We start from the raw sequence: 56,529 nt of genomic DNA, 5'->3' as shown, positions 1-56,529 counted from the left end.
ACCATGTGCTTGCCGGCTCCCGGGTGAGGCGACACTATCTGCATCACGATTATGCCGAAGAGAAGAAACGCGCCTGGAATCTGTTGGGTGATCGACTCGGTGCCGTGTTGTCCTCAACCTACGAACACCCACCGACCGAGTCGATGATGTCTTTTCCAGCGTACGCGGCTACAGAGACATGGTCACCTTCATAGGTCTACCGTTAATCAGCGATTCCACTGGTAACCACGGTGAACTTCCGGCTGAACTCGAAGACCTCGCAGACCCCCGTGTGCCCAGCCGGAATCGATACGGCATCCCCCGCAACCATTTCGAACCTCTCACCAGTGTCCATAGTGATTGCGATACGACCTTCGATCAGCACAAAAGCCTCATCGTTTTCGAAGCGCCAATGAAACTTCGCAGGACGAGAGGTGAAGAACGCCACGGACTTGTGCGGGGTTTTCACGCCAACGGTTCGCAAGAGCTTCATCCGAGTGTCCGGATTGCCCTCGATCACATCATTGCCCAGCGGGTACTCAAGCCATCCATCGGGAGTGTCCAACGATGCCAGAACTACAGAATCGATCGGATTGGGGAGCTTAGGACGAGCAGTCATCTTTTCGGTGCCTCGTAGCGGAATAGGTGGATGTACGACTATGACAAGTGGCATAGTCGAGCCTGAGGCTACACCATAATATGACAGATGGCATAATTTATTAAGATGACTACTTCCACTCGTGACCGAATGATCGTCGGCGCTGCGGATCTACTGCGCCGCAAGGGGATGACTGCAACCAGCATGCGCGAGGTCGTGCGCCACTCGAACACGCCACGCGGCTCCATCACCCACCACTTCCCTGGCGGTAAGCGCCAACTGCTCGAAGCAGCCGTGGAGCACGCCGGCCGGGAAGTCAGCGAGCCGCTGGCACAGCTGCTGAGCAAACATGGCCCTGTGAAAGGCATGGAGCTCTTCGTTGCCTTGTGGCGAAAAACGCTTGAAGAGACAGCCTTCCAAGCCGGCTGTGCAGTGCTGGCCGTGGCGGTTGAGCAGTACTCTTCCGACCAGCGCGGCGAGCCTGAACCGGAGCTCGAAGCTCAGATCCAGCTGCAGTTACTGGATCAAGCCAACGCTATCTTTGGTGAGTGGCAGGAGATTGTCGGCCGGTCGCTGCAGGAGGCCGGAGTGACCGACGTTCGCTCACGCAGCCTGGCGCTGCTGGCCATTGCCTCTATCGAGGGCTCTGTTGCCCTGTGCCGAGCCGCGCGCAGCGCGGCACCGCTCGACCTTATCTGGCAGGAAGTGAAACGGAGTTTTGCACGGGAACTGGCCTAGCCACCAGCACCCGCGGGCTCCAGCTGCCGCAGTCCACGCTCAGTGACCGCATCTATGTATCTCGGATCGCCATAGATACGAGCCAGCAGAATAGCCCCTTCGAAATCAGCCACCAGCTGTCGCGCCAGATTCTGCGCGTCCTCCTGGCTGTGCCCGACGCTGTAGAGCTTGAAGAATGCGGCGGCCCAGTCATCCATGAAGTGCCGAATCGGCTTCATGAGATCGACCTTCCCATAAGCGGCATCGACTGCCACAACACCCATCAAGCATCCAATCGAGTCGTCCTGGAAGAGTTTCTTTGCCTTGCGCCCCATGCTTGTGAGTCGCTCCTGAGGAGTCAGGCTTTCATCGAAAGCGATGGAGAACAGCGATTGCTTCAAGCGCCCATGGGTCCACTCCAGCACATCCCTCAGAAGCGACTCCTTGTTGGGATAGTGATGGTAGAAGGACGCCTTGGTCAGCCCGCAAGCAACCGACAAGGCATCCATGGTGGTGCCGTGGTAGCCGAGACGCTTAAAAGTGTTGGCGCAGCGCTGCAGCAGTTCATCGCGGGATACTTTCAATGGGCGCACGGGGTAAACCTGCTCTCGATAATCCTCGCTGATTCTACGTCATAAGCCTTGCTGCAACAATTTGACGGTTACCGAATGTTTGTTTAGTTTCAGATAACCGAACATTCGGTAAGTATCTTCAGCTTGGAAAAAACCAGGCAGCCCCTCATAAAGTCAGGAGAAGCTCTCATGAGCGAAGCAAACAGCGGTCCGGGTCGCGTCACTCGAGAGCAGCGTGGTCATCTGTTCCTTATCGGCCTCGACCGGGCCGGCAAACGCAATGCTTTCGACAGCGCCATGCTCAATGACTTGGCCCTGGCCATGGGTGAATTCGAGCGCAACGATGAAATGCGCTGCGCCGTCGTGTTCGCCCACGGCGACCATTTCACGGCAGGCCTTGATCTAATGGAGCTGACGCCGAAGCTGGCTTCGGGCGGCTTCAAGTACCCGGACGAGGGTATCGACCCGTGGGGTGTCTCGAAGCCGCGCCGCACCAAACCAGTGGTCCTCGCCGTGCAAGGCACCTGCTGGACCGCGGGCATCGAGCTGGTGCTCAACGCCGACATCGCAATCGCCGCCGGCAACACCCGCTTCGCTCACCTGGAAGTACTGCGCGGCATTCCGCCATCTGGCGGTTCCACCGTGCGCTTTACCCAAGCTGCCGGCTGGACCGATGCCATGCGCTACATGCTGACCGGTGAAGAGTTCGGTGCTGACGATGCTCTGCGTATGCGTCTGCTGACAGAGGTCGTTGAGTCCGGCCAAGAGCTGGTGCGCGCCATCGAGTACGCCGAGCGCATCGCCAAAGCCGCACCGCTGGCCATCAAGGCCACCCTGCAGTCTGCCTTCCAGGCGCGCGACGAGGGTGACGATGCTGCGCTCTCCAAGCTCAACGAACTGCTGTTCACGCTGATCAAGAGCGAAGACGTGCGTGAAGGCGTCATGGCGATGATGCAGAAGCGCGAACCGGTGTTCAAAGGTCGTTAACCAATAAGGCAGGGGCAAGAGATGCTGCAGTACCAAGCACCACTGGAGGAGTTCAACTTCCTCGCTCACAAGGTTCTTCGACTTTCAGAGCTGTTGCCTCTGCTGCCAGAGCACCACCATATCGACGCCGACCTGTTCAGGGCCACTCTGGAGGTCGGTGCCGAGCTCACCCAAGAGCAACTGCTGCCCTTGAACGGCAGCGGCGATGCCGAGGGTTGCAGGCTTGAACAGGGTGGGGTCAAAACCCCACAGGGCTTCAAGTCAGCTTACCGCCTGTTTCAGGAGAACGGCTGGCCTGCTCTGACGGTCCCACTGTCCATTGGGGGGCAAGGTTTCCCAGGAACGGCAGGTGTCTTTTTTGACGAGATGCTCGCCTCCACCAACCTGTCTTTCAGCATTTTCGCCAACGTGCGCGAAGGTGTTCTCCGTTGTGTCGACCGATTCGGCGATGAGCGGGTTCGATCCCTGTTTTCCGACAAGCTAGCCAGTGGCGAATGGCTTGGCACCATGTGCCTTACCGAGCCTCAGGCTGGCAGCGATCTTGGTTTGATTCGCACGACTGCAGTCACACAGTCGGACGGCTCCTACCTCCTGAGTGGAACCAAGATATTCATCTCGAACGGCGATCACGACCTGACCGAGAACATCGTTCACCTGGTGCTCGCCAGAACGGAAGGGGCCCCGGCAGGTACTGGCGGCCTCAGCCTATTCGTCGTGCCGAAATACCAATTGGAGGTTCCTGCCTCAGCCAACGGGGTGTCGGTCATCGCGCTTGAGCACAAGCATGGCATTCGTGCCAACGCCACATGCGCCCTGGCATTCGAGAATGCCAGGGGCTACCGCGTCGGCGAATTGAACCGTGGCCTTGCCTGCATGTTCCTGCTGATGAACAGCGCACGGCTCGCCGTCGGTGTCCAAACCGTAGGTTTGACCGAGGTCGCTTACCAGAACGCGCTGCGCTACACCCAGGAGCGCTTGCAAGGCCGCGCGCTGAATGGTGCCACGCACCCCGATCAACCCGCTGACCCTCTGTTAAGTCATATTGGCGTCAAGTCGAGCCTTGTTCAGCAGCGGCTGTTTATTGAGCCAGCACGCTTGCTCTGCGCCTGGGTCGGCACCCTGCTTGATGAAGCGCGTTGCCACCCGGATGACGCGCGACGTAAGCAGGCCTCACAGCTGGCAGAGTTGTTGACCCCCATCGTCAAGGGCTACCTGTCTCAGCACGCGGGTACACATATCTCGTCCGCTCTCCAGCTGTTCGGTGGGCACGGTTACATCGTCGAAACCGGCATGGAGCAGCTGCTGCGCGATGCGGCCATCTGTCCGATCTATGAAGGCACAAACTACATCCAGTCTCTGGACTTGCTGGGGCGCAAGACCCTGAGCGATCAGGGACAGCGCTTGGGGATCTTCCTCAGCCACATCCCCGCGCTAGCCGAGCGTCTGCGCCAGCGTCCAGGACTGGAAGGGGTCGTCACGACCTTGGCGTCATGGGGGGCCGAGTTCGAACCATTGGTTCAGCAACTATCGGTCGATACGGTTTTCAACCGGGACGTTGTGGGTTTGGTTGCGCCGGACTTCCTTGAACTGCTGGGTACCGTTGTTTTTGGCTATTTGTGGGCATGGATCGCGGATGCCGCCGCGCCGTCAACTTCTGATGAAAAATTCCTCAGAAGCAAACCTGCCCTGGCCCGTCTGTATTTTTCCGAAGCCGAAGTACGTGTTCCTTCACTTATCGAAAAGCTGAAGCGCAATGCATCGCGTCTTGGGCTGCTCGAACAGATCCAACTCTGCTAGGGCGGACCACAGATGAATCGTTCAAATAAAAAAGATAATGAGAAACTGAAGTTAGTCAGTACCCGGCAGAGTGGCAGCGAGCTTGCTGACCTTGGGGTTTGCACCATAGAAGAGCTGCTGCAGCGTAGCGCTATGAAAACGCCTAAAGCCCCGGCCGTGTCGGCAATGGGTGCCAACATAAGCTACGAGCGATTACAGAATCTGAGTGCTGCGGTAGCGACCTGGTTGATCAACCAGGGGCTGCAACCGGGAGCTCGGGTTGCAGTCGCTTTGCCGAACATGCTCGCCCATCCGGTGGCGTGCCTGGGAATAATCCGGGCGGGTTTGATCGCCGTCTGTGTGAACCCTTTGTATACGCCGCAGGAGCTGGCGCAGGTTTTCAAGGACAGTGAAGTCAAAGCTGTATTTCTCTTCGAACCCATGGGCCAGGGTGTCCAGCAGGCCATGCTCAAGGCCGGTGTAAGTATTGCTGTGCAAGTCGCCCCAGGTGATCAACTAGGCTGGCGACGGACATTGGTTAATTGGGTAGCTCATCGACGCTTGGGTAGTAAGTTCACCCGCATAGAAGGAGCCGTCGACTGGCGCAAGGTCGTAGCGACTCGTGCGACCAAACTAAGTCAACGCGCGCCCATTACAGCCGAGCAGACGGCCTTCATAATCTATAGCGGTGGCACTACAGGGCAGCCCAAAGGAGTGCCCATCAGTCATCGGGCTTTGCTGTTCAACGTTGGCCAACAGCATTCGGCTCTGCGTCCGCATCTTTTAGGCAGGGCCGAGCCGGATTACGTGTTGCTGCTCGCGGTGCCGCTCTACCACATTCTCGGCCTGGGCAATCTGCTCTTCACCCTGACCAAAGGCGGTAAAGCGGTATTGGTGATGAATCCACGCGATACCACGGCGTTTGTCAAAGAGTGGTCCCGGCACCGCATAAGCAGTTTCCCCGGCGTCAACACCCTCTACAACTCGCTCCTGGAGAACGAAGAATTTCACTCGCAGGACTTCACGGACCTCGCTCTCTGCCTCGGTGCGGGCATGCCGGTCAGCGAGTCCACGGCCAAGTTCTGGCACCGGATCACTGGCTGCCATATCACCGAAGCCTACGGTATGACTGAAACCGGACTGATTTCCTGCAACCCGGCCGGACGCTCCCGCCCCGGCTCGGTAGGTTTGCCAGTAGCGGGAATTGAAATTTCCCTACGAAGCGAGAATGACGACGAGGTCACCGTCGGTGCCGGCGAGATATGTGTGCGCAGCCCCGCCATCATGGCCGGTTACTGGCGACGGCCCGAAGAAAACGCGTCTGCATTCACCAGCGATGGCTTCTTCCGCACGGGGGACATCGGTCTCTTCGACCCGGACGGCTATCTGCGCCTGGTCGACCGCAAAAAGGAAATGATCATTTCCTCGGGATTCAAAGTCTTCCCTTCGGAGATCGAGCGAGTTCTGAATGCTCACCCCGGGGTGATGGAGTCGGCGGTCGTGCCGGCTCCTGACGAGAAGGCCGGAGAAATACCCATCGCCTACGTCGTTCGTCGCCAACCCTATCTGGATGAGGCCCACGTGATCGCACACTGCGAAAAGTATCTAGTCAGCTACAAGCGTCCCCGCCGCATCATCTTCCGAGACGACTTGCCCAAGAGCAATGTGGGCAAGATTCTCCGAAAAGAACTGGTTGGCGCAGAACAGCAGGAGTGCTCTGAATGACTCTGCCTAATTCAGCCGCCACCTTCTCGGTGATTGATCAACTGACGCTAGTGGCCGACGACGGCTACCGCCTCGCCGCCACCCGCTATTCAGCACAGGGCAATCTGAAGGGCAACCTGATCATGGCCGGTGCGACCGGTGTGCAACAGCGTTTCTACCGCCGCTTCGCCGAGCATGCCAGTAAACAAGGCTTCAACGTCCTGACTGTCGATTACCGAGGTATCGGAGAGTCCAGGCCCACATCCCTGAAAGGTTTCGAGATGTCCTACCTGGACTGGGGCTTTCGCGATCTGGCAGCAGCCGTTGAGCACATGGACGATGGCAGGACTCCGCTGTTCTGGGTCGGCCACTCCTTTGGTGGGCATGCTCTGGGCTTGCTGCCCAATCATCACAAGATCACTTCTGCCTATTGCTTCGGTACTGGCGCCGGATGGGCCGGGTGGATGCCCAGGCTTGAAGCCTTCAAGGTTCGCCTGCTGTGGTCTTGTGTTCTGCCGCTGATCGTCGCGTACAAGGGCTACATGGCCTGGAGCATGCTGGGGATGGGCGATGACCTGCCGCTGGGTGTCTACAAAGACTGGCGGCGCTGGTGTGCCCACCCCCATTACTTCTTCGACGATCCCTCAATGGCTCCGGTCGCCAGCCTTTATGCAGAAGTCCGCATGCCCTGCGTCTTCGCCAATGCGGTGGATGACCCATGGGCGCCTCCTGCCTCGCGAGACGCCTTCCTCAAGGGTTATCGCAATGCTCCGTTGCTGACGCGTGATCTCCATCCCGAGACGAAAAAGCACCCCATCGGTCACATGGGGTATTTCCGGGCTTCAGCTACGGATGCCTGGGACGAGGTGCTCAACTGGTTTGCGGCGCAGAGCAACAGTACAACGACGCAAAGTCGCGCTGGCACGGGATGCCGCTGATGAGCACCACCGCGCCACGCACAGAGTTTTCTGCATCCGCCAAGGTATTCCGCTCACTGGTCGAAAGTCGGCGCGCAGTGCGACGTTTCACGGCCGAAGCGGTGCCCAAGGCGGTTATCCAGGAGTGCCTGGAGCTGGCAATGCTGGCACCTAGCTCATGCAATCTGCAGCCTTGGTCTTTTCATGTCGTACGCAATCCCGATCTCCTGCAACAACTGCAGCCTGTGTGTTTGGGCCAGAGCGCTGCGAAAGCACCGCTGATCATTGCCGTGTTCGCACATTCGAACACCTGGGAACAGGCATGTGCCGATGTACTCAGGCTTTGGCCAGAACCCGCTGTGCCCAAGGCGATTGAGCATTTCTACAAGAACAGCGCCCCATTCCAGTACAACCAGGGCTGGTTGGGTTGGCGCGGTTTGCTCAAACGACAGATGGTCAGGCTGATGGGCTTCAGGCGCCCCGTCATGCGCACGCCCAATAGCCTGGAACAGATGCGACTCTGGGCCGTGAAGTCGACAGCGCTGGCGGCGCAGAACCTGATGCTGGCGTTCCAGAGCCACGGCTACAGCACCTGCCCCATGGAGGGCTTCGATGAGAAGCGTCTGAAGCAGGTGCTGCCCGTTCCGAAAGGCGCAATCCCAGTCATGCTGCTGGCGGTCGGGATGCCGGGAGAACGCGCGGTCTACAACCCACGGTTGCGCTTCCCGCTCAATCAGCGCGTGGCGTGGCATTGATCATCCGCACAGAACAATAACAAGAGGGCTAGCTGCTATGGCTTTTACCCAAATCGACTACGAGACACACGGCCCTATCAGGGTCATCCGTTTCAATCGCCCAGACAAGCGCAACTGCATTGGGCCAACCACCCACTTGGAGCTGGTGGAGGCCTGGACACGTTTCCGGGATGACCAGAGTGCTCTGGTTGCGATCATCACTGGTGCCGGCGACAAAGCTTTCTGTACCGGTGGAGACCTTGAGGCAGGATTTGACCTGGTGCCTTCCACCGCGGACGAGATTGCTGCGCACGACCGCGGCGAGCGCCCGGGTATTCTCGGACCCAGCCGTTGGACGGACATCTACAAGCCCGTGATCGCTGCTGTGAATGGCGCTGCCTACGCCGGCGGCCTGGAATGGGCCTGCTTCGCAGACATGCGCATCGCCGAGGAGCACGCCTCCTTCGGTGTGACCTGTCGCCGCTGGAACATTGGCCTGGCCGATGGCGGCAGCCAACGCCTGCCGCGCATCGTGGGGTTGGGCAGGGCAATGGAGCTGATCCTGACAGGCAAGGTCATCTCGGCCTCTGAAGCCCTCTCCATTGGCTTGGCCAATGAAGTGGTCCCCAAAGGGCGCTCACTGGAGCGTGCGATGGAGCTGGCCAAATTCCTCTGTGCCCTCCCTCAACCCGCCATGTGCGCGGACAAGGAGGCCGCGATCCGCGGCTATGGTCAACCCCTGGCTGAGGGCTTGCGCATCGAGGCGGAGTGCTTCAACCGTTCCATCCATCAACCCGAGACCCGCGAGGGGCTGCGTCGCTTTCTTGAGCGCGATCATCCCGACAGACGCTCCGATGCACCAACTAAGACGCCAGGTTTGATCAGGGACTGAGGAGAACACCATGCGATTTAACCTTTTGCTTCAACTACATCTTTTCGCCGTGGCCTTCTGGCTGGGCGTCGTAGCGGTCGAGTACCTGCTTGAACGCACCCGAGCACAGAGTCGGAGTCAGGGCTTCACAGTCGCCAGGCTGCACAGCCAGATCGATCTGTTCTTCGAGATGCCCGCCTTCAGCGTGGTGCTGGTGACCGGATTGCTGCTCATCGAGCCTGCGCGCTTCGACGGCATTTATGCCCTAAAAGTTGTGGCAGGAGGCATCGCTGTTCTCGGCAATGCACTGTGCCTTGTGCCCGTACTGAAGCGACGTGCATCCGCAGAGACAGACGACCTCGCCGATGTCATTTATCAGTCCAAGCTGATCGACCGGATCTCCTTGCTGGCCATCCCGGCTGGGCTAATGGCACTCGCCTGCGGTGTCTATTTGATGGTACTTCGCTGACCCTTTGATAGGTCACGTGGGCTGCGGAGGGTTGGTCACCGACCTCTGATAGACGAGTGACATCTGCACCAGCAGAGCCATGATGGGCTATTCGCGCGTCGGTTCCCAATTGCTATTACGTACTTTACGCACCTGGTCATTCGAGGGTTTTGCCGACGCCGGTTCGACCGGTTTACTATTGTTCGGGTTGCTTCGCAATCGCGGTATGAGGGTGCTTCTTTCGGGATGAATGGGTCAGGCAGTTGCCCGATCCGGTTGATTATCAGTGCCGTTGCGTAGCATCGCCTACCAGCTTCACCGCGACGTTACCTGAGCCATTCCGGCCGGAGTCAAACGGCTACATGTTGTCAATCCGGCATCACCTCCCTTGCAATCAATGCCCCCGGATACTGAATCACCCGCCCGGCCAGCCTATGGCCTTCGGCAGCTGCATGTTGTGGAGTGCCGCCGTCCAGCCTGCTGGCGAGATAACCCGCGTTGAACGAATCGCCAGCGGCCGTGGTATCAACCAAGCTCAGTCAAACGAGCAGAGAACCCCTGCTGGTCCTTGTTAAGCAATACTGCCTTGAAACTCATGAGCAATCCCCACGGATAATGATTTGATGCCTCACCACGCCGGCTTATGCTGACATGACGAAGTCAGGTAGAACGAACTGACCGAGTTCCTCAATGACCTCACCTGCGGGGCGTTGGCCGTATTTCAAATTGATGATCACATGGTTAACGCCGATCTCCTGCAAGCTGTGCAGCAGCGGGATCAGGTGATGTCGCCCCAGTTGATAGCCCAGGTGGATCGGCCGAGGTGGTGTCTGCGGGTTATCTGTCAGGTCGATGTATAGCGACTGGGTGAAGGGTTTGAACAGTTCACCACATTCGGCACGAACCGCCTTGCGCCAGTCCTCGACAATCAGCTGCTGAGTCTTCGGTGCACGCGGATAGCTGATCCAGCCATGACTGCAGCGGGCGATCCACTCCAGCGTCTGGCGGCTATGGCCGGTGACGAAGAAAGGAATTTCCGCCGTCGTCGGCTTGGGAATCAGATCGGCCCCCTCAAGCGTGCCGCCGGACCAGGTCAAAGGCACGAAACTGCTGCGCTGAACCTCGCGAAATACCTTGAGGTATTCGCGGAACAGGCTGTCGCGTTGCTCCGGGTCGACACCGAATGCCGGAAACTCTACTGGACGGTCACCGGAAGCCACGCCGAGTAACAGGCGGCCACCGCTGAGCTGATCGACACTAGTTGCGGCCTTGGCGGTGTGTAGGGGATTGCGGATTGGCAGGATGACCGACGCGGTGCCCAGCGCAATCGAGCGAGTGTGTGCCGCCATAAAACCCAGGTAGACCCAGGGATCGAAGACCTGGCCCGAATCACCGAAGCTGGGGTCGCGTAACGGCACGTCGCGAAACCAGAGGGCAGAGAAACCCAGCTTCTCGGCGCGTTGGGCCAGGTTCACTTGGTCGAGCATACTCGGCGTATCGCCGGTAAAGGCTTCGAGGGGGAAGAAAAGACCTAGGCTCAGGCGGCCTTGGCGGTAGGTGTGCTGAAAGCCAGGTTGTTGCTGATAGGGAATGGAATTCGGAGTTAACATCTTCTCTCCTACATATTTCAAAATATAGATTTTGAAGGGCTGAAAAAACGCCTGCGAGCAGGCATCAAATCAGCGCTTTCAAGGCCACCTGGAACGCCGCGATGTTCTGCTCATGGCGTTTGTAATAAGTCCAGGGACCGATGCGTTGTGAGGTCACCAGTTGCGCCCGCTGCAAGGCAGCGAGATACAGCGAGACGGTCGACTGCGACAGGCCTACCCGATCCTGGATGATGCTCACGCAGACACCGACCTGCTCAGGATCCACCTCCTGCTCGGGGAAATGATGACGCGGATCCTTCAGCCAACTGAGGATGTTCAGGCGTGTTGGGTTGTCTAGCGCCTTCAGCGCTTCGCTTACGTCGATACTCATAGGTCACGCACGATAACTATTTTTTGCTATATTACGATATGCCCGCTCAACCGACAATGCGCCGGCCCCCGAACCGTATCGCTCGGGGGCCGGCACCTCGAGCGGACTATCCGCCATAGGTCGGATAGTCGGTGTAGCCGACAGCGGTTCCGCCGTACATGCTGGCCGGATCGACCGGGTTCAGCGGCCAGCCATTGGCAATCCGCTTGGGCAGGTCCGGGTTGGCGATGAACGGACGGCCGAAGGCGACCAGATCGCCCCAGCCCGCCTCGAGCACACGCTTGCCTCGCTCGGCGGTGTATTTGCCGGCATAGAGGATGCGCCCGCTGAAGACCTCGCGCACCGCGCTGCGGAAGCTTTCCGGCAGCTCCGGTGCGTTTTCCCAATCCGCCTCGGCCAGCGACAGGTAAGCGATGCCGACTTCTTCCAGCACCTTGACCGCTTCGACATAGGTCTCGTGTGGGTTTTCTTCGACCAGGCCGAGATATACGCGGGCCTCGTCGGTGCTGGCGAACAACGGGGCGAAACGCACGCCGAGCCGGTCTTTACCGACCACCGCGGCCACCGCCTGGGTCACCTCACGGAGGAAGCGCAGGCGATTTTGCAACGAGCTGCCGTACTCGTCGTCGCGCTGATTGCTGTGCGCGGAAATGAACTGGTTGATCAGATAACCGTTGGCGGAGTGGATTTCCACGCCGTCGAAACCGGCGTCGAGGGCGTTGCGAGCGGCCTGTGCATAGAGCTGTACCAGCTCCTTGACCTCGGCGGTGGTCAGTGCACGTGGCATCGAAGGCGGCGCCAGGGCGCCGGTGCCGGGACCTGTCTCGATGAATACGCTGACGCCCTCGGCCGGGATCGCCGATGGCGCCACCGGGGCTTCGCCATTGGGTTGCAACGAGGTGTGCGAGACCCGGCCGACATGCCAGAGCTGAGCGAAGATGGTGCCGCCCTCGGCGTGTACCGCATCGGTCACTTTGCGCCAGCCGAGGATCTGTTCGGCACTGTGGATGCCCGGGGTCCAGGCGTAGCCCTGGCCGCGCGGCTCGATCTGGGTGCCCTCGGTGACCATGAAGCCGGCACCGGTACGCTGGCGGTAGTAGGTCGCCATCAGGTCATTGGGAATGTTGCCTGGCTGCGAGCTACGCGAACGGGTCAGCGGCGGCAGGACGATGCGGTTTTTCAGGCTGTAGGGGCCCAGCGTGGTGCTTTCGAAAAGAATGGAATCTTTCATGTGTAACTACCTATATATTTGCGTTTGTAGATAAATAGATGCTAGTGCCTGGACAGGCACCTCTCGAGCGCTCCGTTTAGAACAGGCCGGTGGACGTCCAAGCCCAGTCGCGTCCCTGCCGCCGCAAAGCGGCAGGGACGCGACTGGAGCGCCTTGTTGGGTTTGCTTAGCCGGGTAGCTTGGCCGCCAGGACGTCAACCTTCTCGATTGACGGCGGTTTGGCAAACAGCTCGGCAGCCTTTGCCATAAGCGCCGCTGCGACCTTGCCCGAAAGATGAGCCTGCCGACCTGCTTCATCCGGGAAGGCGTCAAAGATGCCAAAGGTGGACGGCCCCAAGCGGATTCCGAACCACGCCGTAGTGGCTGGCTCTTCCTCCACTATTGGAAGGCCATCCAAGAGAAAGTTCTCTACCTCTTTCTCTTTCCCAGGCTTTGCTTCCAGACGAACGAACAACGCTACTTTGACCATGACGTACCTCCTGTTGTTACGACGACATCACCATGCGTGACGTATTCCAGTAAGCCCAACGCGATATTCGCCGATTTGCCGCCCAGCTCCAGCGTGGCGGGGATGAAGGGGCAGCGTCGAGTCATTTCCGCAGTCGCGGGAAAGGCGACTCTGCCCTCTCCTGGTCTTTCACGAACTGCCTCTACCGAGATACCGTGACGACGATCTTGCCGAACTGCTGGTTCGATTCCATGTAACGGTGCGCTTCGACGATCTGCTCGAAGGGGAAGGTCTTGGCAATGATCGGCTTCAGCTGTCCGGCCTCGAGGCCGCGCGTGATAAAGGCTTGCGCAGGCGCCAAGCGTTGCGGATCACCGGTCAGTTCGAACAGCGTGTAGCCGCGCACGCTCAGGGCCTTGTTCATCGCTACCAAGGCCGGGAACGGCGTCTCCTGACCGCTGAGATTGCCATAGATGAAAAGCAGGCCCTGCTGACTCATCGCTTGCGCCAGTGTTTCGACTTGCGGCCCCGCGACCGGGTCGAAGGCGATGCGCGCGCCGCGGCCGTCGGTGATCCGCATTACCTCCGCGACCAGGTCCTGCTCCTCGGTGGCGATCACATGCGCCGCCCCCGCCTCGCGTAGCGCCGCCTCCTTCGCGCGCGTCCGGGTCGTCGCGATCGGAATGGCGCCGACGCTGTTGGCGATCTGGATCGCGGCCAAGCCGACGCTGCTCGAAGCCGCCGTGATGATCACCGCATCACCGCGCTTGAGTTGGGCAATCTCGATCAGTGCGCCATAGGCGGTCAGATACTGCATCCAGATCGCCGCCCCCTTCACCGCGCCGACGCCCGCCGGCCGCTTCAGAACCCCCGTGGCCGGCACGATCGCCTGCTCGGCATAGACGCCAAACTTGTTCATGGAAAAAGCCGGAATCACGCTGACCGCTTCGCCAACCTCGAAGCCGTGAACGCCGCTGCCCAGCGCCTCGACGATGCCGGAAGCTTCGTAGCCGAGCCGGGCCGGCAGATGCGTCGGCTCCAGGTACACACCCGAGCGGAACATGGCTTCCGCGCGATTCAGGCCGATCGCCTCGACGCGGATGCGCAGCTCGCCGGAGCCCGGAGCGCCAACTTCGAGCTCTTCGATCTGCAAGACTTCGGGGCCGCCGATCTGATGAAAACGGACAACACGGGTCATTTTGGGTCTCCTTCTATTGAGGGATGGGAGCAGCGAGCCAGCCCTTGGCTGGCGCAGGTTAGCCGCCCCGCGCGTTACAACGTCGCTTCGGTCTGTGTGTCCGGTGCGTGGCTACTTCACGGACATGCAAATGCTATTCGCCATATATAGATTTGTAAATATGTAATTTTAATAATTTTATGCCCGTCCCTGCTCCCCCTATCTACGCTGCCTATGAACTCTCCCTGTCGAAAAAAATGCTGCCATCCGCTAAGTGCGCCACGGCGTGGTTCGCTCTTCGCCGGTCATCTGGGTCGCCTATGTAATCATGCCGTTATTTGCGCTCGCCAATGCCGGCGTAAGCCTTGATGGCGTCAATCTGGCCAATGAAGGCTCTTTGACGGTCATGCTCGGTGTGTCGTTGGCACTACTCCTGGGCGCAAGAGCGCCAGCTATTCAGCCCAGCAGGTTTGCCTCACTCGGACGGCCGGGTACCTGGCAAACCTTCGGCTACTTTCATGCACGAAGGCAAACGCATGACAAACACCCACACTGACCACCACAGCCCGTGGTCTGTCTTTCTCATCTTTCTGCGCCTTGGACTGAGCTCCTTCGGCGGCCCCATCGTGCACTTAGGCTATTTCCGTGACGAGTTCGTCACACGACGGCGCTGGTTGTCCGAACGCAGTTATGCAGACTTGTTGGCACTGTGCCAATTCCTGCCAGGGCCTGCAAGCAGTCAGATTGGTATGGCCTTGGGTCTGTCCCGCTCGGGCTACGCTGGAGCCATGGCGGCTTGGGCAGGATTCACACTGCCCTCAGCCATTGCCCTGGTCCTGTTCGCGCTGGGTATATCTAACTAAGGCGATGCCGTCTCGTCGGGAGCGCTCCACGGTCTGAAAGTGGTGGCAGTACCTGTGGTTGCCCAAGCTGTATGGGGCACGCAACCTGTGCCCGGACGTATTGCGTGTCACCAGCATGGCGATTGCTGCCTGTGTCGTCCTACTTATGCCATCTGCGTGGGGGCAGGTCAGCATGATTGCTGCTGCTGCCATCGCTGGCCTGCTGCTGTTCAAGCCTACTCAGGACTGCGCACACGATCCGCTGCCGATCGCGGTAAGCCAGCGTGCCGGAGTGATCTGGCTAGCACTGTTCTGTACGTTGCTGATGGGGTTGCCTGTCTTGGCCCAACTGCTGCCGAGTCATGCCGTAGCAATGGTGGATGCCTTCTTCCGTAGCGGGTTACTGGTCTTCGGTGGCGGCCATGTCGTGCTGCCGCTGTTGCAAGCTGAGGTGGTGCCCTCCGGCTAGGTCAACAATGACGCGTTTCTTGCCGGATACGGTGCTGCGCAAGCGGTGCCCGGTCCTTTGCCCCAGCTGTGTGAATCGCCCCTGATTTTCTAGACACTCTCCAAGCTCATTGCATAACGCCCATTCAAGATGCCAACGGCGGGTTCGGTGGCAACGTTCTGAGTTCCACAAGTTGGCTGTTTAACACCGCGTTGTCTTGGAGCAGACGTTGTTGCTCTCTGGCAAGTTCGGTCAACTGGGATTCTGCTTGGGTGAAACGGTCTGTCAGAAGACGCCGCTCCCGCTCGGCCACAGCCAACTTCGTCCGCGTATCAGCCAAGCACTGTTCGTCCTGGACATGCCGCTGCTCCAGTGCCTGATGGATCTGTTTCAGCTCGGCGAGTTGCCGTGCCAACTGCTCCTGTGCGCTGCGGCTGAGGATCAGCGACTCCTGGGACGTGTGCAGGGTGCTCTGCAGTCGATCGTGGTCCTGCGCCCAGCGTTGTTCCTGTGCGTGCAGTTCGCCCAGGTGGGTTTGTTGTGCGAGCAGGCGCTGGCGGAGCTCTGTCAGCTCCTGTTCCAGGTGCTGCTGGCGTTGTTCCGCGGCCTGGCGCTCGTCGGCGCGCTGTTGCGCGACCGATGCCTGGTAATGCTCGAACTGCCCCTGCGCTTGCTGCAGGTGTTGGCTCAGTGTGGCTATTTCCGCGACGCGGTCGACCAGGCGCTGTTCGAGCCCGAGCTTTTCGCTGCCCAGACTGACCAAGGTGATTTCCTGCCGCTGCACGGTTTCTTCCAGCCCTTGGCTGCGTGCTTGGGCGGTGGCCAGCGCCTGACTTTGTTGCGCCTGTGCGTTGAGTAAAGCGTCCCGCTCGCTGAAAACCTGCTGCAACTGCTCCTGCAGCACGGCGGTGGCTTCGCGATGGGTCTGCTCCGACTGCTCGACTTGGAGGGTCGCCTGCGCCTGCACTGTTTCGTAGACCCCTTTCAACGCCAGGACCAGCTCGGCAGGCAGTCCAAGCTCCGCGTGCGCCACCGTGTCTTGGTGGGCTGCTTTCCAACGTTTTAACAGCGGCGCGATGGTGCTCTTGCTGCCGGTTCCGCCCAAGGCTTCGCGGACGCTGTCGATCGTTGGATTTTTGCCTTGAGCAACGAGTTGGGCGGCGGCGGCGGCGACGTGGACATACATGATCCCTGGGCGGGCCATAAGCACCTCGGATTTTTTCGTACCGTAGTATGGAAACGTAATACTGCAGTTTAAGTACAGAATAGAACAGCCCGGCGAAACCCTCGGCGAACCGACGATAAGCGTGGTTATCGCGAGTTAGGCGTTCACGCTCGGCATTCGCTTCTATAATCCGCAGTACGCACGGCCTAAACAGGCGTTTCTTGATGACTACAAGAAATAACGATGAAATAGCCACCCCGTTACTGCTCGACGAGCGAGCAGCCCTTGCGCGTACCAACGGTACGCTCGCTACCCCGGAGCAGTTGGCCCAGCGCTACCAGCGCTTTCTCGCGGCCGCCACCTCCGACAACACCCGCCGAACCTACCGCTCGGCCATTCGCCACTTTCAGGCCTGCGGCGGCGTGCTGCCGTGCGATGAAGCCACGGTGATTCATTACCTGCTGACCTTCGCAGAAGCGTTGAACCCGCGCACTTTGTCCCTGCGCCTGACCGCGCTGGGGCAATGGCACCGCTTTCAGGGCTTTCCTGACCCGACCGCCAGCGCCACCGTACGCAAGACCTTGCGCGGTATCGAGCGAGTGCACGGGCGCCCGCGGCAGAAAGCCAAAGCCTTACTGCTGGAAGATCTCGACCTGATCGTGACGCACCTGGCCACGCTCGACGGGCTCGCGGCGCTGCGTGACAGCGCATTGATACAGGTGGGGTACTTCGGCGCGTTCCGACGCAGCGAACTGGTCATGCTGGAAGTGCACTACCTGCAGTGGGAGCGGGAAGGTCTACGGATCACGCTGCCGCGCTCCAAGACCGACCAGGAGGGTCAGGGCTTGGACAAGGCGATCCCCTACGGCGACAACATCTGCTGCCCAGCCAAGGCTTTGCGGTGCTGGTTGGATACCGCTCAGATTGAGCAAGGCCCGCTGTTCCGCCGCATCAGCCGCTGGGGTGTAGTCGGGGCTGCTCCGCTGAACGTGGGTAGCGTCAATGCCATACTGGCGGCTCGCGCCCAGGAAGCGCGTCTGTCGCATGCCCCAGAGATGAGCAGCCACAGTCTGCGCCGTGGACTGGCAACCAGCGCCCATCGCGCCGGTGCTGACTTTCTCGAGATCAAGCGCCAGGGTGGCTGGCGGCATGATGGCACCGTGCACGGCTATATCGAGGAGGCCGGCGCCTTCGAAGAAAACGCGGCAGGCTCGCTATTACGGCGTCAGCAAGATCCATGAGTCGACTGGAAGAAACCGCCTATCCGCGTCTTAAAACCGAGTTCAGCCCACAGGAACTCGGCGCGATATACACACCCGGCCCCCAGGAGAAAGTCTTGATCTTTGGCTGGTATCGGCAAGCCCCTACGCGCGTCTGCCTCCTGATCCAGCTGAAACTCCTGCAACGGCTCGGCTATTTCCTTCCACTCGCAGCCACGCCACCGGCAATCCTTGAACATGTCTGCCGCCTTGCAGGATTGCGAGTTCCCGCCAAGGTCGCCCTGCAGCGTTACGACCAATCCGGCAGCAAACCACGCCACCAGCAGCGGCTTCGCGTGCATCTGGGCATTCAGGTGCTGGATGCCGAGGGCGATCAGTGGCTGGACGAGGTCGCTCATCAAGCCGCCACCTCGAAGCAGGAACTACCCGACATCATCAACATCCTCATTGAAGAGCTGGTTCGCCGCCGTTATGAACTCCCGGGTTTTACACGGCTCAGCCGTCTGGCCCAGCAGGCCCGTGCCAGCGTCAACGAGTCGATTTATCAGAGTGTCGCCAATGCATTGCCAGCCTCTGCCACGGCGCGGCTGGATCAGCTATTGGAGCCCCAGGGGCGCAGTGCATGGGATGGCCTCAAGCGCGAACCGAAGCGTCCCGGCGCTCGTGAGGTTGTAAGCTTTCTCAAGCATATCAACGGACTGATCGAGCTGGCCGATGGACTTCCCTTGCTGACGAATATCGCGATCAGCAAGCGCACCCAGATGGTACTGGAAGCGCGAGCGCTCGATATCGCCGAAATGCGGGCGATGAAGGCCAACAAGCGCTACACCTTGGCCGTGCTCATGGTGCAGTCGCAACTGCAGAAGGCCATGGATGACGTGGCCGAAATCTTCATCAAGACCCTGCGCAGCCTGCACCGGATTGCCGAAGAACGCTTGCAGCAGTACCACCTGACCCATGTCCAGCAGGTGGATCGGCTGATCGGTCAATTCCGGGAGGTGCTCACCGTCCTACAAGCGCCTTTGCCGTCAGATGAGCGACTCGCACAGGTCGACGAAACCCTTGAGGGCGATCCTGCCTCCTGGATCGTCCAGTGCGATGAGCACATGGCCTTCGCCGGCAACAACTATTATCCGTTCATGTTGCAGCCATACCGCAGCAAGCGCTCGTTACTGTTTCAGTGCCTGGACGTGCTCGCACTCAAGTCCAGCTCGCAGGACGACGCGCTGTTGCAGGCGGTTGACTGGCTGCAGCGGCATCGCAACAGCCACCGCGAATACCTCACGCTCGGCGCGGACGAGTTTGCCGAAATGGCGCTGGAGGGGCTGCCCGAAAAGTGGCGAAAACTGATCTTCGCCAAGGGCGACACCGCCAGCAGTGAGACCTTGATTCACCGTAAGTATTTTGAGCTCTGCATCTTCTCTCAGGTTATGCAGGAGTTGAAATCCGGCGACCTCTACGTTTAGCACAGTGATCAATACGACGATTACCGCGAACACCTGGTGAGCTGGGATGAGTATCAGGAGGAAGTGCTGCGCTACGGCGAACTGGTGGGCATGGACGTCAATCCGGCCGCGTTCACCCAAGGCCTGCGCAACCAGTTGAGCGCGCTCGCGCAAACGGTCGACGACCACTTTCCGGATAACGAGCATGTGGATTTGACTGAATCCGGGCTGCTGATTCGGCGAACCGAACGAAGGGAGCCGCCGCCCCAGCTGCCCATCATCGATCAAGCCATCACGGCAACCGCCGAACCCAAAAGCATCTTGGACGTACTGACTGAAACAGAGCGTTGGCTTGACCTGCACCGCCTGTTTGGCCCGCTTTCTGGCTTCGAGGCCAAGCTCGATGAGCCACGTAAGCGTTTCATCACCACACTTTTCTGCTATGGCTGCAACCTAGGCGCATCCCAAACCGCGCGTTCGGTTAAAGGTTTCAGTCGCAAACAAGTGGCCTGGCTTAATCTCAAACACGTCACCGAAGAGCGGCTTGACAAGGCCATCGTGGCGGCTATCAACGCCTACAACCGCTTTGCCTTGCCGCAATATTGGGGGAGCGGAAAGGCCGCCTCCGCGGACGGCACCAAGTGGAATGTCTACGAACAGAATCTGCTTTCCGAGTACCACATCCGCTACGGTGGTTACGGCGGTATCGGCTACTACCATGTTTCCGACATGTATATCGCCCTGTTCAGCCGCTTCATTCCCTGCGGGGTCTACGAGGCGGTTTACATCCTGGATGGCCTGGTCAAAAACGACTCGGATATTCAGCCGGACACCGTGCATGGTGATACCCAGGCCCAGAATGCCCCTGTGTTTGGTCTAGCGCATCTGCTCGGTATCCAGCTGATGCCGAGAATTCGCAATATCAAGGAGCTCGTTTTCTTCAAACCGGAGAAGGGAAGCCACTATCGCCATATCAACAGCCTGTTCAGAGCCTCCATCGACTGGGCGCTGATTGAGCGCCACGTTCCAGACATGCTTCGAGTAGCCATCTCGATCAAAGCCGGCAAGATCACACCTTCAATGATCCTGCGCCGACTGGGGACCTACAGCCGGAAAAACAAGCTGTACTTCGCCTTCCGCGAGCTCGGCCGCGTGGTGCGTACGATGTTCCTGCTGAATTACATCAACGATATCGAACTCCGCCGGAACATCCACGCAGCCACCAACAAGAGCGAAGAGTTCAACAACTTCACTAAGTGGCTGTTCTTCGGCGGAGAGGGCATCATTGCCGAGAACGTGCGGCATGAGCAGCGCAAAGTCATCAAGTACAACCACCTAGTGGCGAATCTGGTGATCCTGCACAACGTGCAGGAAATGTCAAGGGTGCTCAAGGATCTGCAGCGGCAGGGACACCCAGTGGATGAGGCGGTGCTCAAGGCGCTGTCGCCGCATCGGACGAGTCATATCAATCGTTTCGGCGACTACACCCTGGACCTCGATCGGAAGATCAAACCGATTGACTACAAGATTCAGTTTTAGCTTTTAAATCATAAGCTTAATTGCATTTTGGCGAATTTGGTGCGAATCCCGGCCAACCCTCTTGTCGATAAGAACGTTCAAGGCAGTCGACGGCGCATCTGGATTGACGCTCAAACTGCATGTTCCACACCCTCGAGGAACTGAATGCCTGGCTGGGCCAACGCTGTCGTGCGTGCGCTCTGGAGCGAGCTGCTACACCCCTAGTGCAACGGGCTGACGGTGGCGGACGTTTTGGAGCTGGAGCGGGTCGAAATGGATGCCGACCGCCTTTGATGGCTACGTCGAGCACACCGTAAGGGTCTCCAGCACCTGCCTGATCTGCGTGGCACGAAATCGCGATTCGGTGCCGTGTGAGCGAGTCGGCCAGTGGGTCAGCAGCCGTCTATATCCCTCCCGGATCAGGGTCATCGCCGATGACACGATGATTGCCAGCCACGAGTGCCTATTTGATCGAGATCAGGTCAGTTTTGACTGGCAGCATTACATCCCACTCATCGAACGCAAACCCAGTGCACTGTGCAATGGCACGCCGTTTGCTGATCTGCCCACTCCGTTGCGGCTTCTCAAGCGGGGCCTGAGACATCACAGCAACGGTGATCAAATTATGACGTAGGTATTGGCTGCTGTGCCCATCGCTGGTCTCGACCCGGTGCTGGTAGCGGTAGAACTGGTGCTTGAGTCGGGACCTTCGGTCCCCCTGTGTGAAGCGCTGAGCGCGGCACGCGCGAAATCGATTGGCGCTTGCGAGGATTGTCTGGCGCCCTGAGTGCCGATCACATCCTAAATGTTCTCGCCCGACTCACCGCCACTGCACCGCCGCTCTCCGTAGAAACCAGCCTACAACTTAAGGTGGCACCCGCTGCCAACACGGCCCGATATTACCAACTCCGTACAACAGATGAGGAGAGCCGCCTGCCGGACTTGGAAATCAGGAATGACATCCTTTGACAGCCTCATCAACGCTGGGACAGGTTTATTCTTGCCTGCTGGATGTCGACAGTTCGCATGCTGAAGATTCCAGACTGAATGGGATTAGACCAGTCAATGGTAAGCTTTTCACAGGCTCGCCCCCCCCTATCAACAGTGACTTCCGGATGAATGGTATTCTCTCGGCCGGCTATGTCACTGTTACGACGATACGCCAGGACGGTTCGCGGCAAGTGTTTAACTATGCAGACAGCCGGCTTTCTGGAAACCACCAGCGAAATTCCGGAGCCGCATGGGTTCAAAAGTAGCCGTTGCTCTGCCATCTAGTGAACGGACCGTCGAATTCACGGAGCATGCTCACAACAACCTTGAAGTGGATAGCCGTGACCACAACATGCGAGCTGCTTATATTCACATTATTGGGAACACGGCCGTGTCGGTGAGGACCATCATCGGCTGGCTGTTGGCATAGGCGCTTGGCTGGCTGTGGATGGCCCAGCGGTTCGAACATCTGCGCCACGTCGCCATAATCCGGATCGTAGAAAAGAATGTCACGCATCCAGAGCGCACCAAAGTCCAGCGCTTCGACGCGTTGCGCCATCTCGAAATGACCGCGCATGGTCGGGGCCGCTCGGCCGGGATGGGTTTCCAGGGGCAAAATCGGACCGATAGTGAGTGCTTCTGGTTGAAACAGGCGTTGAAAAACGGGATGACGCTCCTGGGAAGGATGAGGAGTCGGCTACATCTGTGGTAAAAAGGGCGTCGACAAAGCGATCGGTAAACCACAACTCCACGTGCAGCTCAGGCCACTGCTTCAGATAGGCATCAAGGATCGGCAGGACATGGCGCTGACCAAAGGACAGCGGGACCGTGAGTTTAAAGGTACCGGTCGGCCGCCCACGGCCCGGACCATGGTCACCTCGACCTCATCAAGATCCTCGATAATCTGCCGCCAGCGCTCATACGCAATCTGCCCCTCGTTTGTCAGGCTCAGTTTGCGCGTCGTGCGATTGAGCAACCGTGCGCCCATCCGGTCCTCCAAGCGAACAATGCGGGTCCATGCCCAGTGTAATCGCCGCGGCGGTAAAGCTTCCCGCCTTCACGGTAAAAACAAACGGGTTGATATCACCGATATTGGTTGGCTTGCGTGGAAGTTTGGCTCCAGGCCAGACATTCGAAGTATTCAATAGTGCTAAAGCTTAGTCGCTCGCGCCCGTGCTTTTGCGCAAGGGCACAAACGGCACAGGTTAACTATCAGAAGTCTTGCGCCGTCGGACGCAGAACAATCTCGTTGATATCGACATCGGCAGGTTGCTCGATCGCGTAAGCGATGGCCCGTGCAACCGAATCAGCCGGGATGGCCTTCTTGTAAAACTCGCCAACGACCTCGGCGCTCGGCTGGTGCCCGCTGCCGAACTTGAGCTCGGAATCCACCGCGCCCGGCTCGATGGTCGTCGTGCGAATATTCCCGCCGACTTCATGACGCAGGCCATCGGAAATAGCGCGCACCGCAAATTTGGTACCGCTGTACACCGATCCACCGGGGCTGAACACCTTGATGCCGGCAACCGAAGAGATGTTGATGAAGTGACCGCTGGCCTGTTGTTCGAAAAGCGGCAACGCGGCCGCGATGCCATACAACACGCCCTTGATGTTGATGTCGATCATGCGATCCCACTCTTCGACGCGCAGCTGCGAAATCGGAGAGATCGCCATCAGCCCTGCATTGTTGATCATCACATCGATGCGACCGAATGCCTCGACAGCCTTGGCGACCAGCGCAGACAAGTCCTCTTTGTTTGTGACATCGATCGGATGGGCAATCGCCTTGCCGCCTGCTGCGGCGATCTCCCGGACAATCGCGTCCAGACGATCCTGGCGACGGGCGCCAAGCACTACATGGGCGCCGAGCGCTGCCAGATGACGCGCCGTTGCTTCGCCCAGACCGCTACTCGCACCGGTGATAACGACCACTTTACCCTGGATGTTTTTACTCATGTTCAGCGCTCCTGTTGAGACCTGTTTGGGTTGATGAGCGCAGTCTGCGCTGGTTTTATTCGTCAGAAAATGGAAGAGTTCGGATTTGAGAATTCCATTTTCTGGAACGGGAGTTGACGCCAATGCTCAATCGCATGGAGCTGATTCGGATCTTTTCGGTGGCGGCGCAATCGACCACGTTTCGCGATGCAGCCACCCGCCTCGGCACCTCTCCGCAGACCGTGACACGCGCCATCAAAGAACTGGAGCGCACGCTTGGGGAGCTGTTGTTCCACCGCAGCACGCGGCAGGTTCACGTCACCGCTTTTGGTGCCAAACTCGCCTTGCAAGCCCGGGAAACCCTGGAACGGGTGGATCAGTTGTTTATCGCCAACAGTAAACAGGAGGCAAAAGGCGTCGTCGGCATCACGGCCCCCCACGCCATTGGCAAGCTGTATCTGATTGAGTTTCTGAAACCGCTGATGCGGGAGAATCCCGGCCTGAGCATCGACCTGAGCCTGGATGACCAGCTCACCGACGCGGTGGCCAACAAGATTGACATCGGTATTCGTGTTGGAGCTGTGCGGGATCGGCGCTATATCGCCAGAACGGTGGCCCATGTCGACCTGAAAATCGTCGCGGCGCCGTCACTCCTCGACACCGTGCAATGCCCTGGCAGCATCGAGGATCTCAAACGCTTGCCCCTGTCGATGCTGATCGATCGCAAAAACGGCCGCCCCTGGCCGTGGGTGCTTGCCGAGGGGCAAACGTTCCTGCCTGCCTCCCCGGCATTTACCTGCGACGATCCAGAAACCGAGCGAGAGATTGTTCTGGCGGGAATCGCCTTTGGGCAAATGCCCGGTTATCTGGCAGAACCCTATCTGTCTGAAGGGCGACTGGTCGAGCTCATGCAACACGATGCCCCGCCGCCTTCCGAATTGATCATGTATCGCCCGCAATCAGGGCCCGTGGCACCGAGAGTGAGGCTGGTGTACGACCACCTGGTCAACTGCTTCTCAGATCCGCGTGTTTTTGCGCAGAGCGCGCGCTGAAAGAGTTGGGTGGAAAAACACCCGTGAGCCTCATCTTCCTTTTTCGTCGTACTGGGACAGGATCGTTTCCAGCAGGCCCGGAAAACGGTGACTCAAGTCTTCCCTACGCAACGAGTTCATGTGGGTCGTGCCGATGGTCTGGGTTTGAACCAGTCCGGCATCTCGCAGCACCCGGAAATGGTGGGACATGGTGGACTTCGCACGGCCACCGTCCAGCTCGCCACAGCTGGCCTCTCCCAGCTCGGCGAGGCGCCGGACAATCTCCAGGCGTACAGGGTCGCTCAAGGCGTAAAACAGACGCTCAAGAACGAATTCACTGAGAGGAAGGTGTTTGAAGGGGCGCATGAGCGAATCATACACGGGTTTGCTCTATGTCAATAGTTCGAATATTATCGAACAAGAGAAATAGTATCCCTCGGAGAAAAACCTAATGTCTGCGCTGTTCCAACCTTTCACGCTCAAGGATGTCTCCCTTCGCAACCGGATCGCGATTCCCCCCATGTGCATGTACTCGGCCAATGATGGCCTGATCAACGATTGGCACACTGTGCACTATGCCACCCTCGCGCGTGGCGGCGCAGGACTGGTGGTCGTCGAGGCGACTGCCGTGTCACCCGAAGGACGGATCACGCCTGGCTGCGCTGGTATCTGGAATGATGAGCTCGCCCGTGCCTTCGTGCCGGTGGTGCAATCGATCAAGGCTGCCGGCGCAGTGCCAGGTATCCAGATTGCCCACGCGGGGCGCAAGGCCAGTGCGAACCGTCCTTGGGAAGGTGACGATCATATCGGCGAGGATGATTCGCGTGGCTGGCAGACCATCGCCCCGTCGGCTGTTGCCTTTGGCGCTCAGCTCGCCAAGCAGCCGAAAGCCATGACGCTGGAGGATATCGCCCGGGTGCGCGAGGATTTTGTCTCAGCCGCTCGCCGTGCACGTGAAGCTGGCTTCGAGTGGTTAGAGCTGCATTTCGCCCATGGCTATCTGGCCCAGTCATTCCTCTCTGAACACTCCAACCTTCGTGACGACGCCTATGGCGGAAACTTCGATAACCGTAGCCGCTTTCTGCTGGAAACACTGGCGGCGGTTCGCGAAGTATGGCCAGAGCACTTGCCGCTGACCGCTCGCCTGGGTGTTATCGAATACGACGGCCGGGATGAACAGACCTTGTCAGAGGCTATCGAACTGACACGTCGTTTCAAGGACGGTGGTTTGGACTTGCTCAGCGTCAGTATCGGGTTCACCATCCCTGAATCCAACATTCCTTGGGCCCCCGGTTTCATGGGCGAAGTTACCCAGCGGGTACGGCGCGAGACGGGGATTGCGGTGGCCTCGGCATGGGGCTTCGGCACGCCGAGCGTCGCCGAAGAAGCGGTGAGAAGTGGTCAACTGGACCTGGCGATGATTGGCCGGGCGCACCTGGGCAATCCTAACTGGTCCTATTCAGCCGCCCAGGCGCTGGGTGTAGAGCGTGCTGCCTGGACCTTGCCCGCTCCCTATGCCCATTGGCTTGAACGCTACAGGTGATCCCGCCGGAGCGAGAGCGCTCGCGTGGCCTTAGGGCTATCAACTTGGTCGAATGCCCAAGTGGGCAAGATTGTTGTCGCGCTCTCACCCGGATTCAGGTTTTTGGCCGCATGGCCGGCATGGACATCTTCGATACACCCGTGCCAGCCAATGCTCCCTCTTCATATCGCACACAGACAGGAGGTTTGATGACCACCCCTCTGACACTGATTGCCACCTTGGTCGCCAAGGCCGGCTTCGAAGTCGAGCTCGAGCAGACGCTGCAGGGCCTGCAAGGCCCAAGCCGAAGCGAAGCGGACTGCATCCAGTACGATTTCCACCGTGATGCCGAGCAGGCTCGCACTTTCCACATGATCGAGCAGTGGCGGGACGAAGCGGCGCTGACTGCTCACGAAGCGACACCGCATTTTCAGGCAGCGCTCCCTTTCATCGAACGCGCTGCTGAAAAGCTCACCATCACGAAAATGTATCGCATCTCCTGAGGATCTTCGAATGAAAGCCATTGCACACTTCAAATGCCTGCCTATTGAACATCCCGACGCCTTGGTGGAGATCGATATACCCGAGCCAGTGCCGGGGCCGCGCGACTTGCTCGTAGAGGTAAAGGCCGTATCGGTCAATCCTGTCGATACCAAGGTGCGGCAGGGCTACGTACCGCACGAGGACGAAAGCCAGCCGCGCATCCTCGGTTGGGACGCTGCCGGCGTGGTCAAGTCGGTCGGCAGCGACGTAACGCTCTTCAAGCCCGGTGACAGGGTCTGGTACGCCGGATCGCTGATCCGCCCGGGCAGCAACAGTGAGCTGCAACTGGTGGACGAGCGTATCGTCGGCTCAATACCCCAGTCGCTGGATTTCAGCGAGGCTGCGGCATTGCCACTGACTTCCTTGACCGCTTGGGAATTGCTGTTTGATCGCCTCGGTGTTGCACGCGATACCACCGACCGGGGCGAAACGCTGCTGATCATCGGCGCTGCAGGCGGGGTGGGTTCAATCCTGACTCAGCTGGCGCGTCAGCTAACCGGGTTGACGATCATTGGTACGGCTTCGCGCCCTGAAACCCAGACCTGGGTCACCGAGCTTGGTGCGCATCATGTCATCGACCATACCAAGCCACTCAGCGAGGAGCTCAAGCGCATCGGTATCGCACAAGTCAGCCATGTCGCTAGCCTGACCCAGACCGATCGGCACTACGAGCAAATCATCGAATCACTGAAGCCTCAGGGCAAGCTGGGCCTGATCGATGACCCGGCCACGCTTGACGCCGTACCGCTCAAGCGCAAGAGCCTGTCGTTGCACTGGGAGCTGATGTACACCCGCTCGCTTTACGAGACAGAGGACATGCAAGAGCAGCACAACATCCTCAACGAAATTGCGCGGCGCATTGATGCGGGTGACTTGCGCACCACCGTTGGCGAAAACTACGGGCGCATCAGCGCAGAAAATCTTCGTCGAGCCCATGCTCTGCTGGAAAGCGGCAAGGCGAAGGGCAAGATCGTGCTGGAAGGCTTCTAAGAGGGCGTAGACAAAATAAATCAAACCGGCTGCACCACCTACCTAATGTCCTGAGCGTCGGGCGGATAATCCTGCACAGAAGCACCCGTGTTATCGGGTGCCTTCCTCAGCGTGGCCGGACTGAAAGCGGCTATTCGTCCTCATGACACTCGTTAGAGAAGCGGAATGCTATAGCTTACAAAAACTCGGTTCTGATCTACGTTACGAGCCGCTTCGCTGTTGGACTTGCCGTTACGCCAGCCGAACCCGACACCTTTAAGCGCTCCGGACTGAAGGACGTAGTCCAGGCTAATGTCTCTTTCCCATTCCTTTTGGTTGTCGCCGGACGTAGTTTTAATATTATCGCCGGAGAGGTACATGACCGAGCCTTTCAGGCCAGGAACTCCCAGAGCGGCAAAGTCGTAAGCATACTGACCGAAAGCTGTGCGCTCGCCTGCGCGGGTGAACGTTTGGATCAGGCGGTCTGTATACAGATACAGGCTTGCTCCACCGGCGCCCTTGTCTATCAGGCTGCCCTGATTGAGTTGAGTGAAGTTGCTGCCATCCGACACACTTTGGTAACCCGCAGTAATCGCGTGGCCACCCAGCGTGTAAATCAACGCGGCACTCCAGGTACGGTTGTCGATCTCTCCATCACCGTTTTTGGTGTAGCCATTAATTCTGTAGCCTGACGTACCGGAGCTATTTGCACCTGACGAGTCAGTTTTGAAGTAGCGCAGGTCGGTTTTAAGGGACTGATTGTCCGAGAGCGCAAGGGTGTGAATCAATCCAAAAAAATGCTGCGTATAGTAGTTATCGAGGTTTGCGTAGTAGTACTGAGCTGTCAGATCCTTGGTGACACTCCAATCGCTCCCGGCGAAGTCAAACTGATTGCTCTCACGCGTACCACCAGCAACGGCCAACCCCGTCTGATCGCTTGAACCACGCCCTGTCGCATGTTCGATCCGACCTCCAGTCAAGGTCAGCCCCTTGAACTCGCTCGAGGTGATTTGACCGCCCTCGAAGGTTTGTGGAAGTACGCGCCCATCGTTGGCAACCAGAATTGGGAGTTTCGGAATCAAGGTGCCGTAGCGAAGTTCAGTTTTCGACATTTTGACTTTTCCGGTCAGCCCCACCCGGCTCCACTCGTCGACGGCACGGTTGTCACTGTCAGAAGGCATCATGGTGCTGCCGACATGCCGTCCTTTGCCGCTGTCCAGGGTAACCCCCAGCAATCCCAGGCCATCGACACCAAAGCCAACCATGCCATCGGTATAACCCGATTTGAAGTCCAACATGAAACCCTGCGCCCATTCTTCGGTTTTGGAAGGGGCGGCAGTGCCATCGCGGTTGTCGTTATTGAAGTAGAAGTTCCTCATCCCCAAGGTGGCCTTGCTATCACTTAGAAAGTCAGCATACGCCTGTGCACTCAGGGTGATACCAAGAAACACCGAACTTGCAGCAATTTTTTTCCTACTCAATTGTATAGCGCTCCATTTGTTATTTTAAAGTAATAGAAGCAACGCAAAATCTTAGAGGTCAACGCAACGCACACGAAGGACCGGTACTTAGTCAATTTCAACTAGCCCAATAATTGGCACGCCATTTTATTCTTCTGAACATCCTGCTCCATGGCAGCGCGTTGGAAAAAACCACCGAGGTGATCTGCACATGAGCATGAGGTGAACGGATGATCGTCGCATGTAGCGTACCCGTAGGGCGCCGATATGGCCGGTCTGGCTTTCGATAGCAGGTGGGAATCTGGTCATTTTTCGTGGCTCTTGTTGTTTTACAGCGCGAGAGCGCTAGAGCCAAGTGTGTGTGAAAGGCGCAGGGAGCGCTTTGCCTGGGGAGATGGAGTTTTGCGCCGAAGTCTGGAAATTTGTCTTTGCGTCTGATTTAAGGGGCTGGGACCCGACACAATTCCGGTCATGTTCGACGACTTCGATGACTTTATGGATAGCGACCGGGCTCTATAACTTTTTAATTTTGAGCGTTCATCACATAAGTGGCGAATGCAGATCCTTCGCGGTTTTCCACAAGGCACTTTGGCCACGATATTTATCTTAAATACAAGTATTTCATAGGATTAACCTCTCCCATTCTGATATGGTTTTTTTCGACTATCTGAGCCTTTTTCGTGAATCAGTAGTCTATAAAGTGCACGCCCGATGTTCTTTAAAACAACAAAAAGCAGCCAACTAATTTTGGCGCTTGGGCACACTGACGCGCTCGAGAACTTAGACCATCTCAGGATCAGAAGTAAAACCTTTCTTTATAAAAAGAAATGGCACAAATAACTATTCACTTGATTTGGAGAGGGCGTCGTGCGAAAGCTTGGCTTGGGCTTACTGGTAACTGGCGTTTTAGGGCAACTATCAGCTCTACTATGGACCTACACGTCCACAGGACCAACTTGTGAAAATAACGTCGACAATTCATACATCCAGCAAAAAGTGACAGACTTCGAGCACGAATTTGACGACATCGCTAATAAAGTTGCGACAGAAATCAGTACAAATCTTCCCGACGAATTCACGCCCGCATTGAATACGCCCAGCCGCCATCGCGCACTAAAAGCCATTCAGCAACTGGAGTTGCCGGTAGCGCGTAAAGAAAACAATTTTGTCGTCATAGGCCCATATAAACATAAGCAGGACGCGGCTCGAGTCGTGAAAGAGCTGAGTGAAAGTCATGGCGTTCGAGGATGGATGATGGCAGGAAATTGACATAGTCCAATTTAGCGCTCGGCCGACCTTGAACAACCAGCTACTTATTGCATGCCACAAGAGAGCATTCATGATCGCAAAAGAACTTAGAGCCGAACTTGCCCTGAAGAAATTCCTGGACGCCAATCTATGGATTCAGCTTGAACTCAGCGAGCTGAATTACAGCCTCGCTGAAAACTGCGGGCTCTCGCCAGAAGAATATCGCCTTAAATTTCTGAAAGAAGCATTTGAAGCAGAAGCCGACGCGCACGGCTGCGATTGCTGGGACTTCATCCTGCAGTGGGCGGCCGAAACCAAGGAAGAACTTGAATTGATGCGCGAAGAACGCATGAAAGAGATTTATGACTTTATGGACAATTAATAGACGCTACAAATTTCGTAACCTTTAAAAGCTCAGAGTTTCAAGATGAAAGACTAACTTCATCGGCGGGAGCATTACCCAATACTCCCGCCCTCCTCTCGGTTCAAACCGCCGTATAACTATCAACCACACGCCGATACTGGCTGGGGGAAGCGCCGATGTGCTGACGGAAAAACCGTGTGAAATGACCTTGCTCGGAGAACCCGAGGTTCTCAGACAACAGGCCCAACGTGCCACTGCGCTCACGCTCCAGCCAGGCAAAAGCCCGGCGCATGCGCGCGTCGTTAAGCAGCAGGGTCGGGGTCATGCCGGTGTCTTTCTTGAACAGCGCAAAGAAGTGTGCCCGAGACAGACCACAGGCCCGCGCGGCGTTGTCGATCGGGTTCGGATCATCGAGGTGCTCAAGCAACCAGGCGGTGCCACGGCGCACGCGCGCATCCCGGAACTCACCTGTGTTGGGCGCACCCAGTAGCGACAAATGCCGCCAGCTGGAAAAGTCCTCGATCAGTTCGATCAGGAAGTCGAACAGCATGAACTCCAAACGCTCTTTCGGCACGATCCCACAACCATGCGCTTCGGCGACCAGGATGTCGGCCAGGGTGCGATTTCGACTCGACAGCTCGATGCATGATTGGGCAAAAAAGTCCGGCCGACCGCTGAGCGCCAGCGATTGCTGGGCAGTGGCCAGCCAGGCGGGCTCTATGTAAAGCGCCAGGATTAGCGTGGCACCGGCACCCGGCTGCGGATCGTAGAAATGCGGCTCCCAGGCGTTGACCAACACCGCGGTGCGATCACTGAGCGGAACCCGTCGACCGTTAACGTTGAAGTAAGTATCCTCGCCGGACACTTTGACCAGCACATGGCATTCGGAATGGGTATGGGTGACCAGCGAATGATCCATATTCAGCAAGGCGACCCGGCCAAACCTGCCGTGGAAAACCCGTTGGGCAATCGACATCAGATTCCTCCTCGCTTGAAGCGATATTGTTATCGGCCTCAATGCATATCATCGGGGCGCTTATCTATTTCTCAAGCCCGTCGATCGGTCCATGGTTCAGCCAGACTTGGCTGGCCACTATCGCGCGCGAATGACCGAGCGTCTACCTCGACTTTCGCAGCCCCCACGTTCGTCGGAAAAACCGCCTTACAAGGCATGGCGTTCTTTGCCGTGATAAACGCGCAGGATATCGGCCACCACCGCCAGAGCGATCTCCGCCGGGGCCTTGCTGCCCAGATCGAGGCCGATGGGCATGTGCAAACGGGCAATCTGTTCATCCGTCAGACCACCGATGCGCTTGAGCCGCTCGGCGCGCTTGGCCGAGGTTGCCTGAGAACCCATGGCACCGATGTAAAACGCCGGGGTGTGAACCGCTTCCATCAGCGCCAGATCATCGATTCGAGGATCGTGAGTCAGCGCCACCACCGCAGTCGCCGCATGGCAACCACCAGCGGCGATGTACATCGAGGGCAGCACGCGTTGCATCTCCACGCCTTCGAGCTGCACATGCTGCATCTCATCCCGGGGGTCGCAGGCGATGACTTCGCAGCCGATGGCGCGGGCGAAACTGGCGCAAACTTCAGCGACCGGCGACAGCCCGGCCAGAATCAGTCGCAACGCAGGGCCAACACTGATGCGCACCGTCTCGTCGACGACTTGCACCCGCTCGCTGCCGTGTCCGATGTCTGCGTCCAGGCGCAAGGCTCCGCTGCTCAACTCGACATGGCGCAGCAGACGCCGCTGACCCAGTAACGCCGCTTGCAGACTCTCCAGGTGCTCGATCCATTCGAGACTCGCAGCGCGGTGCTCGACCAGCACGATCAGCACGCCACCACAGGGTAATCGCAGACGGTGGCGTTGCTCGACGCTGTCGCCATAACTGACGATCTGCGCCGGTTCGCGTAATTCACCGCGCGTCAGGCTTTCGAGAAACTCCTCCTCGACGCAGCCACCCGACAGCGAGCCGACGTGTTCGCCCGAGCCATTGGTCACCAGCATCGCCCCCGGCGCACGCGGCGCCGAGCCATAGGTGGAGAGCACCGTACACAGCCACTGGGCCTGCCCGGCGCGAGCCCATTGCAGTGCCTGGTCGATCACCTGAACATCGAGATGACGCATGTTTTCTGTACCTCAAGCAAAGCGTGGTGCTGCAGACAGGGTTACGTTTACGGTAACCTGCGAGCAACCTTGTTCAATCGTTGATTCAACATGTCGCCACAACAATTTCTGCAACTTGGGCCGCTGCGCCTGGAATATCGCCAAATTCCTGCGGCTGACCCATCGCGACCGACGCTTGTGCTGTTGCACGAAGGCCTCGGCAGCGCCGATCAATGGAAAGACTTCCCCCAGCGCCTGGCCCAGGCCAGCGGTTGCGGTGTGGTCACCTACAGTCGTCAGGGTTATGGGCAATCGAGCCCGGTAACCCTGCCGCGTCCGCTGAACTACCTGAGCAGCGACGGCCCTCGTGAACTGCGGCAATTGCTCGATGCCTCGCAACTGCCGCAAGTGGTTTTGCTCGGTCACAGTGACGGCGCCTCCATTGTCCTCGCCTATGCCGCCGCCAATGATCCCCGCGTATTGGGCAGCATTGCACTGGCGCCTCACGTGATTGTCGAGACCGAGAGCCTCGATGGCATTCGCCATACCACCGAGGTTTGGCATCAGGGCGAATTGCGCGAACGCCTGGCACGCCACCATGGGACCAATGTCGACGGCGCCTTTCACGGTTGGAGCGACAGCTGGTTGCACCCGGACTTTTCCTTGGACGATCTCGAAGCGCAGTTGGCTTATATCGAAAGGCCGCTGCTGGTCATTCAGGGTCGCGAAGACCACTACGCCACGCCCGAGCAACTGATGGTCATCCAGCGACAGGTGCCTGGGCCGTGCCGCTGTGTGTTGCTGGATAACTGCCGGCACTTTCCCCAGACCGAAGCGACCGAGCGGACCTTGCAGCTGATCTGCGAATTCCTGGAGCGCCTCCCCGCCTGAATGCCCCGAATGTGACTCAACCATCGATCACCTCATCCAGCGTTGCTACGCGCTCCGGTCGTTCGCGCCAGCGACGGACGACACCCAGTTCGATATCGAACATATCCAGCACCCTTCCTACAGTGTGATCGATCATGTCATCCAGGCTGGTCGGCTTGGCATAGAACGCAGGCACTGGCGGCGCGATCACCGCACCGAGTTCAGCCAACTCGGTCATGCTGCGCAGGTGATTGCGGTGCAGTGGCGTCTCGCGAACCATCAGCACCAGGCGCCGGCGCTCCTTGAGCACCACGTCGGCGGCGCGGGTCAGCAGCGTTGAGGTCACGCCGCTGGCAATTTCTGACAGGCTGCGTATCGAACACGGCGCGATGATCATGCCCATGGTTTTGAACGAGCCACTGGCAATTGCCGCGCCGATGTCCTGATTGATGTAGCTAACGTCAGCAAGGGTCTTGATCTGAGACCAGGACATCTCGGTTTCATGGGCCAAAGTAATCAGCGCCGACTTGCTGACCACCAGATGGGTTTCAATCGGCGTGTCGCGCAACAGCTCCAGTAGACGTACGCCATAAACGGCGCCGGAGGCACCGGAAATTCCTACGATCAGCCGCTGCGGCCGGCTATTACTGGGAACGCTCATGGTCGCCTTCCTCTATCGGGCCTTCTTTGTAGAAATGGATGGCGTCGAGTGCGGTGGTCATGGTTTTGCCGATCATCTCGATGAACAGCATTGCCGCCGGGGTCAGTGGTCGACGGGCGTCGTGCACACAGACCATGCGCCGGCTGATCCCCGGCGCGGCCAGCGGATAGGCGCGCAACGCGCCTTCGTGCAATCCGCGATGCAAGACGGTTGCCGGCAGCACGCTGACCCAGTCGCTGCGACGCAAGAAGTCCTCAATGACCGCCAGATCGTCCACCTCCAACTGCGGGGTGACTTCAATGCCCTGGGCGGCAAGGTGCTGGTCGATGACCATACGCAGCCCGTGACGACGCGAGGGCAGCACCAGTTTGAATCCCGCCAGACTGGCCAACGGCAAGGGCAACGCTCCGTTAAGGCGATTGGCTGCACCGGTGGCGACCAGTAGCTCCTCATCGAAAATGTCGTGGCCGATCAGGTGCTCATGCTGAAAGCTTTGGTTGATGACCGCGAAATCCAGCACGCCGGTCAGGACCTTCGCGATCAACTCCTGGCTGTAGCCCGAGGTGACGCTCAATTCAACCTGTGGCTGATGCTCGACGAAATGCGCCAGGGTGCTGGCCAACGCGTTGTTGGCGGCAGACGCGATCAGCCCGGCACTGATGCGTCCGCCGATCTGGCCGCTACGGTCGATCAGGGCCTGACGCGCCGCCAGCAGCTGGCCAAGAATCGGCATGAACAAACGATAAGCCTGATCGCCGGCCTCGGTCGGCGCCATGCCCTTGGAGCTGCGCTCGAACAACGTCTGCCCGAGTTCTTCCTCAAGCCTGGCGATCTGCATCGACAACGCCGGTTGCACGATATTCAAGCGCTGCGCAGCCCGGGTGACGGAGCCTTCCTCATAAAGGCAGGTAAAATACTTCAGATGGCGCAGCTCCATGGTCACCCTCGCGTGCGCGCTCAACCGAGCGTGCCGACGTTCTGATAAATGTGTTTGAGCTCGCTGAAATCCAGCAGCGCATCGACGCCATGCAAGCGCCCCAGGCCGCTCTTGCGGTAGCCACCGGTTTCCGCCTCGGCGAACAATTTGTTGTGGTCGTTCAGCCACACCGTACCGTTGCGCAGTGCCCGAGCGACACGCCAGGCGCGAGCGCCCTGCCCGGTCCAGACACTCGCCGACAGACCGAACTCGGTATGGTTGGCGCGCGCTACTGCCTCGGCTTCATCTTCGAAGGACTCCAGCACCAGCAACGGGCCGAAGATTTCCTCCTGGCAGAAGAACGCGCCGCTGTCGCGGTGGGCGATCAGTGCAGGGGCGAGGAAGGCGCCCTGACTCAGCGCGCCATCCGGGCGGCCGCCGGCCAGCAGCACCTCGTCGCAACAGTCCAGCGCCTCGGCGATGCGCCTCTCGACCTTGTCGCGCGACTGCCAGTCGATCAGCGGGCCCATTTGCGTCGCCGCCTCCAAACCGTGGCCCAGGCGGATTTCGCCGAGCGCGGCACTGAGCGCACGTTTCATCTCGGCAAAACGGCTGGCCTGCACCAGCACGCGCCGTGCGGCGGTGCACTGTTGGCCGGAAATGATGGTTGCTGCTGCCGCCAGTTTCGGTGCGATAGCCTCGACGTCGGTATCCTCGAAGACCAGGCAACAGGATTTGCCGCCGAGTTCAAGGGACAGCTTCTTCATGGTCGCTGCGGCGTCTTGCATGATGCGCTGGCCGGTTGCGGTGGAGCCAGTAAAGCTGAGCACATCTACCAGCGGCGAAGCCACCAGGTACGCCGCGCCGACATGCCCAGTTTCAGCGAACAGGTTGACCGCGCCGGCCGGTAGGCCCGGTAGGGCGAATAGCGGCTCGAGCATGGCCGCGTTGAATAGCGCGGTCTGCGGCGCCGGCTTGATCACCGCGGTGCAGCCGGCCGCCAATGCCGGGGCGAGGGCGCGCACCAGCAGCACCGCCGGGGCATTCCATGGAATGATCAGCCCCGCGACCCCGGCCGGTTCACGCAGCATGTTGGAGAACTCGCCAGGCGCCACCTCCATCACATGGCCGGGATTGTGTCGGGCCAGACCGGCATAATAGACAATCTCGGAAATCGCCCCGGCTATCTCGCCGCGCGATTGCACCAGGGCCTTGCCATTCTCGCGGGTGAGCAGCTGCGCCAGTTCCTCCTGGCGTGCCTTGAGGCCTGCGGCCCAATCCAGCAGCAATTGCTGACGCAGGCGCGGATTCTGTGACCACTGCGGGTTGGCGAAGGCGCGCGCGGCGGCGGAGACCGCCGCTTGCGCCTCGGCTTCGCCGCCATCGGCGAAGCGGCCGATCAACTCGCAGCTGGCCGGGTCGAAGCTGTCCGCCCAATGGCCCGCGTCGGTCCATTGCCCATCGATGAAATGTCTGCTTTGCATGAGTCCTCCGGTATTCCGTGGGTCAGCGAGCAGCGGTCGACCACCAGAACCGACCGCTCATTGAGTCGCTGTCAGAGCTGGTGTTCGGTAGCCGCTTTGGACGCGCGCTCGACCTGCTGCGCATCAACGCGAGCCTGGTCCTCGGGTTTGCGCGCCGCATCCGACATGCCATTGAACAGCGTGCCCAGCACGCCCTTGTTCAAGTCGCTGGTGCCAAACAGTGCATCGCAGATCGGAAAGGTCAGGTTGAAATTGCGCGTGTGCATGAAGTCCGGGTTGTGATGCAGGACATGCATGCGGCGCACCGTGTTGACCAGCGGCATGGCATCGAGCAGCGGATGCTCGAGGTGCGACAGCGTGTGCAGGCCTTCGTACATCAGGAAGTAGGCCGCCATCGTCAACATTGCGATATAGCCGGCGTTGGCCGTCCATAACGTGCCCAGCAGCAGGGCCAGCGGCAGCGCGGCCATCACGAACAACACCGGAGCGAATGGGGGAAACAGCAGAGCGCGCCAATCCTGATGGCCGTGATAGTCCAGCGTCTTGTGCGAGAAGAACTGATGGTGGGTGGCGACATGCCGCTTGTAGGCCGGCTTGAGCCAGCTCCTCGGGCTGTGTAGCAAATAACGGTGGCCCGCCCATTCGGCCCAATTGCCGAACAGGAACATCGGCACTACCACCAGCAACCACTCCTGCCAGCTCGCATCGACAATCTGGCTGGCGCAGTACCAGAGCACCCCGCCGGTGAACAGCAGGGTGAAAGCCAGGTGCATTTCGCCGCGATACCAGCTGGGTGTGGACGCACGATAGCTCTCGCGGTATGCGTGCGAACGCTCAACGATTTGTTGTTCACGATTCATAACGGTTTACCCTTTCAATGAAATATCGGCTGCGCATGGACTCCCCCTATCAGTGGGTCACCGAGCCGCCGTCGACCACCACAGTCTGGCCGCTCATGAAATCGCTGTCGGCGCTGGCCAGAAACAGCAGCGCGCCGACCAGGTCTTCCGGTACCGCCTCGCGCTTGATGCAGCGGCTGGCGATGTTGTTGCGCACGATGTCGCCGGCCCAGGCGGCGTTGGCCTGGACGTTGGCGCTCATGGTCAGGCCGGGGGCCAGGCAGTTGCAGCGGATGCCGGCGTCGCCGACTTCGCGCGCTATCGAGCGTGTCAGGGCAATCACCGCGCCCTTCGACGCGACATACGCCGCCATCATCGGCGCGCCTTTGAAAGCCGTTGCCGAGGCAATATTGACGATCTTGCCGTAGCCCTGACGACGCATCACCGGCATTACCGCCTTCGCGCACTCGAAGGAACCGCGCACGTTGACTGCCATGATCCGGTCCCATTCCGCCGAGCTGGTCTGCTCGAAAGGTTTGAGTTCCAGGGTGGCGAACAACGCCGCGTTGTTGATCAGCACGTGCACACCGCTGAACTGCGCCACGGCTTCCTCGACCATGGCTTGCACCGCGGCACCGTCGGTCACGTCGCAAGCGATTGCCAGGGCCGTACCGCCCTTGTTGCGGATCGCGGCAGCGGTTTCGTCAGGCGTCTTCAAATCGCAGAGCACCACCTTCGCGCCCTCGGCCGCCAGCGCCTTGGCGTAGGTGGCGCCGATACCTTGGGCCGCGCCGGTGACGATAGCGACCTTGCCGGTCAATCTGTTCATTGCCATCTCCTTCACTTGAAGTTGCCTTGGGTTTCCGGAATCACCACGCTGCCGATCAGGTAGATCACCGACAGGCCGGCGGCGAAAATCGCCAGTACCATGGGGATCTGCGCGGGGCTGCTGCTGAACAGGGACACAAAGGTCGGCATGGTTCCACCGAGGGCGAAACCGATGTTCCAGGACAATCCTGTGCCGCTGGCGCGCAGCTCGGTGCTGAAGCGTTCGTTGAGGAAGATCAGGATCGGCGCGATGATCGCCCCGCCCATGAAGGCGATGCCCACGCAATACAGCGCAGTGCGGGTCAGCGAACCCGGCTCGGCGACACCGAGGAACATCATCGGCAAGCTCACCAGGTTAATCACACCCAGTAGCATGAAGGTCTTCTTGCGACCGATCAGGTCACTCAGGTAACCGAAGGCCAGTGCTCCGACAATGGTTGCCACCGACCCGTACATGAGCATCTGCGAAGTTTGCGTATGGGGTACTTTGGCGACCACGTTGAGCAAGGTCGGCAGATAACCGCAGGCCAGGTAATACGTTGCTCCGCCGCCGAATGTAATCAGCAGATTGACCAGCATCACGCTGCGGTACTCGCGACCAAACAGACGCTTGAGCGGCGACACGACCACTACCGCCGGCCCCTTGGTCTTGCGCGCTTGTTGCAGTTGCTGCCAGACCGGGGTTTCTTCCAGATAGCGGAACATCACCAGCCCGAAAAACGTGCTGAGCAGCCCGCAGAAGAACATGAAGCGCCAGCCCCAGACGTCAAATTCATCCCCGGGGAAAATTTCCGACAACACCAGGTAAGTGAACGACGCCAACAGCGCGCCCATGCCGGCACCGGCACCACCGATCAGCCCGGACATCAGGCCGCGATAGCGCGGCGAGATGGATTCGGTGCCGATGGTGTGAGTGGAGGCCACGATGCCGCCAACGAAAATGCCCTGAATCACCCGCAATAGCAGAAACAGTATCGGGGCCAATATGCCGGCCTGATGAATGGTCGGCAGCGCGCCAAACAGTGCCGTGGAAATACCGACGCCGACCATCGACACCATCAACGCTCGCTTGCGGCCGTGCTTGTCGGCATACGCGCCGAAGATTGCCGAACCCAGGGGGCGCACCAGCAGGGCCACGGCGAATGAGGCGTATACCGCGGCCAGCGACAGTGTCGGGGTGTCCGAGGGGAAAAACATGCGGCCGATGATCGGCGCCACGTAGAGCAGAATGAACAGGTCAAACAAATCCAGCGCCCAGCCGAATGTCGAGGCAAATGCCGCCAGTAAGGCCTTGCCCGGTGGAATCTGCGGTGTATCGATAGCGGCGCTGGTTGGCGATGCAGTTGTTGTTGTTGTCGTGGTCATGGTTGCCTCACGCAAGACGTGTCTTGAGTTGGTTGGAACTATCGGAAACAGGCCGCTGAACACCAACGGCCGCCGGGTTCAATCGTGCGTCTGGAGCACGCGTTGCCAGTCTTGCGGCGCCGCGTGCGCTAGCTTGTCGAGTTCGACTTCCTGTTGGCCCGGCACCTGGATTCGTTTGAAGCGCATGGTCGGTGCCGACAGCGGCACCGTGGCGTCATAGCCCATCTTCGAGCCGACACCGTCACGGGTGGACGGGTCGAGTTTCGAGCCCTGGGATTCGTGGATCAGCACCAGGTCGCGGTCGGCCTGGAAACGGGTGGCAATCGCCCACTCGACTTCGGTGGGGTCATGAATGTCCACATCCAGATCCACCACGGTGACATGCTTGATGTCGTAGTGACCGCCCAGCGCGCCGAGGATGACGTTCTTGCCCTCGCCTTCGGAGCGTTTGTCGATCTGCACATAAAGGTGATAACGACACACTCCGCCCTTGCTCAGGTGCACGTCACGCACGCACGGAAAACTGCGGCGCAAGTGCGCGAGCATGGTCGCTTCGCGCGGGATGCCGCCGAGCAGCAAGTGTTCCAGGCCGCCGCCGACGATGGTGTGAAAGATCGGGTTGTGACGATGGGTTACGGCGTCGACTTCGATCACATGTCGCTCGGCGCGTTCGCCGTAGTACTGCGGAAACTCGCCGAACGGCCCTTCCATCTCCCGCGCCTTGGCCAGCAACCGGCCCTCGATGACGATCTCGGCGTCGGCAGGCACGCGAATCTGATGGGTCACGCAGCGCGTTACCGCCAGCGGACGGCCATGCAGAGCGCCGGCGATTTCCAGTTCGTCGTGATCGATCGGCACGATGGCCTGGGACGCCAGCAAGGTCAGCGGATCAGCACCAATTACCACCGCCACGTCCAGATCCTCACCCAGCGCCTCGACTTCCTGAAAGAAGGCCAGCGCATGGCGTGGCAGCAGCAATGCACCCAGTCGATTTGGGCTGCTCACCTGCAAGCGGTGAATCGAAACGTTCTGCACCCCGGTGCGCGGGTTGCGGGTAATCAGCAGGCCAGCGGTGATGTAAGGGCCGCTGTCGTACTCGTTGTGGGTGGGAATTGGTAGCAGTTTGTTCAGGTCGATCTCGCGATGCACCACTTGCTGACAAGCTGCATCGCTGACTTCCCGCCACGGCAGCGGATTGAGGCTGGCCGCCTCGAAACGCGCCAACACTTCAGCGGACTCCACGCCCATCGCCTCGGCCATCCACTGCCGGTCGGACAGCAGGCCGGAAACCACCGCAATCGAGTGGCCGCCAGGCTGGGGAAACAGTGAAGCGCTCTTGCCGTCCAGACGATTAGCAATCGCTGCAACGCCGAAACGCAGGTCCACGCCGGGACGTATCATTGCCAAACGCTGCTGGCGCTGCAAATGGTCGAGCCAGCCACGCAGGCTGGCGCCTGCTGGCAAGTCCCCGGCCATGTCGGCTTCGGGGGTGGAAAGGGTCACAGGCTGCATGGCCTTACCTCGTCATTATTGTTTTGGTGGCATGCCCGGTCACCCGGCGGCGGGTTAAAGAACGGCTGATAGAAGTCCTTGAGCAACAAGGTGGCGATGCCCATGGTTAGCGCGGCCATGGTGCCGAACAGCGCCCCGGCCAGTCCTGCAACGGCGATCCCGGCCATCCATTCGTGCATGTGCCCGAAAAATTGCGCAAAGGCCTGCAACGATGGAATCACCGCCGGGAATTCCTTGCCTCCGGAGGTGAAGTTTTTCGCGCTTTGTGTAGAGCGTCGAACCCAGAAACTGATCAACGCCAAGACCACCCTGTAGGCGGCCACGATGGTTAATACCAGCCAGCTAGAAGCCATAAGTGGAACTCCGATTTTTATATTTATTGGACGGATTTCGGTGCAGCCGATCTCACCCTACGAGCCCCGCAACGGGTTTTCTATTAACGAATATTGATGCGCCCTATCAGTTTCAGTGAAGGGGCGGCAGGCCCTGCTCCATAGGGAGGCACGCCGTTGCCGACATGCTCCCGGGCCTGCTCGCCGGTACGCATTTACTCGCCGGTGAACACTGCCGGACGCTTGCTGTGAAACGCTTCGACGCCTTCCTTGAAGTCCTTGGAGCTGCGCAGGCGGCTGTAGCAGTGACCTTCCATTTCGATCGCGACGGTCAGCGGCGCATCTTCGTTGTCGTTGATCAGTTTTTTCGCCGTGCGCTGAGCCAGCGGCGAGAAGCGCCGCAGTTCATCAGCCAGCGCATCGACGGTGTTTTCCAGTTCGGTATCTGGCACGACCTCGGTAGCAATACCCCAGGCATAGGCCTGGTCGCCCGTAATGCGCTTGGCGCGCATCACCATGTGTTTGGTGCGGGTGATGCCGATGATTTTCTGCAGGCGTGCGGAGCCTCCCGAGCCTGGGATCTGACCCAGGTTCTGCTCCGGCAAGGCGTAGCGCGTGGTTTGCGAAGCAACGCGGAAATCGCAGGCCAGGGACAATTCAAAACCGACGCCGAAGGTGTAACCACGGTTGGCGACGATTACCGGTTTTTCGCAACGTGCCGGTGCCGCAACGTTCCAGGCCAGCTTCGAAACGTGCTCCGGCGAAGCTTCAAGGAAACCCTTGATGTCGCCACCGCTGGAGAAGTGTTCACCCACCGAGCGCAGCACGATGACGCGCACATCTTTGTGTGCATCGAGGGCTTCGAAGACCAGGCGCAGTTGATCGCGCTGCCCCATGGAAATGACGTTCAACGGCGCCCGGTTGAGGATGATGTCAGCGCGCTCGCGGGACACATCGACTTCAACCTGGAAGCCATCGAACTGAGTGTCGAGAAATTGCTGGATCGCTTGTTGTTGCATTGGAGTGTCCTCTGGATGATTAGCTGATGGCCTTCAAGGCCTGTTCCTGAAATTGGGCCAGCAGCACGCGCCGCAGCACCTTGCCAACTGGAGATTTGGGAATCTGATCGATGAACTGGTAACGCCGTGGCCGCTTGAATTTGGCCAGGCCCGAAGCGATGCAATGAGCATCGAGGTCGCATTCCGACACCTCGGCGCGCAGCTTGATAAACGCTGCAATGATCTTGCCCCACTGCTCGTCAGGCAGACCGACCACCACCACTTCTTCCACTGCCGGGTGCAGAGAGAGCATGTTTTCGATTTCCGCCGGGCTGACGTTTTCGCCGCCGGTGATGATCAAGTCATCGACACGACCCGTGACGAACAGATCGCCTTCCAGATCGAAGTAGCCGATGTCACCGGTGAAATACCATCCGTCACGCAACGCCTTGGCGTTCGCCTCAGGGCGGTTCAGGTAGCCTTCGAACGCCTCGTCACTCGCCAGGTCGGCGATGATCTGGCCCTCCTCCAATGGGTTGGCCTGCACGTCCACCGTTTCAGCATCGATCGGTACCACGCGCACGCGCTGGTTCATTGCACTGCGCCCTGAGGAGCCGGGTTTGCGACTGGCCTGCTGGTCGATGGTGAAGGTGTAGATTTCCGAGCTGCCGTAATGGTTGACGAACAACTGCGGCTGGAACGCCTGCTCGACGCGACGCATCAAGCCGTCGCTCATCGGCGCGCCGGCAAAGCCGATTTTCTCCACACTGGCTACTCGCTCGCGGGCGAAGGCCGGGTGCTCGATGAGCATGTGGTAGAGCGTCGGTACGAGGTACAGGTTGCTGACCTTTTCCCGCTCGATGGCCTGCAGCGTGGCTTCCACGTCGAACTTCGGCACACAGACGAAATGCCCGTCGATCAGCGCCATGGACAGCAACGAACGCACGCCCATGGTGTGGTAAAGCGGCATGACACCCAGCGTGCACTCGCTCTGGCGGTAGAGGTTTTGCGCTACGTGGGCCACCGCCGCGGCGCGTTCACTACGGTGCCGACGGGGCACGCCCTTGGGCTTGCTGGTGGTTCCGGAGGTGTACAGCAGCAGTGAAAAGTCTTCGGCGTCGGCCTGCAAAATGATGTCGGAGGGGGTCTGCGAACACAGCTCCTCGAAACTCAGGTCGGTGTCGGCGGCACGGATACCGGCGGCGATCCGTGGCAGCCTGGTGGCGGCGCTGCAACCGGCCACCGCGGCCACGGTCGCGTCGTCGTAAGCCAGTGCGCGGATTTGCGCATCTTCGATGCAGTAGCCCAGTTCATCGGCAGTCGAACGCCAGTTCAACGGGGTCATGACCACGCCCGCAAACTGACAGGCCCAATGCAGGGTCGCCATCTGCCAGCGGTTCTGCATCGCTACCAGCAGTCGGTCACCCCGTTGCAGCCCAAGGCGTTGCAAGCCCCGCGCTGCGCTCTGGATATCGACGAACCAGTCTTCATAGGTTTTCTTCAACGCACCGTCACTGACCGCCACGGCGTGCGGTCGGCGTTCAACGGCAGCGAGAAAACTGCGTCCGAGATCGAACATTATTGTTATACCCCTTTGTTCGTTTGGCGCTGGGCAGCGACTTCGAGCACGGCCTGGACGATGCCGGTGTAGCCCGTGCAGCGACATAGATGCCCCGAAAGCATGTCGCGTACCTGGGTCTCGTCCGGGTTGGGTACCCGTTCGAGGAAATCCACGCAGGACATGAGAATGCCCGCAGTGCAAAAGCCGCACTGCAAGGCGTGATGACGGCGAAAGGCTTGTTGCAGGTCGCTCAGTGTGTCGTCGTCGGCCAGGGACTCGACGGTCTCGATACGCCGCTCGTGCCCCTGTACCGCGAGCATCAGGCAGGAACGCATGGCGACCCCGTCCACCAGCACCGTGCAGGCGCCGCAGACACCGTGTTCGCAACCGACATGGACGCCGGTGGCACCGAGGTCGTGGCGCAGGAAGTCGCAGAGTTGGGTCCGCGGTTCGGCCAGCGCTTCGCGGGAGCGGCCATTGAGTTCCAGGCGAATCGGAAAGGTTTGGTCGGCAGTTACACGCATGTTCAGACTCCTTCGATCATCTGATGACCCAGCTCGCGAACCAGTTGGCGGCGATAGGCGGCGCTGGCGTGCACGTCGTCTTGTGCATCGAGCGACCAGGCGGTTTGATTGAGCGCGTCAGGCAGCGCCGCACCCCGTGGCAGGCTGCGACGTTGCGGACGGTCGGCGACCCCGCCGATGCCGAGTTCGACCTGGTCCGTCCCGATGGCCGCGGCCAGGGAGACAATTGCAAAGTCGCCGTGGCGCATGGCGATTTCGCGGAAGCGATAGGTGATGCCTTCGCGCTTGAGCGGAAAACGCACCTCGACGACCAGCTCATCCGCACGCTTGTCGGTGGTGAGAATGCCTTGGAAGAAGTCGGCGGCCTTGACGATGCGCTTGCCTTTTTTGGACTCGAGAACGATCTCGCCGCCCAGTGTCACCAGGCACAGCGGCAACTCGGCGCTGGGGTCGGCGTGAGCCACCGAACCGCAGACCGTACCGCGATTACGCGTCTGGAAGTGGCCGATCCAGGGCATCGCCAGTGCCAATAAAGGCACCTCGTCCATCAGGGTCGAACGCGCCAGCAACTGCGCCTGTCGCACCCCGGCACCTACCGCCAGGCAATCCTTGCGCAGCTCGATATAGGCCAGCTCGGCCACATGATTGATATCGATCAGCAACTTGGGTTGAGCCAGGCGCATGTTCAGCACCGCCATCAGCGATTGGCCACCGGCGATGATGCGAGCCTCCTGGCCATACTCGGCGAGCAACTCAACCACCTGACGACGGGTTTCAGCCCGAACGTAATCGAAAGCAGCCGGTTTCATTGCGCACCCCCCTTGCCAAACAGCGCGCCAAGCGAGGCGCGCAGTCGCGCCCACCAGCCGGTGGAGATGGCTTGGCCGCTGACCCGTTGCGACAGGCGAGTAAAGATTTGTCCGATGATCACTTTCGAGGCCCCTTGCAACATTCGGCCGCCGACCGCGGCGACTTTGCCGCTGACCGCCACCTGGTATTGGTATTCCAGACGCGTGTGGCCATTTTCCAGTTCGACGAAACGCACTTTGGCCTGGCCCTGGGCCGAACCCATCGAGCTGCTGCCGGAACCGGACAGACGCAACGAATGCGGTGGGTCCAGATCACTCAGGGCCACCTTGGCCTCGAAGCGCGCACGGATCATGCCGACGCCGACGGTGACGTCTGCGCGGTATCGGTTCTCGCCTTCAAGCACGAGGTCGTGGCAACCGGGAATGATCGACGCCAGCGTCTGCGGGTCGAGCAAGGTATCGAAGACCTGTTGCGGCGAAGCAGGAATCACCACCGAGTCGTTGGCCCGCAACGCGGGTCCACCGGCAGGTGCTGCGTCCAGGTCTTCGTCGGGCTCCATACCGGCGGGCCGAGGGGGCTCGTCGATCCCGATGAGCGTGCGTACTTTCGATGGTGTCAGTGGCAGACGGATGTCCGAGCGACCGAGGGCGTCGGCCACCGCGTTGGCGATGCACACCGGCGTGCTCATGTTGTTGCCCTCGCCCACACCCTTGGCGCCCAGCGGGGTGAAGGGCGATGGCGTTTCCATGTGCAGGATCACCGGTTCGATCACTTCCGGTGCGGTTGGCACCAGATAATCGGCGAAGGTCCCGGAGAGGAAGCTGCCGTCCTCACCGTAGGCGAATTCTTCCATCAGCGCCGCGCCGAGGCCTTGGGTGAAGCCACCACGAATCTGGCCGTCGACCAGCGCGGGGTTGAGCAGGCGGCCGGCGTCATGGCAGGTGACGTAGCGATCGATGTGGATCTCGCCGGTCATGCGGTCGATTTCCAGACCACAGATGTCGAAGACAAAGCCGTAACACAGCGAGCTATTGACCTGGTCCTGGTCGTCCGGGGCCACCAATTGCGGCGGGCTCCAGAACGCGGTTTCGCGCAGACCGCCACTTTCACCTTCCGGTAGCAGGCCCGGCGACCAGTGGGTCGCACCGGCAATCCGATGGAATGGCGCCACCGCCCCGCCATTGACCACAAAAATCTTGCCGCCGGCGAAACGAATATCTTCGGGACTGGCCTGCAATTGCTCGCCGGCAATCACGGCGAGGCGATCGCGGATCTTCAGCGCGGCCTTATAGACGGCACCGGCCACAGCGCCGGCGAAACGGCTGGAATAGTTGCCCGAGGCAATCGACCAAGCGTCCTTCTGAGTATCCAGCTCGACGTTGACCACGATGGATTCCAATGCAACCCCAAGCACTTCGGCGACGACCTGAGCGACGGTGGTTTGATGGCCCTGCCCTTGCGGTGCCGAGGACACATGCACACTGACGTCACCCAACGGGCCGACGTTGATGGTTGCGGTGGCGACAGCGCCGTTTTTCGGACCGGCCTTGCGCCGCTCTTCGGGTGTCATCGCGGTGGTGATGTAACCCATGTTGGAAATCGAGGGTTCAATGACGGCGGCATAGCCAATGCCATAGATTCGACCTTCGGCCCGCGCCTGATCACGACGTTTGAGCAACTCGTCGAGTCCACCGTCAGCCGCCGCCAAGGCAATGCCAGCTTGGTAGTTGCCGGAATCGAGCAACGCACCGGCGGCCGCGCGATATGGGAAGGCATCGGCCGGCACCAGGTTGCGGCGGATCACGTCCAACGGATCAAGCTTCAACTGCACGGCGATATGTTGCAGCAGCCGCTCCAGGGCGAAATATACCTGCGGGCCACCGAAACCACGGTTCAGGCCGGAAGGGGTTTTGTTGGTCAGCACCACGCGGTTGCGCACTTGCAGATTGCGGATCGCATAGGCACCCGTCAGGTTGCCGTGCATGCGGTAGAAAGTCGCCGGTTCAGGCGCTCTAAGGTAGGCACCACAATCGTCGATCTGGTCATAACGCAAAGCGGTGATGCGCCCGTCTGCTTCTACCGCCGCTTCAATTTCGGTCACCCGATTGGTCGCCGAAGAAGCCCCCTGAAGATGTTCCAGACGGTCCTCGACCCACTTCACCGGTGCGCCGACCTTGCGTGACGCCAGCCCCATCATCACCACGTAAGGGAAAACCCCTTGCTTGATGCCAAAGCTGCCACCGGAATCTTTCGGTGTGCGCAAACGCAAGCGGTTGCCAGGCACATTCAGAGCCCGGGCCATGACCGTGTGTAATGCATAGGGGCCCTGGAAATTGGCCAGCACGTCATAAATGCCGGTGGCGCGCTCGTACTGAGCCAACACCACATAGCATTCAATGGGTGTGCAGGAACTGCGCGGAAACTTCACTTTGAGCGAGACCTTGTGCGGCGCCTGCTCGAAGGCCTGCTCCGGCTCGCCATAACGAAAGCGTCGTTCGTTGACCACGTTGCTGCCGACGGCTTCGTGCAGGATAGGCGCCTGTTCGGCGGTGGCCCGTTCTGGATCGATGATCGGGGGCAGCGGCTCGTATTCAACGCGCACACCTTCGATGGCGTCTTCGGCCAGATAGCGGCTCTCGGCGATCACCACGGCCACCGGCTCTCCAACGTAGCGCACTTTGTCGACGGCGACGCACCAGTGCTCCATCGGCTGACGTACACCCACCGGAAATGGCAGCGCCCAGCGTTTGACGTCTTCGCCGACCAGCACGCCGTGCACGCCTTTCATCAGCAGCGCACTGGAAAAGTCCACCGAGGTGATCCGCGCATGAGCGTGGGGTGAACGGATGATCGCCGCATGGAGCGTCCCCGGCGGGATCGCAGCGTCATCGGCATAGCAGCCGAGACCGCGCAACAATGCGGCGTCCTCGACACGGGCCTGACGGGCGCCGATGTGGCCGGTCTGATTTTCGGTAGCAGGTTGGAAACTAGTCATTTTTTCGCGGCTCTTGTTGTTATGCAGCGCGATAGCGTTAGAGCCGAGTGTGTGAGAAAGGCGCAGGGAGCGCCTTGCCTGGGGAGAGGGAGTTCTGCGTTGGAGTCTGACAATTTGCCTTAGCGTCTGATTTACAGGTCTGGGTCCAGACAGAATTGGCGGTCAGGGATGGGACGCGGGATGGCTCAGGAAAGCTTCGATGTCTGCATAGGGCATTGGTTTGGCAAAGTAATACCCCTGAAAAACATCGCAGCGACTGCCCTTCAGGAAATCCACCTGAGACGCCGTTTCCACACCTTCGGCGACCACCGTCAGGCTGAGGTGATGGGCCATGGAAATTATGCCTTGGGTGATCGCAGCATCGTGATGGTCGGTGGCGATTTCCTGGATGAACGAGCGGTCAATCTTGATCTTGTCGATGGGCAAACGCTTGAGGTAGCTGAGGCTGGAAAAACCGGTGCCGAAATCATCGAGCGCAATGCAAACCCCCAACGCCTTGAGCCGGTGCAACGTGTCGATCGCCTGTTCAGCGTTATGCAACAGAAGCGACTCGGTGATCTCCAACTCCAGTTGCTCACCACAGAGTCCGTGTTTCTCCAGGGTGGCTTGTACATACTGGACGAAATGGACACGCTGAAAATGCATCGGCGAAATATTCACCGCCATCGAGATGCCGGTGATGCCCCGCTCGCCTAACTGGCGCAAGTGCGCGCAGGCCGTATCGAGTACCCAAAGGCTCAGCGGGATGATCTGACCACTGTCCTCTGCCACCGGCACAAACACCGCGGGTGAGATAAATCCTTTTTCCGGATGCTCCCAGCGCAGCAACGCTTCGATCCCGACCACCCGACCCGTGCGCGCGTCTATCTGCGGTTGGTAATGCAGCTGCAACGACTGAGTTTCGATCGCCTTTTGCAGGTCATTGCGCAGGCTCGCGTGCTCGCAAACGCGCTGATTAAGATCGCTGGTGTACCACTGAAAATTGTTGCGCCCTTGCTGCTTGGCTTTGTACATGGCCATGTCAGCCTGCTGGATCAGCTGCATCGGCTGCTCGATGTGACCATCGCTCAGGGTGATGCCGACGCTTGCACTCAGGTGCAGGTCAATGCCCTGGATGCAGTAGGGCCTGGCAATGCTGGCCATCAAGCGCTCGACCACCGGTACAACGTCCTCATCACGAAGCAGGTCCGGCAGCAGTACGATAAATTCGTCACCGCCCATGCGCACGATGGTATCGCCGGGACGAACCTGCTGGGTCATACGCTGCGCCACCTCAATCAGCACCTGATCGCCAAAGTAGTGTCCGATCGAATCGTTGATGGATTTGAATCCATCCAGGTCAATGCACATCACCGCCAGACGACGCTTGCGCCGACGACTGATGTGACAATCCAGCATAAGCCGGTCTTCAAGCGAAACACGGTTAAGCAAACCGGTCAGGCGGTCATGGCTGGCGTTGAAACTCAATTGGCGCTCGAAATGCTTTTGCTCGCTGATGTCCCGGGCAATGCCAAATACCCCGACGATTTCTCCGTTGACCATGATCGGCAGGTTAGAGATGTCCATGGTCAGCAGATTTTGACTCTCGTCGAGAACCCGCGCCTCGAAACGCTGAGGTTCTCCGGCGCGGGCTGCGGAAAAATGCTGACTGACCCGTTCCAGGTCTTCTTCGAGTACCAGATGGGAAAAATGATGACCAATGAAATCGCTCGCAGTGTGCGGTTTCAGCTTCAGGCCCGCCGGATTCACACTCTGGATGTTGCCGCCCAGATCGAGGGCGAACACCGGGTTGGGGTTATAGGTGAACAATGAACGAAACCGTTGTTCGCTTTCCTCCAGACGTTGGCCGTCGCGCTCATGGCGGATCGCAATGACTGCCAGTTGGGCTGCAAAGGCCAGTCGTCGAATCTGCGCCTCGTCCGGCGCATGGACGCGGTTCTGGTACAGGGCAAACGTACCCAACACGCTTCCTTGGTGGGAGAGCAAAGGCAGTGACCAGCAGGAACGCAGGTTATGCCCCAGCGCCAGGCTGCGGAAACGCTCCCAGTTCGGGTCCCGGGCGATGTCTTCGGTGACCACCAGCTCGCGCCGGAACGCTGCGGTGCCGCAGGTTCCTTCCTGTGGACCAATGGCCATTCCATGAATCGCGTCACTGTATTCGACCGGCAGGCTGGGCGCCGCGCCGCTCAGCAAGTGCTTGCCCTCGGCATCAGTAAGCAGGATAGAGCAGAAGGTTTCGGGGGCCTGTGCGTCGTGCATCTGACAGATGGCGCAGAGTATGTCGCCCAGATGATGGTCGGTCGCGATCATGCCGAGAATGTCACGTTGTGATTCGGGGAGTGTATTGCGGTGAAAGCTTGGACGAGTATTCATGGTGGTTCCTGAAGACTCTCGAGGTCGTCCGGTCTTTAGAGAGCCCGAAATAGTGGGCGGCCGATCACTGTCCACTAGTGCGTCGGACGCGCACTCTATAGAGCACCGGTTAACTAATAAAAGGCTCAGATCCAACATAAAAAACAGTATCAGATTGCCGCCGTTTAACTGACTTCGCTTTCCTCGAGTCGCGGCAAAATTTCTCGGCCAACGTCATCCGACGCAAGCTCAAGTGAATCGGGCACCGGTGAATGGTCATGGTGTTCGGCCATTTCGATGTGATTTCAGCTCACTCGGAAAGCAGTGAGAATTCCACTCAGAGCCGGTCGTTTCGTGGGGGTAAAAAAGCCAGTAAATAAAAAGGGGTCGCGAGATAAAATCTCGCAACCCCTTGAATTATATGGTCGGGACGGAGTGATTCGAACACTCGACCCCTAGCACCCCATCTCCTTTTTCATACTTCTTGAAAGCTTCCAAAATTTTACTCTGGATTTTTCTAAGCTAGTATTTACTTGAGCTCCAGCGGTGTTCTGCTCTACGAGAGTCCAGTAACGTCCATCAAGAGCCGACGTTTTTGTGGGGGGAAAAGTAGGGGGAACTCATTTTATGGCCAAAATCACCATCAAAGAACTCGAGTCGCTGACCGCCGATGATGCCGGCCGCATCCTCCGGGAGGATGGCAATCTCGCCGGTCGAATCTCAGTCCGTAAAGACGGTGTGTCAGTCAGCTTTTTCTATCGTTATCGCTGGGGCGACCAGAACAAAGAGTACTCCTGCGGGTCCTGGCCGCGCAAATCCCTGACGGACATCCGCAAGGCCCGCAACCAGGCCCGAGCGCTCATCGATGAGCAGATCAATCCCAACGAGCAAAAGAAAACCGCCAAGGCACAGGCTCATGCCGCGACGAACGCAAAAGCCGCACAAGAAAAGTCGACGAAGGTGCAGACACTGACCGTCCAGGATCTGGCCAAGGCCTGGCTGTTGGATGGCGTCGCGCGTAAAGACGGCAATGCCGAGTTGCAACGGCGCTTTAACAAGGACCTATTCCCGGCACTCGGCAAGACCGCGGTGAACAATGTTTCCGAACACGATATTCGGGCGCTGATCCGCACCGTGGTCAACCGCGGCGCTCACCGGCAAGCGATCAGCTTCTTCGCCGACCTCAGCCAGATGTTCAGCTGGGCCAGAAAGCGCCAACCTTGGCGGGCGTTGCTGGTCGAGGGCGATCCAACGGAGCTGGTCGACATCACCCCCCTGATCCCTGCCGATTACGAGGCCGAACGAAGCCGGATCCTTTCGCCGGCTGAGCTGTTGGAACTGCACAACCGCTTCCAGCAAATGACCACCGATTACAACGGCCTCCCCGCCGGGCAAAAATATGAAGGCATTCGACCACTGAAGAAGGAAACCCAACTCGCGCTTTGGATCAGCCTGGGCACCCTGTGCCGGATTGGCGAGTTGCTCCAGGCCGAATGGAAAAATGTCGATCTGGACCAGCAGACGTGGTTCCTCCCCAGTGAAAACGTCAAAGGCACTCGCGGCAAGAAACAGGACCACCATGTATTCCTCTCCCCCTTCGCCCTGCATTTCTTTCAGGAACTGAAGACCCTAACGGGACATTCCCAATGGTGCTTCCCGAACAAGCTGGATGATGGGCATGTGGACGTAAAAGTGGTGAGTAAACAGGTCGGCGATCGCCAGGCGCGGTTCAAAAACCGCAAGGCCCTCTCCAGGCGGCGTCATGACGATACGCTGGTCCTTGCCAACGGCCAGAACGGTGACTGGACACCGCATGACCTGCGCCGAACGGGAGCGACCATGATGCAGGCCTTGAGTGTCAGCCTGGACGTCATCGATCGCTGTCAAAACCATGTGCTGGCCGGCTCTCGGGTGAGACGCCACTACCTGCATCACGACTATGCCGAAGAGAAGAAACGCGCCTGGAATCTGTTGGGCGATCGACTCAGCGCCGTATTGTCCTCAACCTACGAGCACCCAGCGATCGAGTCGATGATGTCCTTTCCAGACTACGCAGCCGCAGAGACTCTGCCGTCCTCATAAGTCGAATTCTTATAACGCTGAACTCCTTGTAGTTATGTATATATCGCTGAGAGCTCGGTTCGGGTCGATTCCGACCCGACATGACACGCAGCAATCGGCCAATAGCGGTATAGCTGGTTCTGTTATTTTCCCGCTGACAGATCGTCGGAGAGCTTACTTGCACGTCAGTTATGTGAAACAGAGGTATGCTATTAAACAACTAACACTAATCGCGTATACGGCCCTTCCGCCATAGGCAGAGCACTACCAGAAACCCGCCCATCGACATCAGTGCTGCACAGAGAAATATCGCAGCAAAACCAAAACCTGACGCAACCAGGCCCATCACCGGACCGGCCATCCCCACTGCAATATCGAAGAATAATGAAAGGGCACTGAGCGCCGAGTTACGGTTCACGGCCGGAGTGCTGGCCAATGTCTCCACCCCAAGCCCCGGGTAGACCCATGACACCCCTATGCCGGTCAGCGCGCCGCCGGCAATTGCCAGCGCAGGCGAAGGCGCGAGCCATATCAGCAGCATGCCCAACGTCTGCACAAGCAGGCAGCCGCCCACCACTTTGTACCCTCTGAATCGCTGCAGTATTCCCGGCGACGACAATCGGGCAACGATGAAGCCTGCGCCGAAACCACTTAAGCAATAAGCGGCGTGGTCCCAGCCGAGACTATCGAAATACAGTGCGACGAAGGCCGTAAGCCCGCCAAATCCTACCGAGCTGCAAACCAGGACCAGGCCGTTGGGCATGACCGCGAACAGGACTCGATAAAAAGCCAGCCGGGCGCCTGCAACCAATGGCGCTGGGCGCTTGCCCAGAGCCAAAAGCAGGAACGCCAAGCCAAGCAACACGGTGCACAGTCCCACACTGGCGATACCCATCGAATTGCGCAGCAGCACACCCAGTGGCGCGCCAACAGCCGTGCCGCCGTAAGCCGCTATTCCGTTCCACGACATGACCTGTGCCGCCCGAGGGGCACCACATAACCCGATGGCCCAGGTGCAGCAGGGCGTGGAGATCATGGCCGTGGACGCCCCCAACACCAGCCTCCCCAGCAGTAATAGCGTCAGGGTCAACCAGGGTTGGGTGGGCAGGATAATGGCGAGCGCCGTCAGGGCGCCGCTCAACATCAAGCCACTGAACCCGCACACAACCGCGTATTTGGCACCCAGGCGATCAGCCACGCCACCGGCCAAGGGGCGGGCCAGGAGCGTCGCCAGGTACTGCGAGCTGATCACCACACCCGCGAAAACCGAGGTCAGGCCCAGGTCATTGAGGACGTAGCCCGGCAACACCGCGAGCGGCAAGCCACTGCACACGTACGAGACAAAGTTGAATACGATGATGGACAGGATCAACCCGTTGCGTTGATTTGCCGTGCCGTCGCTCCGGCTTAAAACACCGATATTGCCCATCACTCATGCCGCTCTATACCCCGTACGACATCCGCCAGCAGCTGGGGGTGTGATACGAACGGCTCGTGCGCCGTATCGATTTCGATCACCACGCCAGCACCGGCACGTTGCGCAAAACGGCGCTGCCAGTCGATGGGCAAAATGTTGTCGCGCAGGGTGATGATGTAAGTCGCCGGGATCGATCCTTGATACCCCTCACGACTGATGGAGTCTGTCGCCACACAGAGTGGCGTCGTGTCCTGACTCACTTCGCTTAACAACCAACTCAGGGTTTGCTCACTCAAGTCCTGACCGAACATGGCCACGGCCAGCGCTTGAGGAGTTGTTTGCACTGGGTCCAGCGGCCAACCGACATGTTCCGGGCTTTCGCCATGCAGCGTAGTGCCAAGCAACGCCAGAATCGATTGGCCTTCACTGGGCAATGCGCAGGCCAGGTAAACCAGCTGCGAATATAGTTGCGGAGCGGCCACCACCATCATTGGCAGCACGCCCCCCGCGATGGAATGCCCAAGCAACACGGCCTGGTTCACGCCGAGTGCATGCAGGTCTTCATTAAGTTCGTTGACCACGTCGTCTAGCCGCAGGGACGCAACATCCCGACCGCGCTTCTTGCCGCACCCTGGCATATCCAGAGTGATCACGCGGTCGAAGCATCCGGGTTGCTGGTTTAACGCTTCCACAAAGTGTTCCCAACACCAGGACCCATGGTTTCCGCCATGCAGCAATACCAAATCAGTCATGCGTACGCTCCTGACAGTGGGTTCCTGTTGTTCCTGCCTTGATCATTTGATTGCATAGCAGCCCACGGCCACGACGTATCCATTAACCCGCTGCAGAAAAGTCCTCTTGTATTCGTTCTGCCCGGTCATAGGGTTGCGCCATTGATAGGTGATCTCGCCTGCTTCATGCGCGTTCATCTGCTTGAGTATGTCCTCGCCAATCGGCTTGCCGTCGGTTGAGCGCAATGACTTGAAGTCGGTGCCGATCAGCCGGGGCGAAAAGCCGTGAGCGACGAACCGCTTGGTTTTCAGGTCCACCACAAAGGCGTAAAGATCATCCTGGGTAAGCTGCTTATCGTGCTGATTAATGAGCTCGACGGTGGTTTTCGCGTTGCTGGCAACTTGCTCGGAAATCTGGCGCAGCAGCTGTTGTGCCTGCTCGGGGCTGGACCGTGGCATGTAGTAACCCACGGAGATCACCCGATCTTTCACTCGTTGATAGAACACGCGCTTACGCTCGACCTTGCCGTGTTGCCAGTTCCACCAGCGGTATTCGGCGCTACGCACGATGCCGTCTTCTGGCTGCGAAATGGCTTGTTGTAATGCAGCCTTGAGGTCGTCGTCCAGCACACTGACCACCGGTTTTCCGACCAGTGAAACCGAAGGCCCACCGCTGGCAAGCATCACACCGGAGGTATCGACCACGTAGATGTACAGCTCACCATCGACATAGGCTCCCTGCCGGCTGAACTCGGCCATAGCGGTGTCGCCCTTGGCTTTGTATTCGGCGACAGCTTTTACCAGCAAGGCGTTGGCACGCTGGGTGTCGGCACCATAGGCATCCACTGGCGCTTGTTGAGCCATGCCGACAAGAGAGACAAGGCACAGGCCAAGAACAGTGAACGCTCGATAAAGGCTCATTGGTGTTGTTCCTCTGGTGATCTTTTTGATGTCCGAAATTCCACTGTCAGATTGTCAATGAGCCGCGTTTTGCCGATGCGCGCCGCCACCAGAATCACAAAGTGAGTATCGGTGCTTGTCAGAGGTTTTAAATCCTGGGCATTCCTGACTTCAAAGTATTCCAGCTGAAAACCGGCGTCGCTTATACGTTGATGACATTCAATCAACTGGCGCTCATCCACCCGCCTCTCAATCTGGATACTCGCCGCCATTTGCTTCAAACAAGCGTAAAGGACGGGGGCTACCGAACGCTCATGGTCACTCAGATAGCCGTTGCGCGACGATAATGCCAAGCCGTCCGCGGCCCGGATCGTCGGTGCACCGACAACGTCAGTCACCATATTGAGATCCCTGACCATCG

General features: G+C 59.1%; 50 protein-coding genes and 6 pseudogenes (2 of these 56 running past the window's edge). 22 read left to right on the top strand and 34 right to left on the bottom strand.

Translation table 11 applies throughout. The features are described from left to right. Window positions 1-194, top strand: the end of a protein-coding gene (locus tag K5E40_RS02445; protein ID WP_032902046.1) for a site-specific integrase. It extends 1,261 nt beyond the left edge of the window; the window shows 194 of its 1,455 coding nt (coding positions 1,262-1,455); the start codon falls outside the window, past its left edge; the stop codon is at window positions 192-194. An 8-nt stretch (window positions 195-202) separates the two neighbouring features. Here K5E40_RS02445 and K5E40_RS02440 read toward each other — a convergent pair whose 3' ends face one another. Next, a complete protein-coding gene (locus K5E40_RS02440; RefSeq protein WP_050587208.1) occupies window positions 203-598 on the bottom strand; it encodes a cupin domain-containing protein in 396 nt (131 codons plus the stop codon). Between the two features lie 105 nt (window positions 599-703). Between K5E40_RS02440 and K5E40_RS02435 the strand changes: the two genes are divergently transcribed. Continuing rightward, a complete protein-coding gene (locus K5E40_RS02435; protein ID WP_032902047.1) occupies window positions 704-1,315 on the top strand; it encodes a TetR/AcrR family transcriptional regulator in 612 nt (203 codons plus the stop codon). On the opposite strand, the gene K5E40_RS02430 is transcribed toward K5E40_RS02435, so the two are convergent. Further along, window positions 1,312-1,887 carry a TetR/AcrR family transcriptional regulator gene (locus K5E40_RS02430; protein ID WP_032902049.1) on the bottom strand — a complete coding sequence of 192 codons (576 nt, stop codon included), beginning with the start codon at window positions 1,885-1,887 and terminating at the stop codon, window positions 1,312-1,314. The two genes, K5E40_RS02435 and K5E40_RS02430, sit on opposite strands and share 4 nt — an antisense overlap. 168 nt (window positions 1,888-2,055) lie before the next feature. Between K5E40_RS02430 and K5E40_RS02425 the strand changes: the two genes are divergently transcribed. Genes K5E40_RS02425 through K5E40_RS02395 form a run of 7 tightly spaced genes read left to right on the top strand, consistent with a single transcriptional unit; the run spans window position 2,056 to window position 9,324 of the window. After that, on the top strand, window positions 2,056-2,853 hold the full coding sequence (locus K5E40_RS02425; RefSeq protein WP_221729445.1) for a crotonase/enoyl-CoA hydratase family protein: 798 nt from the start codon (window positions 2,056-2,058) through the stop codon (window positions 2,851-2,853). 21 nt (window positions 2,854-2,874) lie between these two features. Then, window positions 2,875-4,650, top strand: a complete 1,776-nt coding sequence (locus K5E40_RS02420; protein ID WP_050587209.1) for an acyl-CoA dehydrogenase family protein — start codon at window positions 2,875-2,877, stop codon at window positions 4,648-4,650. A 12-nt stretch (window positions 4,651-4,662) separates the two neighbouring features. Continuing rightward, the gene (locus K5E40_RS02415; RefSeq protein ID WP_032902052.1) at window positions 4,663-6,354 is read left to right on the top strand and encodes an AMP-binding protein; all 1,692 of its coding nucleotides are present in this window, start codon (window positions 4,663-4,665) and stop codon (window positions 6,352-6,354) included. Next, complete coding sequence (locus tag K5E40_RS02410) at window positions 6,351-7,271, top strand: alpha/beta fold hydrolase (protein WP_032902053.1); 921 nt, start codon at window positions 6,351-6,353, stop codon at window positions 7,269-7,271. Before K5E40_RS02415 ends, K5E40_RS02410 begins: the two co-directional genes overlap by 4 nt. Then, window positions 7,271-8,005 carry a nitroreductase family protein gene (locus K5E40_RS02405; protein WP_032902085.1) on the top strand — a complete coding sequence of 245 codons (735 nt, stop codon included), beginning with the start codon at window positions 7,271-7,273 and terminating at the stop codon, window positions 8,003-8,005. The genes K5E40_RS02410 and K5E40_RS02405 overlap by 1 nt, the downstream gene beginning before the upstream one ends. Before the next feature lie 37 nt (window positions 8,006-8,042). Beyond that, the gene (locus tag K5E40_RS02400) at window positions 8,043-8,876 is read left to right on the top strand and encodes an enoyl-CoA hydratase/isomerase family protein (RefSeq protein WP_032902055.1); all 834 of its coding nucleotides are present in this window, start codon (window positions 8,043-8,045) and stop codon (window positions 8,874-8,876) included. A gap of 10 nt (window positions 8,877-8,886) precedes the next feature. Continuing rightward, window positions 8,887-9,324, top strand: coding sequence for a hypothetical protein (locus K5E40_RS02395; protein WP_032902057.1), 438 nt, complete (start codon window positions 8,887-8,889; stop codon window positions 9,322-9,324). Window positions 9,325-9,671: 347 nt separating this feature from the next. Here K5E40_RS02395 and K5E40_RS02390 read toward each other — a convergent pair. The 6 genes and pseudogenes from K5E40_RS02390 to K5E40_RS02365 form a co-directional block, all read right to left on the bottom strand. Next, window positions 9,672-9,836, bottom strand: a pseudogene (locus K5E40_RS02390) (PfkB family carbohydrate kinase); the annotation flags it as partial. Window positions 9,837-9,944: 108 nt separating this feature from the next. Beyond that, the gene (locus tag K5E40_RS02385) at window positions 9,945-10,913 is read right to left on the bottom strand and encodes an LLM class oxidoreductase (RefSeq protein ID WP_044275553.1); all 969 of its coding nucleotides are present in this window, start codon (window positions 10,911-10,913) and stop codon (window positions 9,945-9,947) included. Window positions 10,914-10,977: 64 nt separating this feature from the next. Beyond that, on the bottom strand, window positions 10,978-11,283 hold the full coding sequence (locus tag K5E40_RS02380; protein ID WP_017735055.1) for a helix-turn-helix transcriptional regulator: 306 nt from the start codon (window positions 11,281-11,283) through the stop codon (window positions 10,978-10,980). 106 nt (window positions 11,284-11,389) lie between these two features. Continuing rightward, complete coding sequence (locus K5E40_RS02375) at window positions 11,390-12,514, bottom strand: alkene reductase (RefSeq protein WP_032902060.1); 1,125 nt, start codon at window positions 12,512-12,514, stop codon at window positions 11,390-11,392. 166 nt (window positions 12,515-12,680) lie between these two features. Continuing rightward, window positions 12,681-12,983 carry a putative quinol monooxygenase gene (locus K5E40_RS02370; protein ID WP_032902063.1) on the bottom strand — a complete coding sequence of 101 codons (303 nt, stop codon included), beginning with the start codon at window positions 12,981-12,983 and terminating at the stop codon, window positions 12,681-12,683. Between the two features lie 181 nt (window positions 12,984-13,164). Continuing rightward, on the bottom strand, window positions 13,165-14,160 hold the full coding sequence (locus tag K5E40_RS02365) for a zinc-dependent alcohol dehydrogenase family protein (RefSeq protein WP_032902064.1): 996 nt from the start codon (window positions 14,158-14,160) through the stop codon (window positions 13,165-13,167). A gap of 289 nt (window positions 14,161-14,449) precedes the next feature. Between K5E40_RS02365 and K5E40_RS34855 the strand changes: the two are divergent. Together K5E40_RS34855 and chrA are read left to right on the top strand one after the other, a co-directional pair. Further along, a pseudogene (locus K5E40_RS34855) lies at window positions 14,450-14,578 on the top strand (Na+/H+ antiporter NhaA); the annotation flags it as partial. 97 nt (window positions 14,579-14,675) lie between these two features. After that, window positions 14,676-15,510, top strand: a pseudogene (gene chrA / locus K5E40_RS02355) (chromate efflux transporter); the annotation flags it as partial. A gap of 64 nt (window positions 15,511-15,574) precedes the next feature. Here the strand turns inward: chrA and K5E40_RS02350 are convergent. Beyond that, window positions 15,575-16,633, bottom strand: a complete 1,059-nt coding sequence (locus K5E40_RS02350; RefSeq protein ID WP_050558305.1) for a DNA-binding protein — start codon at window positions 16,631-16,633, stop codon at window positions 15,575-15,577. A gap of 185 nt (window positions 16,634-16,818) precedes the next feature. Between K5E40_RS02350 and K5E40_RS02345 the strand changes: the two genes are divergently transcribed. The 3 genes and pseudogenes from K5E40_RS02345 to K5E40_RS02335 all read left to right on the top strand — a co-directional run. Then, a complete protein-coding gene (locus K5E40_RS02345) occupies window positions 16,819-17,835 on the top strand; it encodes a site-specific integrase (protein WP_260455481.1) in 1,017 nt (338 codons plus the stop codon). Further along, window positions 17,832-20,798: pseudogene (locus K5E40_RS02340) on the top strand (Tn3 family transposase). Before K5E40_RS02345 ends, K5E40_RS02340 begins: the two are co-directional and overlap by 4 nt. A gap of 60 nt (window positions 20,799-20,858) precedes the next feature. Beyond that, window positions 20,859-21,746: pseudogene (locus tag K5E40_RS02335) on the top strand (Mu transposase domain-containing protein); the annotation flags it as partial. A 277-nt stretch (window positions 21,747-22,023) separates the two neighbouring features. Here the strand turns inward: K5E40_RS02335 and K5E40_RS34850 are convergent. The 3 genes and pseudogenes from K5E40_RS34850 to K5E40_RS02320 all read right to left on the bottom strand — a co-directional run bounded on the left by K5E40_RS34850 (window position 22,024) and on the right by K5E40_RS02320 (window position 23,723). Further along, window positions 22,024-22,344, bottom strand: a complete 321-nt coding sequence (locus K5E40_RS34850) for a hypothetical protein (protein WP_017737775.1) — start codon at window positions 22,342-22,344, stop codon at window positions 22,024-22,026. 76 nt (window positions 22,345-22,420) lie between these two features. Next, window positions 22,421-22,912: pseudogene (locus tag K5E40_RS02325) on the bottom strand (LysR family transcriptional regulator); the annotation flags it as partial. Between the two features lie 67 nt (window positions 22,913-22,979). Next, window positions 22,980-23,723: an SDR family oxidoreductase gene (locus tag K5E40_RS02320; protein WP_017737776.1), complete on the bottom strand. Its 744-nt coding sequence runs from the start codon at window positions 23,721-23,723 to the stop codon at window positions 22,980-22,982. A 122-nt stretch (window positions 23,724-23,845) separates the two neighbouring features. Between K5E40_RS02320 and K5E40_RS02315 the strand changes: the two genes are divergently transcribed. After that, window positions 23,846-24,754 (top strand): LysR family transcriptional regulator, encoded by a 909-nt coding sequence (locus K5E40_RS02315; RefSeq protein WP_034113320.1) that lies wholly within the window; start codon window positions 23,846-23,848, stop codon window positions 24,752-24,754. A 30-nt stretch (window positions 24,755-24,784) separates the two neighbouring features. Here the strand turns inward: K5E40_RS02315 and K5E40_RS02310 are convergent, their stop codons facing one another. Further along, on the bottom strand, window positions 24,785-25,099 hold the full coding sequence (locus K5E40_RS02310) for a helix-turn-helix transcriptional regulator (protein ID WP_017737778.1): 315 nt from the start codon (window positions 25,097-25,099) through the stop codon (window positions 24,785-24,787). An 85-nt stretch (window positions 25,100-25,184) separates the two neighbouring features. Here K5E40_RS02310 and K5E40_RS02305 point away from each other — a divergent pair, with 85 nt between their 5' ends. The 3 genes from K5E40_RS02305 (at window position 25,185) to K5E40_RS02295 (ending at window position 27,788) form a co-directional block, all read left to right on the top strand. Beyond that, a complete protein-coding gene (locus K5E40_RS02305; RefSeq protein ID WP_026136919.1) occupies window positions 25,185-26,276 on the top strand; it encodes an NADH:flavin oxidoreductase/NADH oxidase in 1,092 nt (363 codons plus the stop codon). A gap of 110 nt (window positions 26,277-26,386) precedes the next feature. After that, window positions 26,387-26,758, top strand: coding sequence for a putative quinol monooxygenase (locus tag K5E40_RS02300; protein WP_260455480.1), 372 nt, complete (start codon window positions 26,387-26,389; stop codon window positions 26,756-26,758). A gap of 10 nt (window positions 26,759-26,768) precedes the next feature. Continuing rightward, entirely contained in the window at window positions 26,769-27,788 is a 1,020-nt protein-coding gene (locus tag K5E40_RS02295; protein WP_017737781.1) for a zinc-binding alcohol dehydrogenase family protein, read from the top strand. A gap of 152 nt (window positions 27,789-27,940) precedes the next feature. Here K5E40_RS02295 and K5E40_RS02290 read toward each other — a convergent pair whose 3' ends face one another. Continuing rightward, window positions 27,941-29,248, bottom strand: coding sequence for an OprD family porin (locus K5E40_RS02290; RefSeq protein ID WP_221729444.1), 1,308 nt, complete (start codon window positions 29,246-29,248; stop codon window positions 27,941-27,943). Between the two features lie 846 nt (window positions 29,249-30,094). Between K5E40_RS02290 and K5E40_RS02285 the strand changes: the two genes are divergently transcribed. Together K5E40_RS02285 and K5E40_RS02280 are read left to right on the top strand one after the other, a co-directional pair. After that, window positions 30,095-30,496, top strand: a complete 402-nt coding sequence (locus K5E40_RS02285) for an SPOR domain-containing protein (protein ID WP_080758726.1) — start codon at window positions 30,095-30,097, stop codon at window positions 30,494-30,496. A 70-nt stretch (window positions 30,497-30,566) separates the two neighbouring features. Continuing rightward, window positions 30,567-30,857, top strand: a complete 291-nt coding sequence (locus K5E40_RS02280; protein ID WP_017737784.1) for a DUF6388 family protein — start codon at window positions 30,567-30,569, stop codon at window positions 30,855-30,857. A gap of 103 nt (window positions 30,858-30,960) precedes the next feature. Here K5E40_RS02280 and K5E40_RS02275 read toward each other — a convergent pair whose 3' ends face one another. Beyond that, the gene (locus K5E40_RS02275; protein WP_017737785.1) at window positions 30,961-31,815 is read right to left on the bottom strand and encodes an AraC family transcriptional regulator; all 855 of its coding nucleotides are present in this window, start codon (window positions 31,813-31,815) and stop codon (window positions 30,961-30,963) included. 186 nt (window positions 31,816-32,001) lie between these two features. Then, window positions 32,002-32,973 (bottom strand): XdhC family protein, encoded by a 972-nt coding sequence (locus K5E40_RS02270; RefSeq protein WP_017737786.1) that lies wholly within the window; start codon window positions 32,971-32,973, stop codon window positions 32,002-32,004. A gap of 90 nt (window positions 32,974-33,063) precedes the next feature. Here K5E40_RS02270 and K5E40_RS02265 point away from each other — a divergent pair, with 90 nt between their 5' ends. Next, entirely contained in the window at window positions 33,064-33,843 is a 780-nt protein-coding gene (locus tag K5E40_RS02265; RefSeq protein ID WP_221729443.1) for an alpha/beta fold hydrolase, read from the top strand. Window positions 33,844-33,859: 16 nt separating this feature from the next. Here K5E40_RS02265 and K5E40_RS02260 read toward each other — a convergent pair whose 3' ends face one another. The 14 genes from K5E40_RS02260 to K5E40_RS02195 all read right to left on the bottom strand — a co-directional run bounded on the left by K5E40_RS02260 (window position 33,860) and on the right by K5E40_RS02195 (window position 51,020). After that, window positions 33,860-34,483, bottom strand: coding sequence for a UbiX family flavin prenyltransferase (locus tag K5E40_RS02260; RefSeq protein WP_026136920.1), 624 nt, complete (start codon window positions 34,481-34,483; stop codon window positions 33,860-33,862). Beyond that, a complete protein-coding gene (locus K5E40_RS02255) occupies window positions 34,467-35,420 on the bottom strand; it encodes a LysR family transcriptional regulator (protein WP_017737789.1) in 954 nt (317 codons plus the stop codon). Before K5E40_RS02255 ends, K5E40_RS02260 begins: the two co-directional genes overlap by 17 nt. Before the next feature lie 20 nt (window positions 35,421-35,440). After that, entirely contained in the window at window positions 35,441-36,883 is a 1,443-nt protein-coding gene (locus K5E40_RS02250; RefSeq protein ID WP_017737790.1) for an aldehyde dehydrogenase family protein, read from the bottom strand. Window positions 36,884-36,954: 71 nt separating this feature from the next. Then, complete coding sequence (locus tag K5E40_RS02245; RefSeq protein WP_017737791.1) at window positions 36,955-37,743, bottom strand: fatty acid hydroxylase; 789 nt, start codon at window positions 37,741-37,743, stop codon at window positions 36,955-36,957. Between the two features lie 49 nt (window positions 37,744-37,792). After that, the gene (locus K5E40_RS02240; RefSeq protein WP_221729442.1) at window positions 37,793-38,551 is read right to left on the bottom strand and encodes an SDR family NAD(P)-dependent oxidoreductase; all 759 of its coding nucleotides are present in this window, start codon (window positions 38,549-38,551) and stop codon (window positions 37,793-37,795) included. 11 nt (window positions 38,552-38,562) lie between these two features. Next, the gene (locus K5E40_RS02235) at window positions 38,563-39,915 is read right to left on the bottom strand and encodes an MFS transporter (RefSeq protein WP_026136921.1); all 1,353 of its coding nucleotides are present in this window, start codon (window positions 39,913-39,915) and stop codon (window positions 38,563-38,565) included. A 78-nt stretch (window positions 39,916-39,993) separates the two neighbouring features. Then, window positions 39,994-41,427 (bottom strand): UbiD family decarboxylase, encoded by a 1,434-nt coding sequence (locus tag K5E40_RS02230; protein ID WP_017737794.1) that lies wholly within the window; start codon window positions 41,425-41,427, stop codon window positions 39,994-39,996. Continuing rightward, on the bottom strand, window positions 41,415-41,780 hold the full coding sequence (locus tag K5E40_RS34845) for a hypothetical protein (RefSeq protein WP_017737795.1): 366 nt from the start codon (window positions 41,778-41,780) through the stop codon (window positions 41,415-41,417). The genes K5E40_RS02230 and K5E40_RS34845 overlap by 13 nt, the downstream gene beginning before the upstream one ends. 194 nt (window positions 41,781-41,974) lie before the next feature. Then, window positions 41,975-42,778, bottom strand: coding sequence for an enoyl-CoA hydratase/isomerase family protein (locus K5E40_RS02220; RefSeq protein WP_052229556.1), 804 nt, complete (start codon window positions 42,776-42,778; stop codon window positions 41,975-41,977). A 19-nt stretch (window positions 42,779-42,797) separates the two neighbouring features. Further along, complete coding sequence (locus tag K5E40_RS02215) at window positions 42,798-44,336, bottom strand: AMP-binding protein (RefSeq protein ID WP_034113328.1); 1,539 nt, start codon at window positions 44,334-44,336, stop codon at window positions 42,798-42,800. 5 nt (window positions 44,337-44,341) lie between these two features. After that, window positions 44,342-44,842, bottom strand: a complete 501-nt coding sequence (locus K5E40_RS02210; RefSeq protein ID WP_008060977.1) for a (2Fe-2S)-binding protein — start codon at window positions 44,840-44,842, stop codon at window positions 44,342-44,344. A 2-nt stretch (window positions 44,843-44,844) separates the two neighbouring features. Further along, entirely contained in the window at window positions 44,845-45,651 is an 807-nt protein-coding gene (locus tag K5E40_RS02205) for a xanthine dehydrogenase family protein subunit M (protein ID WP_017737798.1), read from the bottom strand. After that, window positions 45,648-48,647 carry a molybdopterin cofactor-binding domain-containing protein gene (locus K5E40_RS02200; protein WP_221729441.1) on the bottom strand — a complete coding sequence of 1,000 codons (3,000 nt, stop codon included), beginning with the start codon at window positions 48,645-48,647 and terminating at the stop codon, window positions 45,648-45,650. The genes K5E40_RS02205 and K5E40_RS02200 overlap by 4 nt, the downstream gene beginning before the upstream one ends. 162 nt (window positions 48,648-48,809) lie before the next feature. Next, complete coding sequence (locus tag K5E40_RS02195) at window positions 48,810-51,020, bottom strand: bifunctional diguanylate cyclase/phosphodiesterase (protein ID WP_221729440.1); 2,211 nt, start codon at window positions 51,018-51,020, stop codon at window positions 48,810-48,812. Between the two features lie 606 nt (window positions 51,021-51,626). On the opposite strand from K5E40_RS02195, the gene K5E40_RS02190 reads away from it, so the two are divergent. After that, window positions 51,627-53,081 carry a site-specific integrase gene (locus K5E40_RS02190; RefSeq protein ID WP_047530966.1) on the top strand — a complete coding sequence of 485 codons (1,455 nt, stop codon included), beginning with the start codon at window positions 51,627-51,629 and terminating at the stop codon, window positions 53,079-53,081. Window positions 53,082-53,286: 205 nt separating this feature from the next. On the opposite strand, the gene K5E40_RS02185 is transcribed toward K5E40_RS02190, so the two are convergent. The 4 genes in view from K5E40_RS02185 to panC are tightly spaced (at most 42 nt apart) and all read right to left on the bottom strand, a layout consistent with a single transcriptional unit that may run on beyond the window. Then, window positions 53,287-54,489: an MFS transporter gene (locus K5E40_RS02185; RefSeq protein ID WP_020300766.1), complete on the bottom strand. Its 1,203-nt coding sequence runs from the start codon at window positions 54,487-54,489 to the stop codon at window positions 53,287-53,289. Further along, window positions 54,489-55,229 carry an alpha/beta fold hydrolase gene (locus K5E40_RS02180; protein ID WP_221729439.1) on the bottom strand — a complete coding sequence of 247 codons (741 nt, stop codon included), beginning with the start codon at window positions 55,227-55,229 and terminating at the stop codon, window positions 54,489-54,491. The genes K5E40_RS02185 and K5E40_RS02180 overlap by 1 nt, the downstream gene beginning before the upstream one ends. 42 nt (window positions 55,230-55,271) lie before the next feature. Then, complete coding sequence (locus K5E40_RS02175) at window positions 55,272-56,129, bottom strand: cache domain-containing protein (protein ID WP_020300768.1); 858 nt, start codon at window positions 56,127-56,129, stop codon at window positions 55,272-55,274. Continuing rightward, a protein-coding gene (panC, locus tag K5E40_RS02170; RefSeq protein WP_032904506.1) for a pantoate--beta-alanine ligase crosses the window boundary here: on the bottom strand, window positions 56,126-56,529 show its final stretch. The gene runs 481 nt beyond the window's last position; only the last 404 of its 885 coding nucleotides appear in the window; the start codon falls outside the window, past its right edge; the stop codon is at window positions 56,126-56,128. The genes K5E40_RS02175 and panC overlap by 4 nt, the downstream gene beginning before the upstream one ends.

Source organism: Pseudomonas baetica (assembly GCF_019733355.1).
GTDB classification, from domain to species: domain Bacteria; phylum Pseudomonadota; class Gammaproteobacteria; order Pseudomonadales; family Pseudomonadaceae; genus Aquipseudomonas; species Aquipseudomonas baetica_A.
The sequence above is the reverse complement of the archived record's forward strand: the minus strand, read 5'-3'. Positions and strand labels throughout refer to the sequence as shown.

Excerpts from the sequence above, each read along its gene's own strand:
- K5E40_RS02440 (WP_050587208.1), bottom strand. The coding sequence starts at position 598 with ATGACTGCTCGTCCTAAGCTCCCCAATCCGATCGATTCTGTAGTTCTG.
- K5E40_RS02435 (WP_032902047.1), top strand. The coding sequence starts at position 704 with ATGACTACTTCCACTCGTGACCGAATGATCGTCGGCGCTGCGGATCTA.
- K5E40_RS02425 (WP_221729445.1), top strand. The coding sequence starts at position 2,056 with ATGAGCGAAGCAAACAGCGGTCCGGGTCGCGTCACTCGAGAGCAGCGT.
- K5E40_RS02420 (WP_050587209.1), top strand. The coding sequence starts at position 2,875 with ATGCTGCAGTACCAAGCACCACTGGAGGAGTTCAACTTCCTCGCTCAC.
- K5E40_RS02415 (WP_032902052.1), top strand. The coding sequence starts at position 4,663 with ATGAATCGTTCAAATAAAAAAGATAATGAGAAACTGAAGTTAGTCAGT.
- K5E40_RS02410 (WP_032902053.1), top strand. The coding sequence starts at position 6,351 with ATGACTCTGCCTAATTCAGCCGCCACCTTCTCGGTGATTGATCAACTG.
- K5E40_RS02405 (WP_032902085.1), top strand. The coding sequence starts at position 7,271 with ATGAGCACCACCGCGCCACGCACAGAGTTTTCTGCATCCGCCAAGGTA.
- K5E40_RS02400 (WP_032902055.1), top strand. The coding sequence starts at position 8,043 with ATGGCTTTTACCCAAATCGACTACGAGACACACGGCCCTATCAGGGTC.
- K5E40_RS02395 (WP_032902057.1), top strand. The coding sequence starts at position 8,887 with ATGCGATTTAACCTTTTGCTTCAACTACATCTTTTCGCCGTGGCCTTC.
- K5E40_RS02385 (WP_044275553.1), bottom strand. The coding sequence starts at position 10,913 with ATGTTAACTCCGAATTCCATTCCCTATCAGCAACAACCTGGCTTTCAG.
- K5E40_RS02380 (WP_017735055.1), bottom strand. The coding sequence starts at position 11,283 with ATGAGTATCGACGTAAGCGAAGCGCTGAAGGCGCTAGACAACCCAACA.
- K5E40_RS02375 (WP_032902060.1), bottom strand. The coding sequence starts at position 12,514 with ATGAAAGATTCCATTCTTTTCGAAAGCACCACGCTGGGCCCCTACAGC.
- K5E40_RS02370 (WP_032902063.1), bottom strand. The coding sequence starts at position 12,983 with ATGGTCAAAGTAGCGTTGTTCGTTCGTCTGGAAGCAAAGCCTGGGAAA.
- K5E40_RS02365 (WP_032902064.1), bottom strand. The coding sequence starts at position 14,160 with ATGACCCGTGTTGTCCGTTTTCATCAGATCGGCGGCCCCGAAGTCTTG.
- K5E40_RS02350 (WP_050558305.1), bottom strand. The coding sequence starts at position 16,633 with ATGGCCCGCCCAGGGATCATGTATGTCCACGTCGCCGCCGCCGCCGCC.
- K5E40_RS02345 (WP_260455481.1), top strand. The coding sequence starts at position 16,819 with ATGACTACAAGAAATAACGATGAAATAGCCACCCCGTTACTGCTCGAC.
- K5E40_RS34850 (WP_017737775.1), bottom strand. The coding sequence starts at position 22,344 with ATGCGCGGTCATTTCGAGATGGCGCAACGCGTCGAAGCGCTGGACTTT.
- K5E40_RS02320 (WP_017737776.1), bottom strand. The coding sequence starts at position 23,723 with ATGAGTAAAAACATCCAGGGTAAAGTGGTCGTTATCACCGGTGCGAGT.
- K5E40_RS02315 (WP_034113320.1), top strand. The coding sequence starts at position 23,846 with ATGCTCAATCGCATGGAGCTGATTCGGATCTTTTCGGTGGCGGCGCAA.
- K5E40_RS02310 (WP_017737778.1), bottom strand. The coding sequence starts at position 25,099 with ATGCGCCCCTTCAAACACCTTCCTCTCAGTGAATTCGTTCTTGAGCGT.
- K5E40_RS02305 (WP_026136919.1), top strand. The coding sequence starts at position 25,185 with ATGTCTGCGCTGTTCCAACCTTTCACGCTCAAGGATGTCTCCCTTCGC.
- K5E40_RS02300 (WP_260455480.1), top strand. The coding sequence starts at position 26,387 with ATGGCCGGCATGGACATCTTCGATACACCCGTGCCAGCCAATGCTCCC.
- K5E40_RS02295 (WP_017737781.1), top strand. The coding sequence starts at position 26,769 with ATGAAAGCCATTGCACACTTCAAATGCCTGCCTATTGAACATCCCGAC.
- K5E40_RS02280 (WP_017737784.1), top strand. The coding sequence starts at position 30,567 with ATGATCGCAAAAGAACTTAGAGCCGAACTTGCCCTGAAGAAATTCCTG.
- K5E40_RS02275 (WP_017737785.1), bottom strand. The coding sequence starts at position 31,815 with ATGTCGATTGCCCAACGGGTTTTCCACGGCAGGTTTGGCCGGGTCGCC.
- K5E40_RS02270 (WP_017737786.1), bottom strand. The coding sequence starts at position 32,973 with ATGCGTCATCTCGATGTTCAGGTGATCGACCAGGCACTGCAATGGGCT.
- K5E40_RS02265 (WP_221729443.1), top strand. The coding sequence starts at position 33,064 with ATGTCGCCACAACAATTTCTGCAACTTGGGCCGCTGCGCCTGGAATAT.
- K5E40_RS02260 (WP_026136920.1), bottom strand. The coding sequence starts at position 34,483 with ATGAGCGTTCCCAGTAATAGCCGGCCGCAGCGGCTGATCGTAGGAATT.
- K5E40_RS02255 (WP_017737789.1), bottom strand. The coding sequence starts at position 35,420 with ATGGAGCTGCGCCATCTGAAGTATTTTACCTGCCTTTATGAGGAAGGC.
- K5E40_RS02250 (WP_017737790.1), bottom strand. The coding sequence starts at position 36,883 with ATGCAAAGCAGACATTTCATCGATGGGCAATGGACCGACGCGGGCCAT.
- K5E40_RS02245 (WP_017737791.1), bottom strand. The coding sequence starts at position 37,743 with ATGAATCGTGAACAACAAATCGTTGAGCGTTCGCACGCATACCGCGAG.
- K5E40_RS02240 (WP_221729442.1), bottom strand. The coding sequence starts at position 38,551 with ATGAACAGATTGACCGGCAAGGTCGCTATCGTCACCGGCGCGGCCCAA.
- K5E40_RS02235 (WP_026136921.1), bottom strand. The coding sequence starts at position 39,915 with ATGACCACGACAACAACAACAACTGCATCGCCAACCAGCGCCGCTATC.
- K5E40_RS02230 (WP_017737794.1), bottom strand. The coding sequence starts at position 41,427 with ATGCAGCCTGTGACCCTTTCCACCCCCGAAGCCGACATGGCCGGGGAC.
- K5E40_RS34845 (WP_017737795.1), bottom strand. The coding sequence starts at position 41,780 with ATGGCTTCTAGCTGGCTGGTATTAACCATCGTGGCCGCCTACAGGGTG.
- K5E40_RS02220 (WP_052229556.1), bottom strand. The coding sequence starts at position 42,778 with ATGCAACAACAAGCGATCCAGCAATTTCTCGACACTCAGTTCGATGGC.
- K5E40_RS02215 (WP_034113328.1), bottom strand. The coding sequence starts at position 44,336 with ATGTTCGATCTCGGACGCAGTTTTCTCGCTGCCGTTGAACGCCGACCG.
- K5E40_RS02210 (WP_008060977.1), bottom strand. The coding sequence starts at position 44,842 with ATGCGTGTAACTGCCGACCAAACCTTTCCGATTCGCCTGGAACTCAAT.
- K5E40_RS02205 (WP_017737798.1), bottom strand. The coding sequence starts at position 45,651 with ATGAAACCGGCTGCTTTCGATTACGTTCGGGCTGAAACCCGTCGTCAG.
- K5E40_RS02200 (WP_221729441.1), bottom strand. The coding sequence starts at position 48,647 with ATGACTAGTTTCCAACCTGCTACCGAAAATCAGACCGGCCACATCGGC.
- K5E40_RS02195 (WP_221729440.1), bottom strand. The coding sequence starts at position 51,020 with ATGAATACTCGTCCAAGCTTTCACCGCAATACACTCCCCGAATCACAA.
- K5E40_RS02190 (WP_047530966.1), top strand. The coding sequence starts at position 51,627 with ATGGCCAAAATCACCATCAAAGAACTCGAGTCGCTGACCGCCGATGAT.
- K5E40_RS02185 (WP_020300766.1), bottom strand. The coding sequence starts at position 54,489 with ATGGGCAATATCGGTGTTTTAAGCCGGAGCGACGGCACGGCAAATCAA.
- K5E40_RS02180 (WP_221729439.1), bottom strand. The coding sequence starts at position 55,229 with ATGACTGATTTGGTATTGCTGCATGGCGGAAACCATGGGTCCTGGTGT.
- K5E40_RS02175 (WP_020300768.1), bottom strand. The coding sequence starts at position 56,129 with ATGAGCCTTTATCGAGCGTTCACTGTTCTTGGCCTGTGCCTTGTCTCT.